This window comes from Actinoplanes sp. NPDC048796, assembly GCF_040650035.1.
In the GTDB taxonomy this organism is placed as follows: Bacteria; Actinomycetota; Actinomycetes; order Mycobacteriales; family Micromonosporaceae; genus Actinoplanes.
In genome coordinates, this window is record NZ_JBEZGO010000002.1 from 939800 (window position 1) to 996024 (window position 56225).

Below are 56225 nucleotides of genomic sequence, written 5' to 3' on the forward strand. Positions count from 1 at the left end.
TGACGGCCCTCGACGAGAGCGGCCTGAACGTCCGCAGCACGTCGCAGCTGGTCAGCGACGCCGTCCGGCAGTTCCGGCAGCAGGTGCCGGAGTGCATCGCCAGCGGCCTCGTCGACATGTCGACCGGCATGCTGCTCGCCGTGGACACGCTCGACGACCACCCCAGCGAGGTGCTGGACCTGCTCGCCGCGGCCACGTTCGACCTGTTCCAGGGCCGCAACGTGACCATGATCGAGGACATCTGGAAGGCGCGCCGCGGCGTGCCGAACGACGATCACCACTACTTCCAGGAGATCCTCGTCCACAGCGACAACCTCGTGCACGTGTTCCTGCGCAGCCCCGTCAGCCAGGACATCGTCGCCGTGGTGGTGTGCCGCCGGACGGCGAACACCGGCATGCTCCTGGCCCAGGCCCGGATCGTCATGAAGCAGCTGGACGCCGGCCTCGCGGGATGACCCGGCCGACGGACCCGCCGCCGCTGGCGGACGCCCTGGGCATCCCCGGCGCCAGCGCGGTCTCGCTGCTCGATCCGGACGGCCCGCGCGTGCTGTGGTGGGCCGGCGGCGGACCGCCGGACGAGCAGCAGGCGGCGACCGTGGTGACTCTGGCCGCGGCCGCCGCCGGCATGGTCATGCTGGGCGAAACCGGCGACGAGCTCGGTGACGTCCTGCTGACCAGCAGCGACGCCTTCCACGTGGTGCGACTGGTCGAGGACGACACCGCACCGCTGGTCGCGCATCTGACCCTGCGCCGGGCCGGCGCCAACCTGGCGATGGCCCGGCGTGAGTTCGGGTCGCTCATCAAGGCGTACGCGGGAAAGGCCGATCAGACCACCGCCGCCACCGCACCCGCCCTCGCCGCGCCCTCCACTGCCCCGGAGGCGGAAACCCCCGCCGAACTGCCCCGGCGAAACCGGGTGGCACCGCCTCCCGCTGACGAGTCCCCCGACCTGTTCGGCCTGCTCGGCCAGCCTTACACCGCTGACGACGACGTGCTCGACCGCGTCCTGAACGCCCTACGCTCCCTCTGATCCGCTCCCCCTCCTGGAGAAAGCCGTGCAACCAGATCCGTATCAGGCCGTTCGCGGCGAGCTCGCCGCCCTCCGGCATCAGGTGACCGGCGTACGCGGCTGCGTCGTCGCCGGCGTCGACGGTCTGCTGATCCTGCACGACACGGTGTCCTCGACCGAGCCGCACGACATCGCCGCGCTCGCCGCCGGCGCGCACGGCATCAGCCGCACCTGCGGGGCGGCCCTGGGCCAGGGCTCCTTCCAGGAGGTGACGATCCGCAACACCGGCGGATATCTGGCGGTGTACGCGATCGGCGAGCTGGCCCTGCTGGCCGTGATCGGTGACAGCGGACTGAACATCGCCCGGCTCCACCTCGAGGCCCGCCCGGTCACCGCCCGCCTGGCCCGGCTGCTGCGGGTGGAAACCTCGCACCCCTTCGACTGAGCGCGGCCGCCCGGCCCGGCCGCGTGAACGGGCCTGCTACCAAGGGAACCCTCAACCTCTACGACTTATGGCCGAATGAGGCGTGCACTGAACCAGTCCAGTGGCCGAGGCGCTTCTTCCCATGATCAACGAGGCTATGAGACCGGTACGTTCATGGGGGATTCATGGTTACTCGTCGTTCGATGCTGCGCGGAGCTCTGCTCACCGCCGGTGGGGCGGCCACCGCATTCGCCGGCTCCGATCTGGTCAAACACTGGCTGGGCTGGGACCGGCCACCTCTGGGCGGCGGATACGCCGCGGCCGCCGACAACCTGGGCGCGGTAGCCCACGGCGGCGTGCAGATCCACTACTTCCAGCCGACCGCCGAGAAACTGGTGGCGCTCACCTTCGACGACGGCCCGCTGCCCGACTACACGCCACGCTTCCTCGACGCGCTCGACAAGGCCCAGGTGCCGGCCACCTTCTTTCTGGTCGGCCGCCACCTGGAGGCCAACTCGTCGCTGGTCCGCAATCGCCTGGACCGGCACGAGGTGGCCAACCACTCCTGGTCCCACGACGACCTGGCCACCCTCGACCTGGCCGGCGCCCGCCGCGAACTGGAACGCACCCACGAGGCCATCAGGAAGTACCTCGGACGCGAGCCCACGCTGATGCGCCCGCCCTACGGCCACCTGGGCGGATCGACGGTGCTGGCCGCCGACGCCATGGGGTACGACATCGTGCTGTGGTCACATCAGATGCGCGAACGCCAGTACGCCAGCGACCCCGAAGCCCAGGCGCGCGACTTGATCGACTCGATGCGCCCCGGCTCGATCATCCTGGCTCACGACGCCGGCACCAAGCGGCGGCTGGTCGCCTTGGACGCCCTGCCGACGATGATCGCCGGCCTCCGCTCCCGCGGCTACCGCTTCGTCACCGTCTCGGAGCTCCTGAAAAGCTAGCGCGGGAAACCGTGGAGGCGCGGGCCACCAGTTCCGGCGTGAACTGGAGCTGGCTGTGCTTGTGGTCCGGGTTCGTCGCCTCGTCGAGGACCAGCTGGGCGGCCGCCCGGCCCAGTTCCTGCCTCGGCTGGCGCACCGACGTCAGCGGCACCGCCGCCGCGGCCGCGAACTCGATGTCGTCGAAACCGACGATGGCCAGGTCGTCCGGTACGCGCAGGCCGGCTCCGATGCTCTGCTGCAGCAGGCCCAGGGCCAGCAGGTCGTTCGCGCAGAAGGCTGCCGTCGGGCGGCGCCGGGCGGGCAGGCCGGCCAGGCGTTCGCCGGCCGATCGTCCATCGGCGACGGTCATCGCGTCGGTGGGCAGGTAGATCAGGTCGTCGGGGGAACGGCCGAGTGACGACCAGATCTCGCGCGCGCCCTGCAGCCGTTCCTTCACCTGGCCCAGCGAGTCGGGGCCGCCGATGAACGCCACCCTTTCGTGGCCCTGCTCGGCCAGGTGTTCCACCGCTATGCGGCCGCCCAGCACGTCGTCGACGGCGACCGAGCAGCAGTTGTCGACGCCGCGGACGCGGTCGACCACGACCAAAGGGACGCCGCGGCGGGACAGCTCGTCCAGGTGGGGGGCCGCCGGGTCGACGGGGGTGATGAGGATGCCCTGGACGCGCTGCTGGAGCAGGCGGTCGAGGTGGACCTCCTCGCGGGAGGCCCGGCTGTTGCTGTTGCAGATGAACAGCGACAGGTCGGCGTCCTCGGCGGCCAGTTCGATGCCCTGGGCGACGTCGTGGAAGAACGGGTTGGTCCCGTCGAGCATCACGTAGGCCAGGGTGCGGCTGGTGCCCGCGCGCAGCTGGCGGGCCGACTCGTTGCGGACGAATCCGAGTTCCGTCATGGCGCGCTCGACCCGTTCGCGGGTGCGGGCGCTCACCACCTCGGGGCGGTTCATCACGTTGGAGACCGTGCCCAGCGAGACGCCGGCGGCGGCGGCCACGTCCTTGACGGACGGCGTCCTGCCGTTCAGCACCGCTACCTCCTCGACCTGCCGGCCGCACCGGCGGGGAAACGCAGAACCGGGTCACCGTACCCCGTAAGAGAAACTTCGGTTGAAACGTTGAAGCTACATCCTCAACGGTACCGGTCGAAATCTCAACGACCGTGTTTCCGCAACGTTTCGATCGAATGCTTGACACGTGTGATCGGGGCCACCTACGTTCTCTACACGTTCTCTGAAACATTTCAAAGTCCGACGTGGAGGTGGCTGTGGCGGACTCTTCGGCCAAGCCCGATAACCGCGCCGGCGACCTCGGGCCGGCCCGGCTCGAGGTCGCCGACGTCACGAAGTCGTTCGGCGCCGTCGCGGCCGTCCAGGGCGTCAGCTTCCCGCTCTACCCGGGCGAGGCGCACGCACTCGTCGGTGAGAACGGCGCCGGCAAGTCGACCATCGTCAAGATGCTCGCCGGAGTGCACCGGCCCGACACCGGCACGCTGCGGGTGGACGGGGCCGACGTCGAGTTCGCCGGCCCGGCCGACGCCAAGGCGGCCGGCATCGCCGTCATCTACCAGGAGCCCACGCTCTTCCCCGACCTCTCGGTCGCCGAGAACATCGCGATGGGCAACCAGCCGCTGACCAGGCTGCGCCAGATCGACCGCAAGACCATGACCGCGAACGCCGAGGCGCTTTTCCGCCGCCTCGGCGTGCACCTCGACCCGGGCCGCCCGGCGCGCGGCCTGTCCATCGCCGACCAGCAACTGGTCGAGATCGCCAAGGCGCTGTCGGCCGAGGCCCGGGTGCTGATCATGGACGAGCCGACCGCGGCGCTGTCCGCGGTCGAGGTCGAGCGGCTCTTCTCGGTCGTGCGCTCGCTGCGCGACGAGGGCGCGGCCATCATGTTCATCTCGCACCGCTTCGAGGAGATCACCGCGCTCTGCCAGCGGGTGACGATCATGCGGGACGGCAAGCACGTCGCGACCGAGCTGGTCTCCGAGCTCAGCGTCGACGACATGATCCGCAAGATGGTCGGCCGCGACCTGAGCGCGCTCTTCCCCAAGCAGGACGTCGAGCCGGGCGAGGTAGTGCTCGAAGTGGACAAACTGTCCCGTGAGGGCGTCTTCCGCGATATTTCGTTCCAGGTGAGAAAAGGCGAGATCGTCGCGCTGGCCGGCCTGGTCGGCGCGGGCCGCTCGGAGGTCATGCAGGCGGTCTTCGGTGTCGACCCGTACGACGAAGGAACCGTAAAGGTCGATGGAAAGAAGCTGAAGGGCGGCTCGCCCCGGGCCGCCATGGCGGCCGGTCTGGCTCTCGTGCCCGAGGACCGGCGCCAGCAGGGCCTGGTCATGGACCTGTCGATCGAGCGCAATGTGACGCTGCCGCGGGCCCGCAAGCTGGCCCGGCTGGGTCTGCTGTTCGGCGGCAGCGAGCGCCGGTCGGCCCTGACCTGGACCGAGAAGCTGCAGACCAAGCTGGGCAAGCTCAGCGACGCGGTCGGCACGCTCTCCGGCGGCAACCAGCAGAAGGTCGTCCTGGCCAAGTGGCTCGCCACCGGCCCGCGCCTGCTGATCGTCGACGAGCCCACCCGCGGCATCGACGTCGGCACCAAGGCCGAGGTCCACCGGCTGCTCTCGTCGCTGGCCAAGGACGGCATGGGTGTCGTCATGGTGTCGTCCGAGCTGCCCGAGGTGCTGGGCATGGCCGACCGCGTCATCGTGCTGCGCGAGGGCAAGGTCGCGACCGAGCTCACCCGGGCCGAGGCCACCGAGGAGTCAGTCATGTACGCCGCGATGGGACAGAAGGTTTCGGCATGACCACGTCTACGCTCGGCGCGCCCGCGCCCGGCCGGCGTTTCGCCGGCGGGCTGCTGAAGACCCGCGAGCTCGGCATCGTGCTCGCCCTCGTGGTGCTGATCGCCTACACCGCCATCGACAACCCGCGCTTCCTCTCCGGCCAGAGCATCCGCGACAACCTGCTCAACACGGCGATCCTCGCGGTGATGGCGGCCGGTCAGGCCGTCGTGGTCATCACCCGCAACATCGACCTGAGCGTCGGTTCGGTGCTCGGCATCAGCGCGTTCACCGTGGCCACCATGATGAGCGACAATCCGGGTCTGCCGATGATCGTCGCGATCGCCGTCGGCATCGCCGTGGGTGCGGTCGCCGGACTGATCAACGGCGTGCTGGTGCGGTACGGCAAGGTGCCCGCCCTGGTCGTCACCCTCGGCACGATGTACATCTTCCGCGGGCTGGTCTACTCGTGGGCCGGCGGCGACCAGGTCACCGCCGACGAGCTGCCGGGCCGCTTCCTCGACTTCTCCAACGACGACATCCTGGGCGTTCCCTGGCTGGTCCTGATCGCCCTGGTGGTGGTCGGCGGCATCTCGGTGATGATGCGGAACTACCGGATCGGCCGGGAGATGTACGCGATCGGCTCGAGCCCCGACGCGGCCGAGCTGGCCGGCATCAAGGTCGCCCGCAACCTGATCGTCGCGTTCATCCTCAGCGGCGCCGCCGCCGGCCTGGCCGGTGTGCTGTTCGCCGCCCGGTTCGGCACGATCGACGCCTCGGCCGGCAACGGCTACGAGCTGAACGTGGTGGCGGCGGTCGTGGTCGGCGGCGTGGCCGTCTTCGGCGGCAGCGGAACGGTCTGGGGCGCCGGCCTGGGCGCGCTGCTGCTGACCGTGATCAGCAGTGCTCTGGCCGTCCTGGACATCAACCAGTTCTGGCAGCAGGCGATCGTCGGCTCCCTGATCATCCTGGCCATCTGCGCCGACCGGCTGGTCGCGGTCCGGATCGCCCGCTCTCTCCGTAAGCGAGACGCTCATGTCTGAAGTGAAGAAGAGGCTGACCAGCTGGGACAGCATCATCATCCTGCTGACGATCGTGGTGCTGATCGTCGCGTCGGCGACCGTCGACAACTTCGGCACCAGCCGGAACTTCACCTTCATGGTGCTCGACCTGCTGCCGATCATCCTGATCGCGCTGCCGATGACGATGATCATCGTGACCGGCGAGATCGACCTGTCGGTGGCCAGCACGCTCGGCTTCACCAGCGCGCTGATGGGCTGGTTCTGGAACAACGGCCTGTCGATCGAGACGATCATCCCGCTCTGCATCGTGATCGGCGCGATCTGCGGCGTGCTCAACGGCTTCCTGATCACGGTGCTCGGCCTGCCCTCGCTGGCGGTCACCATTGGCACCCTGGCGCTGTTCCGCGGGCTCGCCTTCGTGGTGCTCGGTGACGGCGCGGTGGCCGACTTCCCGTTCAGCTACACCGACTGGGTCACCGGAACGATCGGCTCCTCGCCCGTACCCAATGTCCTGATCTTGATTGTGGTCCTGGCCCTGATCTTCGGCATCGTGCAGCACGCCACCCCAGTCGGCCGCGCGCTCTACGCGATCGGCGCGAACGACAAGGCCGCGCATTTCTCCGGCATCCGGGTGGCCCGGACCAAATTCTGGCTGTACGTCGTCAGCGGCGCCGTGGCCGGCCTGGTCGGCGTGCTCTGGACCCTGCGCTACTCCAGCGCCCGGGCCGACAACGGCTCGGGCCTCGAACTCGCCGTCGTCGCGGCCGTCCTGCTGGGCGGTGTGTCGATCTTCGGCGGAAAGGGCAGCCTGCCCGGCGTTCTGGCCGGTGTCGTGCTGCTGGCCGCGCTGCAGAACGCGCTGCGCCTGGAGGACGTCTCCGGGCAGGCGCTCAACATCGTCACGGGCGCCCTGCTCGTGCTCTCCGTCCTGCTTCCCAACATCGCCACCGCCGTTCGCGGCAACTGGCACCGCCGGCGCCTGCGCCAAGCCGCAGCCCGATAGCCCGGACCTGAAAAGAATGGAGTACGCCGTGCTTCGTCGCTCCCCCCGCACACTACTTTCCGTAACTTCTGCCGCACTCCTGGTCGTGGGCCTGAGCGCCTGTGGCGGCACCACGAAGGACAACACCGACAACTCGGCCGGCGGCTCGCAGGCTTCCGCGGCCGCCGACCCGAACGCGGCGACCAAGGAGGGCCTGAAGATCGCCTTCCTGCCCAAGCAGCTGAACAACCCGTACTCCGATGTGGAGGTCGGCGGCGGCAAGGTGGCGGTCGGCGAGGTCAAGGGCGAGTACAAGCTGGTCGGCCCGAACGACGCCTCGGCCTCGTCGCAGGTCTCGTACATCAACACCCTGATCCAGCAACAGCAGGACGTCATCGTGGTCGCCGCCAACGACCCCAACGCGGTCTGCCCGTCGCTCAACCAGGCCCGCGCCGCCAAGATCAAGGTCGTCACCTTCGACTCGGACGCCTCCAAGGACTGCCGCGACGCGTTCATCAACCAGGCCACCACCCAGGGCATCGGCGAGTCCCTGGCCAAGATGGCCCTGGAGCAGGCCGGCGGCGAGGGCGAGATCGCGGTCCTCTCGGCCACCCCGAACGCCACGAACCAGAACGCCTGGATCGACGTCATGAAGAAGGAACTGGCCAAGCCCGAGTACGCGAAGCTGAAGCTGGTCAAGGTGGCCTACGGCAACGACGACGACCAGAAGTCGTTCCAGGAGGCCCAGGGTCTGCTCCAGTCGTACCCGAACCTGAAGGCGATCGTCGCCCCGACGACCGTCGGCATCGCGGCGGCCGCCCGCTACATCGGCTCGTCGTCGTACAAGGGCAAGGTCGCCGTCACCGGTCTCGGCCTGCCGAACCAGATGCGTGAGTACGTCAAGAACGACACCGTGAAGAAGTTCGCGCTCTGGAACCCGGCCGACATCGGCTACCTCGCCGCGTACGCGGGCACCGCCCTGGCCTCCGGTCAGATCACCGGCGCCGAGGGCGACAAGTTCAAGGCCGGCAAGCTCGGCGAGTACACGGTCGGCAAGGACGGCGAGATCGTCCTCGGCCCGCCGACCGAGTTCACCGCCGCGAACATCGACCAGTTCAACTTCTGAGTCGGCCGGCACATGCGTTACTGCTTCAACCTCCAGGTCCGCCCGGAGCGGATGGCGGAGTACGTGGAGCGGCACCAGGCCGTGTGGCCCGAGATGCAAGCGGCACTTCGGGCCACCGGCTGGCGCAACTACTCCCTGTTCCTGCGAGAAGACGGCCTCCTGATCGGCTACGTCGAGGCCGACGATCTCGAAGCGTCCCAGGCGGCAATGGCGGCGCTGGACGTCAACACCCGGTGGCAGGCGGAGATGGCCCCCTTCTTCGCCGGCACCTCACCCACCGACGGATTCCCGTTGCTGACCGAGGTGTTCCACCTTTCGAATGAGCCTTTGGAGGCCCCTCATGACTGACCTCGCCGCAGTCAAGCGCGCCCTGGCGGCGCAGCGCATCGAGACCCCGTCGTGGGCCTTCGGCAACTCCGGCACCCGCTTCAAGGTGTTCCCGCAGGAGGGCGTGCCCCGCACCCCGGAGGAGAAGATCGCCGACGCCGCGGTCGTGCACCGCTTCACCGGCGTCGCGCCGACCGTCGCCCTGCACATCCCGTGGGACAAGGTCGACGACTACCAGGCCCTCGGCGAGTACGCGAAGTCGCAGGGCGTGGCGATCGGCGCCATCAACACCAACGTCTTCCAGGACAACGACTACAAGCTCGGCTCGGTCACCAACCCCGACCCGGGCATCCGGCGCAAGGCCACCGATCACCTGCTCGAGGCGATCGACATCATGGACCAGACCGGGTCCCGCGACCTCAAGCTCTGGTTCTCCGACGGCATCAACTACCCGGGGCAGGACGACCTGCGCCTGCGCCAGGACCGGCTGCACGCCGCGCTGCAGGAGGCGTACGACCGGCTCGGCGACGACCAGCGCTTCCTGCTCGAGTACAAGCTGTTCGAGCCGGCCTTCTACGCCACCGACATCCCGGACTGGGGCACCTCGTACGCGCACTGCGTCGAGCTCGGCGAGAAGGCCACGGTCTGCATCGACACCGGCCACCACGCGCCCGGCACGAACATCGAGTTCATCGTGGCGTTCCTGCTGCGCCAGAAGAAGCTCGGCGCGTTCGACTTCAACAGCCGGTTCTACGCCGACGACGACCTGATGGCGGGTGCCGCCGACCCGTTCCAGCTCTTCCGGATCATGTACGAGATCGTCCGGGGTGACGCGCTGGACCCGGCGTACGGCATCAACTTCATGCTCGACCAGTGCCACAACATCGAGGCGAAGATCCCGGCGATCATCCGCTCGGTGCTCAACATCCAGGAAGCCACCGCCAAGGCCCTGCTGGTCGACCGCGACGCGCTGGCCAAGGCGCAGACCGAGGGCGACGTGCTCGAGGCGAACGCGGTGCTGATGGACGCCTACAACACCGACGTCCGCCCGCTGCTGGCCGAGGTCCGCGCGGACGCCGGCCTCGACCCGGACCCGGTACGCGCGTACAAGGCCAGCGGCTACCAGGAGAAGATCGTCGCCGAGCGCGTGGGCGGCGAGCAGGCCGGCTGGGGCGCCTGAGAGTCGGAAAGGCCCGCCGGGTTCCTCAACCCGGCGGGCCCACCGGCCGATCCTTACGGCCATGGAGCAGTACATGAACTCTGCCTACGACGTGACGAGCCAGCTCTTCGGCCCCGAGTCGGGCATCCCGTGGTGGGCCTGGATCGTCGTCGCCGTCGCGATCTTCTGGAAGATCGCCGTCCGCGAGCCCAAAACCGCCGACGAGCAGGCCCACGAACGGGACGAAGTCATGCTGAACGGCATGTTCGCCGACAACAAGGGCAAGAAGTCGAAAAAGAAGAAGAAGTAACCCGGCCTCAGGCCGCGTCCAGGAGTTTTCGCTGCTCCCGGATGAGGTCGACACAGGCTGGGCTGCCGCGCTCGTCGTCGATCGTGATCCGCCGTCCGATCCCCTGCCGCTGCAACGTCGCGTCGTAGCACTGGAACAGGACGTTCGACACGTCGCCGGGCCTCGCCCCCTCGCTGAGCCCCGAGAGCATGACCAGCGCGGCGTCCAACATGATCGAGCCGACCGTCCCCTCGGTGTCCAGATGGGGATAGATCCGCCCCGAGATCTCGTAGGCGCTCTGTGGCGAGGCACCCGCCCGCCCGGCGGTCAGAGCCTCCTCGATCAGCGCACGGGCGCCCGGGGCGGGGATCGCGGCGAGCGGCGTCAACGACCGGAACATCGCGTAGTCGATGGCCTCGCACATGATGTGTATGCGCTCGGCCTCACTCTTGCCTTTCGCCACCTGTTCGGCGTCGGTCATTCCCCGCGTCCACAAATCGCTCATCGGATCTCATCCTTCCGCGACGGCGGCCGGAACCGGGCCACCGTCAGACCGAACCCGACGATGACGTCCCGGCCGTCGGTCACCGCGAGAGTGCGGGCCGCCGTCGGTAGGCGCAGCGCCGGGACCACCTCGGCGCCCGACTCCAGATCGACGAGCGACACCGTGCGATCTTGACGGGCGAGGTAGACCAGGGGCCACGCCGCCACCGCCACCGCGGTGATCACCTCGCCGGTGACCGCCGGTCCGCGACGGCGACCGGACAGATCACCGGCCCAGGCGGTCTGCCATTTGTTCCACGGCTCCGCGTAGCTGCCGCAGACGAACCGGTCACCCTCCGCGGCAGCCATGAACTCGCCGTCGGCATGCGGAAGGCGCACCGCCTCGGTCAGATCTTCCAGCCAGAACAGCTGCGGGTGCCGGGCGTGCGACGAGGTGACCGCGATCGGCCCGCGATCGGTCGAGCCGATCACGACACGCGACGTCTCCCGGTGCTTCTCCACCTGATCGATGACCGACCCGTCATCGGTTCGCCTGATCTCGAGCACACCCCGGTTGATCACGACCAGGACCTGTTCGCCGTGGACCGTGGCCGGGTCGATGTGTTTCACCTGCGGTTGGTTCATGTCGACGGCCGGCGGGATCTCGCGACCCGCGACGAGATCCCATCGCCGCAGCCATCGGTGCGATTGGTGCAGGGAGCCGGCGCCGGTCGCCGCCCGCACCTCCGCCCCTTCCCTCCACGTCGCCAACGCGACGATGCCCGTGACGCCGGTGTAGGTCGGCGGAGCGATCAGGGAACCATCACCGGCCCGCCGCGCCTCGATCGCCCCGCCGTGGTCGGCCGAGACCACCACGTCACGGTGAGCGATGCCGAGGCGGACGATCTGGTCGTCGCTTTCGCCGGTCACCCAGACCGTCCGCCATCGGCTCGTCATTCTCCTAATCCTGGCAAAGCGAGGCGCCCTTGTACTTCATGGGCCCGTCGTAGCCGGCCGCCGCGAACGCCCGCGCCGTGATCTCTTCCAGCATCTCGTTGTCGTCACCGTAGTCCTGCGGCTGGTAATGGCCGGACCACCGATTGAACTCGAGGATCTTTCCGTCCTTGACCTTCAGGCCGCCCGCCATCAGGACACCGTTGGGCACCTTCTGGCTGTTCTTCCCCGCGATGCTCGTGTGACCGGGATAGATGTTCCTGTCCCACAGTGCTTCGAGGATGGCGTCGGACACCGACCTGACCTCGTCATTCGGCATGATCACGAAGTGGTGGCACCCGTCGGCGAGCGACCCCCGCCCGTCGTTGCTTCGGCGGATGACTGAAGGATCCGGCAGGTCATCCTGCTCGTCGGTGTCGGGATCGCGGAGCGGGAACCGAATGTCCCGGCCGTTCTTCCAGATGATCTCTTCACATTGGCTGTTGTGAACCAGGATCGACTCGGCCCCGGCGACCACGTAGAACGTGTGCAAGTCGGCGACGGTGAGGTTGTGGACGCGCGTCTTGGCGTCGTGGTGCCGTACCGCGGTGACCTCGACGTAGGTGCCGGCGCTCGTGCGTAGCCACTGCTGAGGCGCCAGCCGTTCGGCGTCGACCCAGTCCGACAACTCCGGAACCCAGAACGGGTGGTTGTGGGTGGCGGTGATGGTGGCACCGCCGACGGTGATGTCGACGAGCTTCTTGTCCCCGTCGCCGACGATGGTGGCCGTGACCGGCTTGGCCACGGTGAGACCGGTGATCGGATCGGTCGCGCGGACGAGATCGCCGACCGCCACCTTCTCGATGGGCCGGCTGGTGCCGTCCGCGAGTAGCACCGGCGTACCGGGCAGGAAGCTGTTGGCCCGGGCGCGTACCTCGCACTCGTCGTCGCGGTCCTTTTTCTTCTTCTTGCGACGGGCGAGTTCGCGCAGCTTCTCCTTGCGCTTCTTGGCGTCCTTGACCTTGTCGAAGAACTTGATCAGCTTGGGGATGAGCTTGACGATCTTGTAACCGGCCCGGATCGCCTTGATACCGCCGAGCAGGCCGGCCAGGCTCCACAGGCAGGCCTCGACGTTGCCGTCCCGGATGCAGGAGACCAGGTCGCCGACTCCGGACAGGTCCAGGAACAGGTCCCAGGCCTCGGCCTTGATGAAGTCCAGGACGCTCATCCCGGATTCCTGCTCGGCCTGGCGCAGCTGCTCCAGCTCGTCCGGGGTCAGGTATTGCAGCAGGTCGGCCTCGGTGGCGTCCGGCGGGATGTTGGCCGCGGCGTCGGCCACCTCCTGTGCGGCACGTTGCCGCTCGGCCTCCTCGGCCCGGTCGGCCGCCTTCTGCGCGTCGATGGCGTGCTGGAGCGCGTTGGCGGCGGCGGTACCGGCACTGTCGGCCGCCTGCTGCGCGTTGGTGGCTGCCGTCCGTGCCGCGGCCGCGTCGGCCTCAGCCCGGTCGGCGGCGCCGCGGGCGGCCGCGGCGTCGGCCTCGGCGCTGTTGGCGGCCTGGTTGGCCTGGTTCGCCGCTTCCTGCGCCTGCTGCGCGCTGCGCCCGGCGATCGCCGCGTCGTTGGCGGCCTCGTTGGCCGCCTGCCGTGCCGCGGCGGCGTCGGCGCGGGCCTGGGCGTCGGCCCGCCCCGCGCTGGCGGCCGCGGTCCGGGCCGCCGCGCCGTCGGCCGCGGCCTGAGCCGCCGACCGCCGGGCCTGGGCCGCGGACTCGGCGGCGTCGGCCGCCGAATGCGCCGCGGCCGCCGCCGACAGATAGGCCGGCCGAACCTGGTCGGCCGCGTCACGGGCGGCATCGTCGGCCCGCCGCGCCGCCTCGAGCGCCTCGGCCGCCCGCGCCTGCGCCTGGTCGGCCTGCTCGTTGCCGATGACCAGGGCCTGCGCCGCGACCTGGGCCACGAAGTCGGCGTCGATGTCGGCACCGGTGAACGGGCTGACCATGCCGATCGCGGTGTTCGCGGGCTGGGCGATCCCGGCCGCCGAGCTCGCCGCCGCCGTGGCCGCCCGCACCGCGGACTCGGCCTGCTCGCTCGCGGCCACCGCCTCGCGGGCGGCCCCCTCGGCCTCGGACTTCGTCCGGTCGGCCGCCCACAGCGACCGCACCGACTCCTCGGCGGCCTGACCGGCCAGCCGCTGGGCCGAGGTCGCCGCCTCCGCGGCCTTGGCCTGCTGCGCGGTGGCCTCGGCGGCCTTCGCGTCGGCCCGCACCCGCGCCGAGTGGGCGCCTCGGGCCGTCGCCTCGGCCCTGTCGGCCGCGGAGTCGGCGGCGGCCGCCGCCGCGCGCGACTTCTCGGCGGCGGCCCGGGACCGGTTGGCGGCGTCCTGCGCCTGGGTGCTCGCGGCGCGAGCGTTGGCGGCGGCACCCGTGGCCGTGTTCGCGTGTGCACGGGCTGACCGCGCCGCCGAGCTCGCTATGCCCGCCTGCCGGTCGGCCTCGTCGGCCTCCGCCTGAGCTTCCTGACGCTCGGCTTCCGTCTCGGCCGACGCCGCGGCGGCGCGCATCGCCTGGGCCCTCGCCTTGGCCGTCTGCTCGGCCCGCTCGGCGGCCATGGCGTCGTCGCGCGCTTGCCGCGCGACGCCTTCCTGGTTCCACGCCCGCGTCTCGGCCGCGCGGGCGGCCGACTCGGATGACTCGGCCTTCGACCGGGCCTGGTCCGCTACGGCGGCCTCGGCGTCGGCGGCGGCCCGGGCGTTACGCGCGATGGCCGCCTGCTGCTCGGCTTCGGCCCGATGGCGTTCCGCGTTGGCGCGCTCGGTCTCGGCGGTCTGGCGGTGTTCCTTCGCCTCCGCCGCCTTCGCCTGGGCGATCTCCTTCTGCTGGCGGGTCTTCTCGGCCTCGGCCCAGGCCTTGGCCTCGGCCGCCTGTGCCTGCTCCTTGGCGGTCTTCGTACGGGCCGCGGCGGTCTTGGCCGCGGCGGCCTGCTTCGCGGCGGCGGCGGCCAGCTTGGCCGCGGCCGCCGCGTGGTCGGCCGCGTGCTGGCGCCACTCGATCGCCAGCCGGGCATGCGCCTCGGCCTGTGCCTGGGCGCCCTGCGCGTTGTTGGTGGCGATGGTGGCGTCGACCGCGTGACCGGCGGTCGTGGTCGCGCCGACCGCGGCGGTTGCGGCCTCGCTCGCTCCCTGGGCGATCGCCGTCCACTCGAGGCCGTAGGTCAGGCCCGTCTCCTCGAGGACCTCGGCCGCGTTGCGGGAGGACGTCGCGGCGGCCTGCGCCTGCTGCGCCGCCTGCTGTGCGGTGCCCAGCTCGGTGGCGATCAGCTGCTTGTCGATGGCCAGATCGCCGGCCTTGCTCGCCACCGTGCCGGAGCCGGCCAGGACCCGCTGGCTGTGCCGGGCGGCGTTGGCCGCGCCGGCCATCGCGTTGGCCGCACGCTGCAGCGCGTGCACGCTGTTGCCGTGCGCGACCATCATCTGGGTCCGCGCCTCGGACGCCCGCTTGGCCTTCCTGGCCAGGTCGGACAGTTCCTCGGCGGCCTTGTTCCGCGCCTCCAGATCGGCCAGGTAGCGTTCCCGCGCCTCGGCGTCGGCCTTGGCGGCCGCGGCATAACCGGTGGCGAAGTACGCGGCCACCGCCGCGTCGTTGCCGGCCAATGCCTGTTCGGCCGCCAGCTTCACCTGCGAGCCGGCCGGGGCGGCGGCGGCGAAGACCCGCAACCGCTCACGCAGCTGGGCGGCACGCTCGCGCGCGTCGCCGGCGACCTTCTCGTCGCGGGCCCGGGCGATGTCGGCCCCGTAGGCCAGGAAGGCCTTGCGGTCGTTGTCGGTGCCGGCCAGCACCCGCTGGACCTCGGCGTTGAAGTACCCGCCGGGCACACCCGTGCCGACCATGGTCTTGACCTTGGCCAGGCGGTCGGCCGCCTCCTTGCGCTTGCGGTCCCTCACCTGCTGCTCGATGACCGGCATCTGGGTCAGCGCCCAGCTCCGGATCTTGGCCGCGTCGCCGGTGGCCAGGATGGCCAATGCGGCGTCGCGGATCTCCGGCTCCTCGGTGAGCTTGGCCAGATCGGTGACCGCCGTGACCCAGCGCTCGTTGGAGGTCACCACGCCGGTGGTGCCGTTCCACGGCTCGGTCACCAGGTCGGGGACCGGGATCGAGGGTGGATCTTCCTGCTGCTGCGCCGGCGCCGGGGCGGCCAGTGCGGGCGGCGCGTGGACGCCACTGCCGAGCACGATCAGGGCCAGCAGAAACACCAGCCACGCACGGATCGAATTTCTCATCGGGCACCCGCCTGCATGTCCTGCTCGCCGGCCAGGGCCATCTCGTAGAGGGCCGTCCAGTAGGCGGCCTGCTTGGCCGCGTTGGCCTGCTCGGTGGTCCACTGCTGGCCGTTGGTCTGCGCGCTGAGCGCGATGGAGTCCCAGTTCGGGTTGTCGGCGGCCGCGGCGGCGGCCAGCGCCACCTCCTGCCAGTTGGCCGCCTGCTGCTCGGCCACGACGACGGCCGTGTCCCACGTGGACTTGGCCGGTGCGGCTTGCTCACCCAGCGCGTGCCAGGCCCGGGCGGCGGCGGCGCGGGCCTGCTCGCGGGCCTCGTCCGCCGCCTCTTCCGCGGCCTTCTGCGCGGCCAGCGCGTCGGCCAGCAGGGTCTTCACCTTGGCCCGCCAGACCATGTCGCTGTTGGTGCACTGCATCTTTTGGTTCTGCAGGTCGACCGCGGCGGCGGCGGCCCAGTCGTAGGCGTAGAACTCGACCAGGTCGGCGTCGGTGGCCCCGACCCGCAGGGCGTAACCCGCCGCGGCCCGGACCTGGGCGCCCGGGTCGTGGTCGCGCAGGTGGGCGACGAAGAGCCGGTCGGTCTCGAGCAGCGCGGCGACCTGCTCGCCGGCGGCCTCGCGGGCCACCCGGTCGCGTTCCTTGGCCGCGGCGTATCCGGTCTTGGCGAAGGCGTCCAGCGCGGAGGTGCCGCTGTTCAGCGCGTACTGCGCGGCCGCGTGCACCTCGGGCGAGTACTCCGCCGTGTGCGTGGCCAGGATCCGGCGCGCGAAATCGGCGTTGCGTGCGGCGAGCTGCTGGGAGCGGGTGACCGCGTACGCCAGGCCTGAGTTGAGGAAACGCTCGATGGCGGCGGGCACATTGCTGGCCACCAGCGCGTTCCAGGCGGCCGTGCGCACGAGCGAGCGAGGGTCGTAGCTCGCCAGGTAGCGGACGTAGAGGCGGTCCTCTTCGAATTGATCGAAAGTCGTGGTCGTGATGGCGCTGACGGCAGGGCCGCCCGCCCAGGCCGGCGCGGAGAAACCGGTCACCAGGCCCGGCGCCAAGATGAGCGCAGCAGCCATTATCGCTGCGGACCGAGTCCGCATACGCGTATTCAATTGCACCATCCCCCGTTGAAATTACGGTTCCGGCGCCCCGAGCAAATAGATAAGGCCATAATGCTCAGATATCGACGGCCACCGAATCCGCGAGGTTTCTAGCATGGGCACCGCAACCGTCGCCACCCCGTTCGCGAGGTGACCCGTGTTATCGACGTACATCTCTGAAAAATCGCTGCGGGACCTTGACGATCGTGTATTCGTATGGCTACGGTTCGTCAACCCGCGCCGTGACGCGGGGAAAATCCGGCGGCACTCTAGGTGACCGCCGCGTGCTCGGCCGCCGCGTGGCGCCGGCACATCTGGCACTACAACGGGGATTGAATTGAATACAGCCATGAGGCATCCGCGTGTCCTACGTGGACTGCTCACCGTGACCGTGACCGCCACCCTGACGACACTGCTCGCCGGGCCGGCCCTCGCCGCCCCCACACCGACTCCCGTGACGCCGCCCTCCTCCGCGCCGGCGCCGGCCGCCGGCGCGAAGTCCAAGGCGCAGCCATCAGCCAAGGCGACCTCCGCGGTGCCGATGACCGCGAAGGCGGCCGAGGCTCTCGCCGTCGACGACGGCCTGCCGACCAGCGAGGAGGAGAAGGTCCGGGCCGCCAACGAGATCGGCATCGTGGCCGACAGCGAGTGGCTCAGCCAGACCGACCGCAACTTCGTCTTCAAGATCTGGCAGAACTCGGAGAACTTCCCGCTGATCCGGGTGGCCGCCGAGCTCGCGCTGGGCGCCGACAACGCCACCGTCGAGGACGTCTGCAAGGAGTTCATCCTCAAGGGCATCTTCGACGCGAAGCTGGCCGACGACGCCAAGAAGATCAGTGATGAGGCCGCCGCCCGCGAGGCCCGCGACCTCAAGCGGGCCGCCTACGCCGCGGCCGGCCTGGCCCTCGACACCACCGGTCGCATGCTGACGCTCTCCGAGCGCGACGTGGTCATCGAGATCTGGACCAAGGCCGCCGGCGCCCGGGTCAAGGCGGCCGCGGTGGCCGTCATCAACGGCACGGCCGCCCAGCAGCACGAGTTCCTCGCCACCGGCGTCAAGGCCGCGGCCGAGCAGGACGTCCAGGACGCCATCAAGGCGGCCGAGGACGCCGGCGCCGCCGAGCAGGCCCGGCTGGCCCGCGAGGGCGCCATGAAGGCGGCCGCGGCCATCCTCGGCATCGTCGCCGACCCGGGCAAGCTCGCCATGACCGACGACAACTTCATCCGCTGGATCTGGGAGCAGGTCGACACCGACGAGAACCGGCTCGAGATCCGGGCGGCCGCCGAGCGAGCCCTGCGCAGCAGCGACCAGGCCGTGTGGCGGGCGTTCATCGACACCGGCATGCGGGAGGCCGACCGCCGCGACCTGGTCCGTGAGCTGGCCGAGCGCGAGGCGGCCGACCGTGCCGCCGTTCAGAGCATCCGGACGAAGGCCCAGGCCGACGGCAACGACAACATCGTCACCGCCGCCACCCAGTCGCTCTACGGCGACGCCCTGGTCGTGTCGGACTTCATCCGCGTCGGGCAGTACCGGGTGGCGCCGGACGCCGCCAACCGGCCCAGCGCCAAGCAGTGGCACTGGACCAACCTCAACTCCGGCCTGTGCCTGGCCGCCGAGGCGGAGAGCGTCACCAACGGCAAGCCGCTGGTGCAGACCACCTGCTCGGTCGACAACGAGAAGTACCGCTGGATCGGCATGCGCGTCTACAACACCGGCGGCCAGTACCGGATCATCAACGCCTGGGACCGCAACAAGTGTGTGAGCCTGGCCGAGAAGACCGCCGCCAACAACATCGGTTTCGTCATCCGCTCCTGTGACGGCGGCGCCGACCAGTACTTCTACTACGCCAAGCAGGGCGACAACTACGTGTGGGTCAACGAACTGACCAACCGGGCGATCACCGTCCAGGGCGCCAGCAAGGCCGCCGGCGCGCTCACCATCACGTACGACGTCAACAACGGCACCAACCAGCAGTGGGCCCCCGCCAACACCAAGCTGGTGTCCGGGGCCGAGCTCTCCGAGGCCAAGTTCATGCACTCGTTGTTCGGGCACACCACCCGGCTCCAGGGCGACGGCAACGTCGTGGTCTCGAAGGGCCCGCGGGCGGTCTGGGCGACGAACACCACCACCGGCACCCGCTTCGTCAACCAGCGCGACGGCAACCTGGTGCTCTACACGGCGGCCGGGGCGGCCATCTGGTCGTCCAAGACGTACGGCCAGGGTCCCAGCACGCTGAAGCTGCAGAACGACGGCAACCTGGTCCTCTACCGCAACGACACCGGAGCGGCCATCTGGTCGACCGACCTCTGGGACCGGGCGATCACCAGCGTCCTGAACAACAAGTGCGTGACGGCGCCCTCCTTCACCCAGGGCGTGCAGCTGGAGATGCAGCCCTGCAACGGCGGCGCCAGCCAGCAGTTCTTGTTCAAGGACAGCTTCATCAGCTTCGGCGGCATGTGCATCGACGTCGACCACAGCGGCACGGCCAACGGCACGAAGGTGCAAATGTGGGGCTGCAACAACGGTGTCGCTCAGAAATGGCTCTTCTACAGCGACGGCACCATTCGGAACCCGAACTCCGGCAAGTGCCTCGACATTCCGAACAACAACACGGCCAATGGTGTGAAGCTCGACATCTGGACGTGTGGAACCGGCAACAACCACAAGTGGAAATAGTGTGAGACGAGCCGGTCGCCGCGCGGCGACCGGCTCATTCCTCTAGGACGTGTGCGGGGGTGGTTCGGCCGCCCCCGTCATGATCGCCACAGCCTCCGACATCGAGTGCGACTTCGGGGTGATCACCGTGGCCCGGCGGCCCAGCCGCTGAATGTGGATGCGGTCGGCCACCTCGAACACGTGCGGCATGTTGTGGCTGATAAGGATCACCGGCAGGCCCCGGTCCCGCACGTCGCGGATCAGTTGCAGCACCCGGTTGCCTTCCTTCACCCCGAGCGCCGCGGTCGGCTCGTCGAGGATCACCACCTTGCTGCCGAAGGCGGCCGAGCGGGCCACCGCCACCGCCTGCCGCTGACCGCCGGAAAGTGACTCGACGGCCTGCCCGATGTTCTGCAGCGTGGCCACGCCCAGCTCCGACATGTGCCTCTTCGCCTCGGCGCGCATGTGCCCGCGGTCGAGCATCCGGAACACCGAGCCGAGCGGGCCGGCCTTGCGTTCCTCGCGGCCGAGGAACAGGTTGTCGGCGATGTCCAGGCCGGGCGCCACCGCGAGGGTCTGATAGACGGTCTCGATACCGGCCGTGCGGGCATCCATCGGCGTACGGAAACGGACCCGGCGGCCGTCCAGATAGATCTCGCCCTCGTCCGGTATCAGCGCACCGGAGAGCGCCTTGATCAGGCTCGACTTGCCCGCGCCGTTGTCGCCGATGACCGCCAGGATCTCGCCGGGATAGAGCTCGAGGTCGCTGCCGTCGATCGCGACGACCCGGCCGTACCTCTTGGTCAGGCCCTTGGCCTGCAGGACCGGGGATCCGTTGTTCACGTCTTCACCTTCCTGATCCACTGGTCGAGGGAGACCGCGACGAGCACCAGCAGGCCGATCGCGAAGCCCTGCCAGACCACCTCGACGCCGCCGAGCTGCAGGCCGTTGCGGAACACGCCGACGATGAGCGCGCCGATCAGCGTGCCGATCACGCTGCCGCGCCCGCCGAACAGGCTGGTGCCGCCGAGCACGACGGCGGTGATGGAGTCGAGGTTGTACTCGACGCCGACGTTCGGGCTGGCCGAGGCGAGCCGGCCGATCAGGATCCAGCCGCCGATCGCGTACAGCAGGCCGGCGACCGTGTAGACCGAGAACAGCACCCGGCCCGTCTGGATCCCGGCGAGCCGGGCCGCTTCGGCGTCGTCGCCCGTCGCGTACACGTGCTTGCCCCAGGCCGTCCGGGAGAGCGCGTAGAAGAAGTACGCGAACAGCAGGAGCATGATGATCGACCCGTACGTCAATCGGAAGTTGCCGATCGGAATCGAGTTGCCGGTCCACGTCATGAGCGAGGGCATGTCGGTGCCGCGCACGGTCTCGCTGTTGCTGACCACCGAGTTGAGCGAGAAGAAGATGGTCAGCGTGCCGAGCGTGACGATGAACGGCGGCAGCTTTATCCGGGTGACCAGAAAGCCGTTTATCGCGCCCATCGCCGTGCCGCAGGCGAAGCCGAGCAGCAGCGCGATGACGCCGGGCATCCCGGCGTCGACGCAGAAGGTGGCCATCAGGATCGACGAGAAGACCGCGATCGCGCCGGCCGACAGGTCGATGCCGGCGGTCAGGATGATCAGCGTCTGCCCCAGGGCGAGCGTGGCGATGACCGTGACCTGCTGAAGGACCAGCGACAGGTTGGTCGCCGTGAGGAAGCGGCCGTTGACGATCGAGAAAGCGATGATCGCGACGACCAGCACGGCCAGCGGCCCCAGAACCGGGTTGGCGTGCAGGAGGTGCTGGACGCGCAGTCCGAGCGAGTCGTTCTTGCGTACGTCGAAGTCAGCAGTGGCAGTTGTCGCCATGTGTCATCCCCAGCAGTTCTGCTTGCCCCACGCCGAGTCCTTGGACTCCACGCCGGCCTGCGGGTCGTCGGTGATCAGTTCGGTCCCGGTGTCGTAGAAGTCCTTCCCGGGTGTCGCCTGCGGCTTGGTGCCGTCCTTGGCGTACGCCGCGATGGCGTCCACACCCATCTGCGCCATCTTGAGCGGGAACTGCATGCTCGTGGCGCCGATGACTCCCTTGGAGACGTTGTCCACGCCGGGACAGCCACCGTCGATCGAGACGATGACGGTGTCCTTGTCGCGCCCGGCCGACTTGAGCGCCTGGTAGGCGCCGGCCGCCGCCGGCTCGTTGATCGTGTAGACCAGGTTGATCGAGGGATCCTTCTGGAGCAGGTTCTCCATCGCCGTACGGCCGCCGTCCTCGGCCCCGTCGGTGACGTCGTGCCCGGCGATCCGTGGGTCGTTCTCGTCGCCGATCCGGTTGGGGTCGCCGATCTCGATGCCGAAGCCGTCGAGGAAGCCCTGGTCACGCTTGACGTCGACGGACACCTGGTTGGCGTTGAGATCCAGCATGGCGATCTTCGCCTGCTTGCCGTCCTTGGCGAACTTCTCCCTGGCCCACTGCCCGATCAGCTTGCCGGCCTGGTAGTTGTCAGTAGCGAAGGTGGCGTCGGCCGCGTCGGGCGGGTCGACCGGGGTGTCCAGGGCGATCACCAGCATGTCCTGCTCGTGCGCCTGGTCGATCGACGGCACGATCGCCTTCGAGTCGTTCGGGGTGATCAGGAATCCCTTGGCGCCGAAGGACATCAGGTTCTCGATGGCCTGCACCTGGGCCTCGTTGTCGCCGTCCTGCTTGCCGGCGAAGCTCTGGAGCTCGAGGTCCTGCTCCTCGGCCGCCGCCTCGGCGCCCTTCTTCATCTGTACGAAGAACGGATTCGTGTCGGTCTTGGTAATCAGCCCGACGACTTCCTCGCCGGACCCTCTGTTGCACGCGGCCGTCGGCACGAGCATCACCGTCATCACGCAGCCCGCGGCCACCATCCTTCGTCCTCGAGACATGCCTCCTCCACCGATTTAGCTGTTGCTTCCGCAGTAGACGCCGAGGTTGACTACATGTCAACGATGCGTTGCGGACAGTGATCGACATCGACGGAGGCCCATATGACCGGGACCATCGGCGTCTTCATCGACGACGTCTCCGACCCGTTCTCGGCGGCCCTGCACCGGGCGATCGAGGACGAGGCCCGGGCCCACAACGCCCACGTCCTCACCGGCAAACCGCACGATCCGCTCACCAAGTCGTTCGACGGCCTGATCCTGGCCTCCACCGAGCCCGTACCGACCCGCACGCCGACCGTCGTCGTCGAGGCCACCACCGCCCCCGTCGACTCCGTCGTGTCCACCAACGTCTCCGGCGCCGCCACCGCCGTCCGCCACCTGATCGCCCAGGGCCACCGCCACATCGCCTACCTCGGCGACGCCGAAACGCTGCCCACCTCCCGCGATCGCTTCCGCGGTTACCTGCGCGCCCTCGGCGGCCGCCCGGGCCCGGTGGTGCACAATCTGCACGATCCGGCCGCCGCCGAACGCGCCGTCGTCACGATGATGCGCGCCGCACACCCACCGACAGCCGTCTTCGCCGCCCATCACACCCTGACCATCGGCGCCGTCCGCGCCCTCCGGCGCCTCGACCGCCAGCGCTCGGTGGCCCTCGTCGGCTTCGACGACTTCCCCCTGGCCGACCTGCTCGATCCGGCCATCACCGTCGTCGCCCAGGACCCCGTCCGCATGGGCCGCACGGCCGCCGCCGCCCTCTTCGAACGCATCGACGGCCACGACGGCCCGCCCCGCGAGATCCGCATCCCCACGACGCTCATCCGGAGAGGCTCGGGCGAGATCTAGAGGTACGCGGCGTCGGCCACCCCACCGCACTGACCGCCACCCACCTCTCAGCGCGACGGGGGTGCGGCGCGAGGCCGCAGCGCGCCTTTCGCGCCACTGCGTTCCGGGTTCCGGGGCACCCATCAGCGTCGTCGGCTCGCCCCGCCTCCTCGTCGAGCCCGGCGCTGCTCGGCCCCTCGTCGAGCACGGCGCTGCTCGGTCTCCGCTACCGCCAACGCCGGCTCCGCAACCTGGGCGACGACCGGCAGCCGGCGAAACGAGCGGCCGCGCCGACTCCCCCGACCTGCGCGCCGCGACCACCGCGCTGGCCGACGCGACGGGCCTCCGGCCCGGGCCGCACACGCCTCGAACACCGACTGCCTCCTCTTGCGCACAGCCGTCCCCGGCGCCACCGGACCGCTCTCACCTGTCCCGCCCCGGCGAGCCGTGCCCACCCCCGCCCGGAGAGCGAAATCATCGCGGAGTTGACCGCATGGGCGTCAGCCGCAGCGAACCGCCCGTCGGCACCTCGCAGAGTCACTAAGTGGCAGTTCTGCCTTTTGACAGTACTATCAAAATATGAAGGCTGTACTGACCGGCGCGACCAGGGGCCTCGGGGCGATCGCCGCCCGCGAGCTGGCCGCCCAGGGATACGAGCTCGTCCTGATCGTTCGTGACGCCGCCCGGGCCCCGGCGCTGCCCGGCGCCGACGTGGTCACGGCCGACCTGACCGACCTCGAGCAGGTTCGTTCGGCGGCCCGGGTGATCCGCGAACGGCATCCACGGATCGACGTGCTGATCAACAACGCCGGCCGGCACGGCTTCGAGGCGCGCACCACCGCCGCCGGCCTGCCCGAGATGGTGACGGTGAACTACCTGGCGCCGTGGCTGCTGACCAATGAGCTGCTGGGCACGTCGCTGAAACGGATCGTCACGGTCGCCTCCGAGGCGTCCCGCCACCACGGCACGTTCACGCTGCCCACGGCGTTGACGGACACGACACCGTTCACCCGGCGCGGTTCCTCGGCGGTCTACGGCCGGACCAAGCTGCTCGACATCATGTTCAGCAACGAGCTGGCCCGGCGCACCACGGCCACGGCCAACGCCCTCGACCCGGGCTTCAACACCACCGGCCTGGGCCGCGAGCTGCCGGGCGCCGCCGTACTGGAAAAGCTCTTGAAGACTCTGCACATCGGCGACCCACGGCGAGGCGCGGGCGGCATCGTCCGCCTGGCCACCGACCCCGCCCTGGCCACCGTGACCGGGGGATACTTCTCCGCACGCACCGGACAACCGATCACCCCGGTGGCCCCGGCCGGCAACCCCAACCTGGAGCGCCGACTGTGGGAGACAACCGAGGAGCTGATCGACCGTGTCCGCGCCTGACCACCCCCAGCCCGGCCTTCGCGAGCGCAAGAAGGCCCGGATCCGCGCCGAGATCCGCGCCCAGGCCATGCGCCTGTTCGCCGAGCAGGGCTACGCCGCCACCACAACCGAGCAGATCGCGGCCGCCGCCGACGTCTCTCCGAGCACGTTCTTCCGCTACTTCCCCACCAAGGAACGCCTGGTCCTGGCCGACGACCTGGAGGAGACGATGCTGGCCGCCTTGGCCGAACAACCCACCGACCTTCCGCTGCTGACCGTCTTCCTTCAGGCCGTCCGCACCGGCCTGTCCCGCACCGAACGCCAGTCGGAAGCCCAGCGCCGCACGCTGATCGCCGAGATCCCGTCCCTCCGCGAGGCCCAGTCGGCCGAGCTGGACCGCGTCATCACCGCCCTGGCCCGTGCTCTCCTGACCCGCACCGGCCGCCCCGCCACCGACTTCGAGTCCCGCATCTTCCTGGGCGCCCTGACCGGCGCCCTGCACGCCGCTCTCCAACTCCCGTCCCCCACCGGCGACTCCCTCGCCCGGGCTCTGAGCTACCTGGAGTCCGGTTTCCCGCTCGCCGTCGAGCCCTCCGACTCCGTCAGCAGATCGAACACCTGACCGTCGGCAAATCGAAAGCCCAGCCGTCGGCAAATCGAAAGTCTCCACGTCGGCAAATCGAAAGTTCGCCGCTGGAATTCGTCCGCCTTGTCGCCGGCGACCGCCTCGCCCTGCGCCGCGATCTCGATCGTCCGCAGGATTGTGCGGCGGCGAACGCCGATCCGGTGGGCTTCGTCGACTCCCCGGAGCTGCTCGTCATCGACGAGATCCAGCGCGTTCCCGAGCTTCTGCTGGCGATCAAGGCCGCCGTCGACGAGGACCCCCGGCCCGGCCGCTATCTGCTCACCGGTTCGTCCCGGCTGTTCGGGATGGTCGCGGCGCCGGGCGCCCTGCCCGGAAGGATGGAGACGATCGAGCTCTGGCCGTTCTCGCAAGGTGAGATCGACGGCGAACCGGACGGCTTCGTCGACGCGATCTTCGCCTTGGGACCGGCCCTGCGGCACGAGTCGACCGTGACGCGCGCCGACGACGCGGCAAGAATCATTCGCGGTGGCCTTTTCGTCGACTCGGGCATAGCGGCGAACGAGGTCGCTGTCGATGCTCGCGCGCTGCTGCGGCCGGGTGCGCCGTTCGGCCCACTGCTTGAGTCGTTCGTGTTGTCCGAGCTGTCCCGGCAGCTCACATGGTCCGAACAGCAGGCCGACCTCTCGCACTACCGCGACACAGACTTCGTCGCCGGGTCGTTCTGTACACCGGCACCTCGACGCTGCCGTTCGGTGACAAGTTGCGTGCGGTCCCGGTCAGCGCCCTCTAGCAAGTAGCGGCGCCGCGGTAGGAACCGCGGCGCCGCACTCGGAGGGGAAAGACGATCAGGGGAAGTTGGTGACTGTCGACGGGGTGACGCTGCTGGCCTGGGCCGGGGCGCCGATGTTGTTGACCACGTGGTCGATCGTGCCGGAGGCCAGGGAGATGGTGAAGATGTTGTGGAGCTTCACGCCGCCGTTGGCGGAGGCCTGGAAGCCGTTGGCCGAGTGGACGGCCGGGTTGACGTTGAAGAAGGCGTAGCTGCCCATGGCCCAGGCCTCGTGGCTGGTGACCGAGTCGGCGACCTTGTAGGCGGGGTAGCCGAGGACGCCGTCGGAGCGCCAGGCCGCGTTGGACGGCGGGTCGTACGGCTGCTCGTTCTGCAGGAAGTACGTGCGGCCGCCGTTGCCGTTCCAGAGGACCTCGGTCTTCTGGTAGTGCTCGACGAACAGGCCGTACGCGGTGACGTTGTTGCCGTTGACGATCAGGCCGCTGTCGGCGGTGTTGATCGTCCAGCCGTACGTGCCGGCGTTGCCGTGGTCGGCGCGCCACGCCCAGATGTGGTCGATGATGACGTTGTTGCTGTTCACCAGCAGGCTGTTGGTGGCCTTGCCGGCGACGTAGCCGCCGATCCGGAAGAAGACGTCCTGGATGGTGGTGGGGTTGGCGGCGTGCGACGCGGAGGAGCCGGACGGGCCGACCACGAGCAGGTTCGCCGAGTTCGTCGTGCCGGCGTCGAACAGGATGCCGGCGATCTTCACGCCGTCGACGTCGGCGACCTGCATCGGGGTGACGCCGTTGTCGGGGATGATCGTGGCGTAGCCGAGGCCGAGCACGACCGTGTTGGCGCGGGTCACGTTGATCGTCTGGTCGACGTGGTAGATGCCGGGCTGGAAGATCAGGTTGAGGCCCTGGGCCAGCGCCTGGTTGATCCGGGCCGCGCTGTCACCGGGCTTGGCCACGTAGAACTGGCTGAGCGGGATCGACGAGCCGGGAGTGTTGCCGTTGACCCAGGTCGCGCCGGCCGCGTTGGTCTGCAGGTTCGGCACGAAGACCGCGTAGTCGCTGCCGCTCTGGTAGAGGTACGGCTTCTCCCGGATCACCGGGGTCTGGCCGATCACCGTGTACGGCGGGGTCGGGTAGCTGGCCGCGGGAGCGCCCTGCACGCCGACGAAGGTCTGGTTCCACACCGCGTTGGTGTTCGAGCCGATCTGGCTGTTGCGGGTGAACCACTGCTGCTGCGAGTACTGGCCCTCGGATCCGCTGATCCGCGAGTCGGCGATGTAGCCGCCGGACGCCCAGCCGTAGCCGTTCGGGGCCAGGTTCAGGTCGCCGTGGATGTCCATCCGGCGGAACGGCGCGGCCTGCGAGACGGCCCAGCGGTTGGCCCCGTTGACCGGGTAGACCGACACGTTCTCGGTGGAGCGCCAGAAGTTCTGGGTGGCGTTGCCCTGGAACCAGCCGGCGTCGACGGTGATGTCACCGTTGATCCGGACGTCCTGCGGGTTCTGGCCGAGGCCGACCACCGAGGTGTAGAAGCCGACCTGGATGTTCAGGCCGTTGTAGGTGCCCGGCTTGAACGCGAGCACGTAGCGCCCGGTGCCGAACTGGGCCTTCTCCTGCTGGGCGAAGATCTGGTCGGCCCGGGCCTGGATGCTGGCCGACGACATCGACGGGTCGAAGACCACGACGTTCGTGCCGAGGCTGCCGCCGCCGGGGATCGGGTCGGGGTTGGTGGTGCCGCCACCGCCGAAGACTTTGAACTCCCAGAGCGAGTAGCCGTAGGCGGTGGTCCGCTGGGTGCCGTACATCCGCACGTACCGGCCGGTGCCGTTGACGTTGAGCGACTGGACGCCGCCGGTCGCGGTGGTCGTCGAGTACACGTTGGTCCAGGTGCTGGCGTTGTCCGACACCTGGATCTGGAAGGCCTTGGCCGCCGCGGTCTCCCAGTTCAGCTCGACCCGGGTGATCGCCTGGGAGCTGCCGAGGTCGACCTGCAGCCACTGCGGGTCGGAGAAGGCCGACGACCAGCGGGTGCCGGTGTTGCCGTCGACCGCCTCGGACGCCGCGTAGGCGCCGGACGCCTCGGTGGACGACGCGGTCGCCGGTTTGCCCTGCGAGAGCAGGGTTTCGGCGGCGCTGGCGCCGACCGAGGTGACGGCGCCGTAGCCGGCCACGACGACGGCCACCAGGCCGCCGGCGGCGGCGAGGCGCCAGGGGGAGCGTCTCCGCAGTGTGGTCATTACTTCTCCTAGGACGGGGATGGCGCAAGGGGGACTGCTTGCGCTTGACAGGGAAGTACGGGGAGAGCGCTCCCCCGGCATCGACGCTAAGGACGGTCATTAACAGTTGTCCATAGCTCGTCACGGTTCCGGAACTGTTACGGACTTGCGGTCGTAACACCGCCTCGCTGGGCCGTTCTGCCCCTTCGGGCATTTGCGCAGCTCGATGACGTGCGGCGGTTGCCCGTTCGGCCGTAAAAGGGCCGATAACCAAGAGTCCGGAACCGGTTCCGCCACGCTCCGGGAAAAGCGGCAATTCCGTAGATCTTGGTTCGGAAAGCGCTTCCCGCCTACCCTGGGTCGTTATGCGGCTGGTCCTCACGAGCGACACCCACCTGCCCAAGCGCGCCCGCGACCTGCCGGCCCCGCTGTGGGCGGCGATCGAGGCGGCCGACGTCGTCGTGCACGCCGGCGACTGGGTTGACGAGGCGGCCCTCGACGCGTTCGAGGCACGGTCGAAAAGGCTGATCGCCTGCTACGGCAACAACGACGGAACCGGGCTGCGGTCCCGGCTTCCGGAGATCGCGTACGAGAACCTGGACGGCCTCCGCCTCGCCGTCGTCCACGAGACCGGCCCGTCCCACGGGCGCGAGCAGCGGTGCGCGCAACGATTCCCGGACGTCGACCTGCTGGTCTTCGGGCACTCGCACATTTCCTGGGACACCACCGCGGGCACCGGGCTGCGGCTGCTCAACCCCGGTTCACCGACCGACCGGCGCCGGCAGCCGCACTGCACGTACATGACGGCCGCCGTCGAGGACGGCCGGCTCACGAAGGTGGAACTGCACCTGCTGCCGCCGCGGTGATCTCGAGGGCGGCCCGGCGCGGATCCTCCGACCACCGGCTCGCGAAGGCGTCCATCAGGCGCCAGCCGGCCCGGTGCAGCGCGCCCTGCCGGGCCAGGTGGGCCTCGACGCCGTCGGGGTGCGGACCGCAGATGACGCCGAGCTCGCCCACGCAGAGGTCGACCACCCACGGGCCGACCGCGTAGCCGGGACGCGCCCGCACACCGAGTCGCCCCAGCTCGGCCGCCAGTTCGGCGGCCCACCCCGCCGCCTCGGCCGCGTCCGTCAGGTCGGGCGCCCCCGCGGCCGCGTACTCGAAGAACTCCCCGATCAGCCCGTCCACCTCGGTCAGGGCGGTCACCACGATCAACCGCTGCCGGGCCCGGGTCACCATCACGTTGAACAGGTTCGGGTCGGCCACGAAGCGCCGCCGCCCGGGCGGATCGCCCGGGGTCAACCCGAGCGACACGATCACGACCTCGGCCTCGCTGCCCTGGAACGAGTGCACCGTGCCGACCCGCAGCCCCAGTTCCTCGATCCGCTCCACGCTGTACGCGTCGACGAGCGCCGCCTCCAGCGCCTCCGCCTGGGCCCGGAACGGCGAGATCACCCCGATGCCGCCGCGCACCGTCCCGGCCAGCTCCTCGACCAGTTTGAGCACGGCGCCGACCTCGTCGCCCTCGACCCGGACGACGTCGATGGCGTCCATGTTCTCGGTGGCCGGCGTCCGGGTCATCACCGAGAGCCGGTCGCCGTAGAAGCGCCGCGCCGAGAAGCCGATCAGATGCGGCGTGCTGCGATGGTGTTCGGCCAGCCAGGTCGTCGCGGCCGCGCCCGCCGCCAGATCGAAGGCGCTGACCCGGCGGACGTCCAGTCTCTCGTCCGCCTCGTGCCGGGCCAGCACGTCGGCCACGTCGACGTCGCTGACGAACGAGACGAACCGCAACTGCCGCGGATCGCCCACGATCAGCGCCCGCTTCGCCCGGGCCAGCACCGGCGCCGCCCGCACCTGGTCCACATGGGACGCCTCGTCCAGCACCACCAGGTCGAACATGCCGGGCGCGGCCGGCAGCAGGTCCTCCACGTCGGCCACGGTGCCGATCCACAACGGCAGCGCCCGGACCAGCGGTGGCGCGTCGAGCTGGGCCAGCAGCTCCCGCCGCCGGTTCCGGCCCGCCCGCAGCGCCGTGGCCAGCGCCGCCGCCCCGCGCCGGGCCTCACGATCCCAGCGTTTCTCACTGCGCGCGGCCCGGCGCATGGCCGCGCCGACCGCCTCGGCCAGCCGGGCCTCGGCCGCGTGCAGGGCGGCCCACCGCGGTTCCAGGTCGGTGCCGCCGGTCGCGGCCAGCCGGGCCGCCGCCCGCTGCGCGGTCGCCGCCTTCAGGGCTTCGATGACCCTTTCGTCGGGTACGCCCCGACGAGCGCCCAACCGCAGCCGGGTCCACCACCGCGCCGGCCTCCCACCGGCCAGCGTCCCCTCATGCCGTCCCGAGAACGCGCCCGGCACGTCGCTCGCCAGCTCGGGAATCAGCGGCTGCCATGCCGGAAGCTCCGCCGCGCGAAGCTCCACCTCCAGCGCCGCCGTGATGAGGGCACGCTCACGGCGTACCGAATCAAGCGCCTCCCGAACGGCCGTGACATCCGCGCGAAGCTGCCCCTCACCGGCGCCCCGGTCGGCGCCGGCGGCCAGCTCGGCCGCGAGCCGCTCCCGCCCGCCGGCGTCGCCGAACAGCACCGGAACCGGACCGGGATAGCGGTCGAGCAGCCCGGCCAGCACCTCGGCCGCGTGCGGCGACTGGGTGGCGACCAGCACGGACCCGCCCCGATGCACCACCTCGAGGGCGGCCGCGACCACGGTGTGGCTCTTGCCGTTGCCGGGCGGCCCCGACACCACCGTGATCGGCGCCGTCCGGGCCCGCCGCACCACTTCGGCCTGCGCCTCCGTCAACGGCAAGGGCGACAGAACCGGCCCGTCGGCGCCGGCCGTGGACCGATCAGCCGGCTCGTCGGCGTAGACGGCGGCCAGGGCCGTGCCGCCGAGGTCACGCCCGGCCCAGCTGCGCAGGCTGTCGGCCAGACCGGCGCCGAAGACATCGCGAGCGACATAGAGGGCGGCCGACGGGATCAGCACCACACGATCACCGGGCGCGCGCCGGCTCGTCGCCATCGCGTCGACACTCAGCCCGGTGGCCCGGGCCGCCGACCACAGCCACGCCTTGGTGCCGGTGGCGTCCAGCCAGCCCGGCTGGGCCAGCCCCGGCGCGGCCTCCAGCGCCGCGGCCAGATCCCGGTCACCGATCAGCGGCGTGATCTCCAGATCGCCCGCCGGCGCCACCGTGTACCCGGTCAGCCCCCGCACGAGCTGCACCGGCTGGCTGAGCAACGGCACCCGGATCTTGGTGAGCTTGCCGTCGACCTCGGCCCGGCCGGCCAGGAAGCCCCACCCGACCCGCAGCGGCCGCTCCTCCTTGTGCAGGGCGCCCACCGCGGCGAGCCGGTTGACCTCGGCTTTCCGGGGCGCCTTGTGCGCCGCGTCCAGCCACACGAACGGCAGCCCACCCCGCGTCACGTCCAGGACGCGGTCACCACCCGCCGGCGCCAGCTCGGCCAGGGCAGCAAGAACACGGGACGCCTGCACCGCGACGACGCTACCGCCCGAGGTCACGCCCCGCCCCCTCGCGCCTGCGGACGAGGGGTCAGCGCAACCGGACCGGGCCGGCGTCGATGGGGACGCGGAAGAGGTGGTACGGGTAGGTGCGCTTGTCGTCGCCGTTCTGGTACGTGGCCTGGCGGTGCAGCTGGTTGGCGGTCACGTACAGGTAGCCGTCGGCCACTGACATCGTGTCGGGCCAGAGCAGCCGCGAGTCGTGGGCCACGGTCTCGAACGTGCCGTCCGGCAGGCGGCGCAGGACGGCGTTGTGCTCCCAGTCGGTCAGATAGAAACGGCCCTGGTCGTCGGTTTCGAGGCCGTCGGAGCCGCCGCCCTTGTCGCCCTCGTCGACGACCGTGGCCGTCACGTCGGCGTCGCTCAAGCCCCGATCGAACAGCGCCTCGGCCGACACGCTGTGCCAGCGACGCGAGATCAGCGGGCAGTAGTAGACGCGGGAGCCGTCGGCGGCGATGGCGATGCCGTCCGAGCCCATCTTCACCGGCTGCGGCGGCCCGTCCTTCGGCCGTTCCAGGAACGGGACACCCTCCACAATGGGCAGCATCTCCGGCGGCGGGAGCGCCTTGGTGGACGGGTGGTCGTGCAGCCGCCGCCAGGATTCGCCGGTCCGCAGGTCGACGACGATCAGGCCGTTCGGGCCCTGGTCGGACGAGTCGGTGATGTAGGCGGCGTTGCGGCGCAGATCGAAACGGACATCATTGAGGTACGTCGTGGGCAGCGCCACCTCGGGTGAAAAGGTGATCGTCCGGACGACCTGGTCGGTGGTGAGGTCGACGCAGACCAGCTTGGGGCCGCCCGGCTTCGTGGGCTGGAACATCGGGCTGCCGGTGTCGAGGATCCACAGCCGGTCGGCCGGGTCGACGACGATGCTCTGCACCGAGACCAGCGCCTCGGCGTCGCCCTCGTCCCGCGGACTGTTCCAGTCCTGGTCGGGGAACGGGTGCACCTCGCCGTCGCGGATCTCCCCCACGGTGAACGGCACGTCGTCGCCCCACTTGGGGAAGTTCACGAACACGCGACCGGTGTGCGAGACGCTGACGCCGGTGGGCATCGGGCCCGACTCGAAGGTGTGAACAGTTTCCAGAGCTGTCATCTCGGGCGGGTACCCAGGCCTGGAGCAGGTAACCCGGGTGGGACGAACCCACCCGGGTCGCACGGGTCAGCCCAGGTCGACCGACGGGTAGAGCGGGAAGCCCGCGAGCAGCTCGTTGGCCTGCTTGCTGACGCTCTCGGACACCGCCTCGTCGAGCTGGAACTTGGCCTTGGAGCCCTCGGCCGGCTTCGTGCTGCTCAAGACCGTGTGGATCAGCTCGGCGATGGTGTCCATCTCGGCCGCGCCGAGGCCACGCGAGGTGAGCGCCGGGGTGCCCACGCGAATGCCGGAGGTGTACCAGGCGCCGTTCGGGTCGTTCGGGATGGCGTTGCGGTTCGTCACGACACCGCTGTCGAGCAGGGCCTGCTCGGCCTGGCGGCCGGTGAGGCCGAACGGGTGCACGTCGATCAGCACCAGGTGGTTGTCGGTGCCGCCGCTGACCAGCTGGACGCCCCGCTTGAGCAGGCCCTCGGCCAGCGCCTGGCTGTTCGTGACGATCTGCTGGGCGTACGTGGCGAACTCGGGGCGGCGGGCCTCGGCGAACGCGATGGCCTTGGCCGCCATGACGTGGGCCAGCGGGCCGCCGAGCACCATCGGGCAGCCGCGGTCGACCTGGGACGCCAGCGACTCCTGGGCGAAGACGGCGCCGCCGCGCGGGCCGCGCAGGCTCTTGTGGGTGGTGGTGGTGACGATGTGCGCGTGCTCGATCGGGTTGAAGTCGCCGGTGAAGACCTTGCCCGCGACCAGGCCGGCGAAGTGCGCCATGTCGACCATGAAGGTCGCGCCCACCTCGTCGGCGATCTCGCGGAGCGTCGCGAAGTTCACCTTGCGGGGGTAGGCCGAGTAGCCGCCCACGATGATCAACGGCTTGAATTCCTTCGCCGTGTCGCGCAGGGCCTTGTAGTCGATCTGGCCGGTGGCCGGGTCGACGCCGTAGCTGCGCTGGTCGAACATCTTGCCGGAGATGTTCGGGCGGAAGCCGTGGGTGAGGTGGCCGCCGGCGTCGAGCGACATGCCGAGCATGCGCTGGTTGCCGAACGCGGCCCGCAGCTCGGCCCACTCGGCGTCGGTCAGGTCGTTCACCTGCCGCTTCTCGAACTTCTTGAGGTACGGAACCTCGACCCGGTCGGCCAGGATGGCCCAGTACGCGACCAGGTTGGCGTCGATGCCGGAGTGCGGCTGCACGTACGCGTACTCGGCGCCGAACAAAGCCTTGGCGTGCTCGACGGCGACCGCCTCGACGGTGTCGACGTTCTGGCAGCCGGCGTAGAAGCGGCGGCCGATGGTGCCCTCGGCGTACTTGTCGGAGAGCCAGTTGCCCATCGCGAGCAGGACGGCCGGGGACGCGTAGTTCTCACTGGCGATCAGCTTCAGCGACTCGCGCTGGTCGTGCAGCTCTTTGGCGATCGCGTCGGCGATGCGGGGCTCGACGGACCGGACCACCTCGAGGGCGGAGCGGAAAGCGGCGGATTCGGCGTTCAACTCAGCAGACACAAGGACCTCCCTATCACGATGAAGAGGCCCAGGCGCACGGCAGGTCAGAGGAGCCGCTCCCCGATGGTGGCCCATCCGAACGCGCCAGTCACGGCCCGGGGCCAGCATACCGGGCGAGAACGGGTTCGCGCTGATCCGGCGCTGACGGGACCCCCGTGGAAACGATCACTTACTAGGGTGATCGGAGTGAACGGCGTACAGATCCTGCTGATCATCGGCTGCGGCATCGCGGTCTCGTCGCTGGCCAAGCGGCGGGGCGTCGAGCCCGGCTGGATCATCGTGGTGCTCGCGGCCGCGGCATCCTTCATTCCGGGGGTGCCGCGGCTCGAGCTCGAGAGCGAGGTGATCCTCGCGCTCGTGGTGCCGCCGCTGCTCTACTCGGCGACCCGCGGGGCGTCGTTCGCGTCGTTCGGGGCGAACCTGCGCCCGATCATCAACCTCGGTGTGATCCTCGTGGTGCTGACCGCCGGCGTGCTCGGTTACGTGACCTCGTGGATCCTGCCGACGCTGGGGCTGGCCACCGCTTTCGTGCTGGGCTCGGTGCTGGCGCCGCCGGACACGATCACCACCGTGTCGCATGGGGAGGAAATGGGGCTGCCGAAGCGGGCCACCTCCGTGCTCACCGGCGAGAGCCTGGTCAACGACGCGACCGCGCTGACCCTGTTCGCCATCGCGGTGGGCGCGGTGAACGGCGAGCACGCGACCTTCGGCGGCGGTGTGGCCGAGTTCTTCCGCAACGCGGCCCTCGGGGTGCTCATCGGTGCCGCGCTGTCCTCGGTGGCCCTGCTGATCCGCAAACGGCTGCGCAATCCGACGCTCGAGACGGCGCTGGTGCTGCTGGTGCCGTTCACCGCGTTCCTGGCCGCGGAGGAGGCACACGCCTCGGGCATCCTGGCCGTGGTGGCGGCCGCCTTCGCGATCACGCTGAACCTGTCGCTCGACCCCAACTTCCAGTATCCGGGCGGCTACCTGACCCGGATCCAGGAGAACAACGTCTGGCCGGTGATCGACTTCCTGCTGGAGACCTTCGTCTTCGCATACATCGGCCTGCAATTGAAGTTCGTCCTGCGGGATCTGGCCCAGGAAGAGGAGCCGGGCCTGACCCGCACCCTGGTCGCGGCCGGGGTGCTGCTGGTGGTGGCGATCCTCTTCCGGCTGTTCGGCGTCTTCGTGCTGTTCGAGCGCTACCGGCGCCGGGACACTCGCCGCAAGCGCCGGATCAAGGAGGACGTCTACTACCGCGCCCGCTGGCAGCGGCACGAGGAGGAGCGCCGCAAGCGCGGCCTGAAGCCGCAGGAGCCGCCGACGCGCAAGGAGATCCTGCTGGTCGGCTGGACGGGCATGCGCGGCATCCTCACGCTGGCCGCCGCGGCCGGTATCCCGGAGCACACGGCGTCGGGCGCGCCGTTCCCCGGCCGCGACGCCATCCAGGCCATCGCGCTGATCGTCACGCTCGGCACCCTGCTGATCCAGGGCACCACGATCGGCTGGCTGGCCCGCAAGCTGAAGTTCGACCTGGCCGGCGAGCACGCCGAGGAACAGGCCGACCGCGAGGAGGCCGAGCGGATCGTCGCCGAGGCCGCCGCCCAGCCGGCGGCGGACCTCGACGCGAGCTTCGACGCTCAGCGGCTCGCCCTGGCCACCGCGGTCCGCGATCACCGGGTCGGCCAGGACGCCGCCCGCGAGATCATCGACGAACTGGACCTCCGGCAGGCCGCCCGGCATACATCCTGAGCAGAGCGTCAGTTCCGTAACCAGTTTTACTTGCCTGTAACACCGAGCATCGATAAGACTGACTGCGTTGGTCGCACCCCCGCCTCCGAATCCCCCACCGGATCACCTCGGCCGTCCCCGGGCCGGTCCCGGCCGCGGCGGCGCGGGGTGCGCCCCTATATGCCGGTCAATTGCAGGCCGAGCCACAGCGCGAGCACGCCCGCGGCCAGCGCGACCGGCACCGTGACCAGGCCCAGCCGCAGGAAGACGCGCGCGTCCGGGGCCGCGTCCTGGTTGTGCAGGATCTGCCGCCACAGCAGCGTGGCCAGCGAACCCACGTAGGTCAGGTTCGGGCCGACGTTGACGCCGATGAGCATGGCCAGCAGCAGGCCCGGCGACGACTCGACGCCGGGCAGCAGCACCAGCGTGGCCGGCAGGTTGTTCAAGAGGTTGGCCAGTACGGCGGCGAGCCCGGCCATGGCCAGCATCTCCCCGAGGCCGGCGCCGTCCGGCACGAGATGATCGATCAACGACCCGAGCCCGTGCACCCGGACCGCCGCCACCACGACGCCGAGAGCCAGCACGAAGGCGCAGAATGCCGGGTTTGCGGCCTTGATCAAGGTCAACGGCGACGACCGCAGCGGTACGGCGAGCGCGATCGCCCCCACGACCGCGACCCAGGCCGGGTGCACGCCCAGCGGCTGCGCCACCGCGAAGCCGGCCAAGGTCAGCCCGAGCACCACCAGCGCGTACCGAGGGGGCGGGCCGTCGTCGCCGTCGGTCTCGGGCTCGGCGCGTACCCGCAGATCTCGCCGGAAGAACCAGCGGAACACGACGTACTCGGCGAGGATCACGGCCACCCAGGGCAGCGCCATCACCCCGGCGAAGCCCAGGAAGGTCAGGCCGCTGGCCGCGAAGGCGAGCAGGTTGGTCAGGTTGGAGACCGGCAGCAGCAGCGACGCCGAGTTGGCCAGGTGGGCCGACGCGTAGGCCGGCGGGCGAGAGCGGACTCCGGTACGGGCGGCGGTCACCAGCACGACCGGGGTGAGCAGCACGACCGTCGCGTCCAGGCTCAGCACCGCCGTGGTCAGCGCGGCCGCCACGAAGACCGCGCCGAGCAACCGCACCGGGCGGCCGCGGCTGATCCCGGCCGCGATCCGGCCGGCGTACCGGAAGACGCCGTGCTCGTCGGCCAGCTGCGCGACGACCAGGACGGCGGCCAGGAAGCCGACGGTCGGGCCGAGCTCGCGCAGCTCGTCCCAGGCCGCGCTCAGCGGGACCAGGCCGGCGACCACGGCGAGCACGGCCGCCGGCACCGCCGCCGCCGCCTCCGGCAGGCCGCGGGGACGGATCACCGCGAACGCCAGCACGCCGGCGAGCAGCAGCGCCGCAATGATCAAGTCCACGGCGGGAGACTACGAGCCGAACAGCTCTCCCGCACCCGAGACGCCGAGTACGCGGGCCACCACGCCGGTGGCCTTCGTCACCCGGAAGGCGGTGCCACCGGCCTGCGCGGCGTTGTAGCCGTCGATCAGCGCGCCCAGGGCCTCGGAGTCCAGGAAGGTCGTACCGCCGAGGTCCACGACGACGTCACCGCCGTCGACAGCGGTCAGAATCGCCACCCGCAGGTCGTCACGGGCGTTGATGTCCAGTTCGCCGTCGATGCGCAGGAGGGTGGCCGCACCATCGGCCGTCCGCTCCTGGCCGATGTTGTAGGAGTCAGCCACGGGCCTTTTCTACCAGCAGTTGATCGGATCAGCCCGGGAAGCTGGCCCAGACGTGCTTGGCATCGCCGGTCGTGTACCAGCCGACGTCGATCGCGAAGGTGCGTGCGAGCTGGAGGCCGAGCCCGCCGGCGCCGAGCGGGCGCCCCTCGGCCACCCGGGGCTCCGCCTCCAGGTCGTGGTCGGCGACGTCGATGATCAGCCGGTCCTCCTGCCGGAGCAGGCGCACTTCGGTCGGCGGCAGCCCATGCCGCAGCGCGTTGGTCGCCAGCTCGGTGGCGACCACGGCCACCTTGTCGGTCAGGTCGTCCTGCGCCGCCGCGGGCACCCGCGCGATCGCCTCACGCAGGGCCGCCCGCAGACCGCGCAGCTCACCGAATTCGTCCAGCTTCCAGCACCGCAGCTCGGACGCGGCCGGAAAGGGTGCCGAGACGCGGAGCGAAGTCATGGGTCCATCTTGCCCGTTCTGCGGCTCCTGACACTGGCCCGTACAGACCTGGACCGGACAACTTACGTACTAATCCGATTTGGCACTGCCCGGCTCGGCCATCTTCCGGTGCATCTCGGCCTTGGCCTTGTCCGGCATCACCTTCGACGCGGCGCCCTGCACCTTCGTCTTCAGCGATCCGGCCACCACCTTCTCCTCGCCCTTCATCAGCGCCTTGAAGCCCTGCTCGGCGACCTGGGCCGGATCGTCCTTCTTGCCGGTGCCGACCGCGGTGTCCATCATCTCGGCCCGCTCGAAGAACTGTGTGTCCGTCGGCCCCGGCATCAGCGAGGTGACAGTGACCCCGGTGTCCTTGAGCTCGGCCCGCAGCGCCTCGGCGAACGACTGCACAAAGGACTTCGACGCGTTGTAGACCGCCTGGTAGGTGCCCGGCATCATCGACGCGATCGACGAGGTGAACAGCACCCGGCCCGCGCCCCGCGCGACCAGGTCGGGCAGCACCCGCTTGGCCAGGTGCACGGTCGAGGTCACGTTCACCGCGATGATCTCGAGCTCGTCCTCCAGGTCGGTCTCCCGGGTGAAGTCGCCACCCAAGCCCCGGCCGGCGTTGAACGCGATCGCGTCGACCGGGCGGCCGGCCTCGCGGATCGCGGCGTACGCCTGCTCCACGCCTTCGAACGTGGCCAGGTCGGCCCGCACCGCTGTCACCTGGCGCTCGCCGTCGCGGCGGAGGTCGGCCGCGGCCTGCTCGATGTCGGCGTCCTCGGCCACCACCAGGAGATCGAAGCCGTTCTGTGCGAATTGCCGTGCCAGCTCATATCCGATGCCACTCGAGGCACCCGTCACCACTGCGAAAGTCATGCCCCTGGCGTGCCCGCCCCGGAGCGATTCAATCGACCACGGGCAAGATCCGCTCCGTATATTTGCTATCACGCAAAGTAACTCATACTTTCGGCTAGTCTTTCCTGGCCCTCTCGGCTAGGGTTCTCATATCCGAACGGCCACGTGTGCGGGTCGATGGTTATCGGATCGATCGCCGTCGACCAGATAAAGGGACACCCGACCGAACGGGTCCAGCCAGTGATGGCGGGACCGGCTCTCCGGTAGGTGCCAGGGAGGACCAAGCATGACCGTCACCGAGACCAAGACTTCTGCTGACGCGGAGACGATTCCGGCCGGCGCCGCGGCGCCCGTCGACAGCGCCGCCGAGCTGCTGAACGCGATGGCCGCGATGCCGGCCGGTCACCCGTCCCGCGCGGCCCTGCGCGACCGGGCGATCGAGGCCTGGCTGCCGCTGGCCCGCCACCTCGCCCACCGCTACTCCGGCCGCGGCGAGCCCACCGACGACCTCGTCCAGACCGCCAACGTCGGCCTGATCAAGGCCATCGACAAATTCGACCCCGAGCGCGGTGTCGACTTCGCGGGTTACGCGATCCCGACGATCATCGGCGAGATCAAACGCCACTTCCGCGACCGTACGTGGTCGGTCCGCGTCCCGCGCCGCCTGCAGGAACTGCGCCTGGCCATCACCGAGGCCAACAGCACCCTGACCCACAGCCTCGGCCGCTCCCCGACGGTCGCCGACGTCGCCACCCACCTGGGCGTCAGCGAGGAAGACGTCCTCGAAGGCCTCGAAGGCGCCCGCGCCTACAACGCCACCTCGCTGTCCACCCCGATCTCAGCCGACGGCACCACCGAACTCGGCGACACCCTCGGCGGCGAAGACACCGAGTTCGAACTCGCCGAGACCCGCGTCGCCCTGGGCCCGGCCCTGGCCACCCTCGACGAGCGCGAGCAGAAGATCCTCACCCTGCGCTTCTACGGCAACCTGACCCAGTCGCAGATCGCCGACCAGATCGGCATCTCCCAGATGCACGTCTCGCGCCTGCTCACCAAGGCCCTGACCAAGCTGCGCGCGCAGCTGTCGGCCGACGCGCTCTGATTCACCGACTTTCGTGGCCGGCCCGGTTCGGGCCGGCCACGACTGTTTCCGGCGCTTTCTCAGGCGATCGGCGTCAGCGGGCCGTAGCCCGTGCCGATCCTGATCGCGGGACGCAGCGTCGTGCCCGCGCCCGGCAGCAGCAGCAACGCGCCGGTCGACTTCTGCACGGCGGCCAGGTCAGGGAAGCCGTCCCGGTCGAAGTCGCCGACCGAGATCACGTCACGCAGGCCGCTCGCGACGGTGCCGAGCGGGAACTGCCGGACGAAACCGTTCTTGCGGCCGGTGATCAGGTAGAGCTTGCCGTCGGCGAGCCGGGCCACCAGATCGGGCCAGCCGTCCCGGTTGAAGTCGCCGGCGCCGGTCAGCTCCGTCTTGCCGCCGAAACCCTTGCCCACCTGCTTGGCGCCGCGGAATTTGGCGCCCGCCTGACCGGCGTACAGGAAAAGGTTGTTGCTCTTGGAAACGGCGAGAAGGTCGGGGTAACCGTCGCCGGTGAGGTCGCCGATCGTGGTGATGTCGCGCAGCACCTGCCAGCCGCTGCCGACCTTCTTGCGCGTACCCAGGCCCGAGCCGGTGCCGGGATAGAACCACAGGTCGCCGTTGCTCTGCCGGGCGACGACGTCCTCGCGGCCGTCCCGGTTGAGGTCGAGGCGGACCAGCGCGTTCATCGCGGCGAAGCCGCTGCCGATCGTGCGCCGGGCGGCGAAGTCGACGCTGCCGCCGTTGCCCGGGAACATCGAGACGTACCCGGTGGCCGACCGGGCGATGACGTCGGACCAGCCGCTGACGTTGAAGTCGGCGCCGCGGGTCCGGGACAGCGGCGCGAAGTCGACGTAGTTGCTGTCGACGTTGATCGTGACGCCGCCCCACGTCTCCTTGTGACCGCCGCGGTACTGCTTCATCCGCCGGTGACCGGGCCAGGCCGTGGCCGGGATCTTCGCGTCGGTCAGCGTGACGACCTGGTCCCAGCGGGCGAAGTCGACGAAGTCGGGCCGGGCGTGACCGGCGGCCGAATAGCTCGCCACCTGGTCGGCGATGCCCGAACTGACGCTGCTGTAGAAACCGCTGAAGTAGCCGCCGTCGTGCAGGCGGGACGTCCAGCCGTTCATGAAGGCGAGCACGCCCGTACGGCAGGCGGCGTCGTCCGTCCGGTAAGCCTCCATGTCGTAGATGATCACGGAGTCGCGGGCGAGACCCAGCGCCGTCGCCTGGGCGATGGCGTCCGTCGCGGCGGCCCGGCCCTGACCGCCGGCCTGCGCGTTGGTGATCAGGTTGCGGCCGCGGCCGACCGTGGTGCACGAGGCCTGCGGCCCGACGTACAGCGGAAGCAGCTTCCAGCCGGCCTGCACCTGCTCCTTCACCCAGGCGGCGGTCAGCTGCGGCTGGGCGCACCCCCGGTTGACACCGCCGATGTAGATGCCGATCGCCTTGAACGGCGACGACTGGCGCCACGCCTTCATCGCCGCGCTCGACGGCGCGCTGCACGCGTCGAAGGCGTACCCCTTGAAGGTTCCAGGTTGGACGGTGACGAACGTGGCCGCGTCGGCCCGGGTCAACGCGAACGACGACAAACCCACCACCACGGCGGCGATGACGCCACCGGCGAGCAACTTGCGGCGCGCGCGCAACAGAACCTTCACGGCGTAGCAGCCAAGCAAAGAGAACCGTGAATGCGCCAGGCCCGAACGGCCGATCTTCAGCGCCGTCCGGCGCGTTCGGCACGGGCCGCCCGGGTCCCCGTTCGAACAACCATCGCCACTCTGTGCGTTGCGCCACCCGAAGCCCGGCTACCGTAGATAAGCGATGCCACCTTCAGCCGACCTTCCGGGATTCCTGCACGGCGTCGCTCCGTACCTCGACCGGTGGGGCTACCTCGCCGTCGCGGGTTCCATCGGAGTGGAGAGCTTCGGAGTCCCCGCGCCCGGGCAGACCATCATGGTCGCCGCGGCGATCTACGCCGGCGCCGGCCGGCTCAACATCTTCGGTGTGGCCGCGATCGCCTTCATCGCGGCCGTGCTCGGCGACAACGTCGGCTACTGGATCGGCGTCAAAGGCGGCCGCAAAGCCGCTCTACGCTGGGGAAAGTACGTTTTCCTGACCCCCGAGCGGCTGGCCCGGGCCGAGGGCTTCTTCGCCCGGCGGGGCGGCCGGATCGTCGTGGTGGCCCGCTTCATCGACGGACTGCGCCAGTTCAACGGCGTGATCGCCGGCATCACCGCGATGCCGTGGAAGCAGTTCCTGCTCTACAACGCGATCGGGGCGGCCCTGTGGGTCGGCTTCTGGACGACCGTGGCGTTCGTCTTCGGCACCCACCTGGTCGAGATCATCGAGCACGCACTCCGGTACAAATGGTGGGCAATCGGGATCATCACCATCGCTCTTGTGTCCTACATAACTCTTCACGTACGTCACATTCGTCGCCGCCGGGCTCGCGCGGCCGAAGTTGTCGAGCAATCCTCGTAACTTTGACTTCGCCTTCATGTCGTCCGTCGTCAATCCGCGGGTACGGCCAAAGGTGAGACGAAAGGAGACACTCGTGAGTTCGAACCAGCTCGACCGTCGCCGCGACGCGTCCGGAGCCGCCCACGAAGCCGCCGAACGCGCCAAGACCACCGTCACCGAACTCGAGAACCGCCTGCGCACCAACGCCGACATGACCCTGCGCCAGAAGCAGGCGCTGCGCAACGCCGAGGCCGAGGCCCGCCGGCTCAAGCGCTCACTGAAGACGCAGGAACGCGACAAGGCCCGCCTGGAGAAGGCGCACAAGAAGGCTGTCGCCAAGGCGGGCAAGGCCGCGGCCCGCGCCACCGCCCTCGAGGAGAAATACAGCAAGGCCGTCCTGGCCGACCTGATCACCCGCGAGAAGGCCCGCGACCGCGCCGCCGCCACCAGCCCCACAACCGCTGAGGCCCCCTCGGCCACCCCCGCCGCCACCTCGACCGCCCAGGCCGCGCCTGTTACCGACGCCGGCGCCACCTCGACCGCCGAGGCCGCGTCCGCTACCGCCGCCGGCGCCACCTCGACCGGCACCAAGGCCGCGCCCGCGACCGCCGCGGGGGCTAAGGCCGCGCCCGCTACCACCCAGGCCGCCCCGGCCACCGCCGGCGCCGCAAAGGCGGCCTCGGCCGCGCCCGTGGCCGAGGTTGCCGACCTGCCCGCTACGCCGGCCGAGGAGGTGGCCGCCGACGAGGGCGCCTCCACTGCCCGCGCGACCGCTGCCCGTGCCACGGCCCGCAAGGCGGCCACGGCCGCCTCGACCCGGACCACCACCTCTGGCCGCCGCGCTGCCGCGCCCCGCAAGGCCGCCACCCCGGCGCCCGAGGTCCCGGCCACGACGACCGCCCGTAAGACCGCCGCCCGCAAGACGACGTCCCGCTCCTCCTGATCCGCCCGAAGGTTCGCTTCCCGCCGACGGCGCCCTCCCCAGCCCTCAGGGGACGGGAGATCGCCGTTGGCGGGGAGCGTTCATTCCGGTTTCGTACCTTTTAGGCCTGATTAGTCCTTTTGGTGGCCAGGTTCGCCCGGTTCGAGGGGGCGGAAGTCGCCAGGACGAATGGGCCGACAGGCGATAATTCGGGCATGCGATCTTGTTGGTTCGGCGCTGCCCTCGTCGCCGTCTCGACGGCGGCCGTTTCCCTCATCGCCAATCCGCTGCCCGCGCACGCTCCCCTCGCAGCGCCGCCCGAGGCCCTCGCCGCCGCCCCGGAGCACGCCGCCCCGAAGCACGCCGCCCCGAAGCACGCCGCCCCGCGCCAAGCCGCCGCCGCCAAGCCCTTCGCCGCCGCGCCGAACCAGGCCAGGCCAGAGCTAGAGCGGGCGGCCGCGACCCTCACCGCGCCGAAGCAGGCCAGGACGGGGCTCATGCGGGCGATCCCGTCCCTCACCACCACGCCAGGGCTGGCCGGGCCGGGGCGAGCGACCGCGCCTCTGGCCGCGCCGAGGCAGGCCAAGCCGGGGCCGGAGCGGGCAGCCGCACCCCTCGCCGCCGCGCCGGACCAGGCCGGGGCGGGGCACGAGCGGGCGGCCGCGCCCCTGGCCGCCGGGCTGGGGGCGGTGCCTGGGGTGCCGCGCCGGATGGAAGGGGCTCGGGGAGAAGGGCCCGCGGTGGCGCCTACGCCGACTACGGGGCTACTGGTGGCTCGGTACGCGTTCAACGGGCGGGCCGGGTCGATCATCGACGAGTCGGGGCGGGGGCACACCCTGCGCGTCATCTCGGGGCACGGTGGGGCCGTTCGGCGGGTCGTACATGGGCAAGGGTCGGCTCTGGCCTTTCCCAGCCGCTGCACCGCGCGGGTCTGCCCGCATGTCGCGCTGCAGACCGCCACCTCCTCCGCCGATCTCAACCCGGGTACGCGCAACATCGCGTTCGGAGCCGAGGTCATGCTGACGCCGGGGCAGACCAGCAAAGGGCAGAACGTCGTGCAGAAGGGCTACTCGACCACCAGCAGCCAGTGGAAGCTGCAGATCGACGGCGCCGCCGGCCGGCCCAGCTGTGTGCTGGTCGACGACAAACGGCCGCCCATCCGGATGGCCACCAGCTCGGTCAGCGTGGCCGACGGCCAGTGGCATTCCGTCGAGTGCCGGCGGGTCGCCACCAACCTCTTCGTGCTCGTCAACGGCTATCTGCGCGGCCGCACCACGATCCCGGCCAAGCTGTCGATCACCAACGACCGGCCGATGAGCATCGGCGGCAAGGGCGCCTACGCGGACAACGACCAGTTCAACGGCGCGCTCGACAACGTCTGGGTGCAAATAGGCTGACCGCCCATGGAGCTCTCCCTGGACCTGCTGCGTACCTTCCTGGCCGTCTACCGGGCCGGGTCGGTCACCGCGGGCGCGCGGCGGCTCTCGCTGTCCCAGCCGACCGTGACCGGGCAGCTGCGGGCCCTGGAGTCCGCGCTCGGCAAGCCCCTGTTCACCCGGCTGCCGCGCGGTGTCGCGCCCACCCCGGCCGCCGACCTGCTGGCCCGGCGGGTCAGCGAACCCCTCGACAAGCTGGCCGGGCTGGTGGTCGACGAGGCCGGCGCGGACGAGGTGCACCTGGGCGGGCCGACCGAGTTCCTCACCGCCGTGGTGCTGCCGGCGGCCGGGCCGCTCGTCGCCCAGGGCCTTGCGCTGCGGGTCAGTTTCGGCCTGCCGGCCGAGCTCACCGCCCGGCTGCGGGACGGCTCGATCGACCTGGCGCTGCTCAGCGTGCGGCCGCGCGGGGCCGGACTGCGTGTCGAGCCGCTCTGCGACGAGGAGTTCCTGCTGGTCGGGCCGCCCGAGGTGGCGGGGCGCGACCTGAAGACGGTGCCGCTCGTCGCGTACGCCGAGGACCTTCCGATCGTCCGCCGTTACTGGCAGACCGAGTTCGGCGCCCGGCCTTCGCGGGACGCGGCCGTGGTCGTACCCAATCTGCACGCCGTGCTCGCCACCGTGATCGCCGGCGGCGGCTACAGCGTGCTGCCCGAATATCTGTGCGCGGCCGATCTCGCGGCCGGGCGCCTGGTGCGGCTGCACGAGCCGGCGGTCGTCCCGTTGAACACGATCTACCTGGCCGAGCGGGCCGGCGAACCGCCGTCGCCGGCCCGGGAGCGGCTGGCCGGGATTATTCGGTCGGCGGCGCGGCCAGCCCCGAGCTGACCGCGCCGAGCAGGTCGCCCTTGGCCGTGTCGCCGGACAGTTCCCACGCGAAGGCCCCGCCCAGCCGTTTGCCACGGGCGTACTCAATCTTGGTCTCGATGGTTTCCGGTGTGTCGTAGGACCACCATTGGGTGCCGCAATGTGCGTAGGCCGTGCCGGCGATCGTGCCGGTCGGTGGGCAGCGCTGGGCCAGGATCTTGTAGTCCTCGAGGCCCTTCTCGTATCTCCCGGGCGCCGGGCCGGACGCCTCGCCGCCCGGTTCGGCCTGGGTGACGCCGTCCCAGCCGCGGCCGTAGAAGCCGAGGCCGAGCAGTACCTTCTCCGGGGGGACGCCGAGGGCGAGGAGCTCGTCGACGGTGGCCGTCGTCGTGGACGTCTCGCGAGGAATGCCGGGGTAGGTGGTCAGCGGCGAGTGGGGTGCCGTCTTCGGGGTCTTGCGAGCGTCGTCGCCACCGGCGCCGAAGTAGTCGTACGTCATCGCGTTCAGCCAGTCCGCCGTACCGGAAACGGTCTTGTAGTCGGTGGCCTTCAGCTTGGACACGTCGGCCGGCACCGCCGCGGTGATCAGCGCGCCGGGGCCGAAGGCCGAGCGCAGCGCGGTGATCATCTTCGGCAGAGCGCCGGGACCGCTCTTGTCGCACTGCAGGCCACAGGCGTTCGGGTACTCCCAGTCGATGTCGATGCCGTCGAACAGGCCGGACCAGCGCTGGTCGGTGACCAGCTGGTGGCAGGAGTCGGCGAACGCGCCCGGGTCGCGGGCGGCCTCGGTGAAGCCGGCCGAGCCGGTCCAGCCGCCGAACGACCACAGCACCCGCAGGTTCGGGTGTTGCCGTTTGAGCTCGCGGAGCCGGCCGAAGTTGCCCTGCAGTCCGGAGGAGCCGGCCGAGATCGGCTTCTGATAGTCGGCCCAGGCGTCGGCGACGGCGCACCGGCCCTTCTCGACCTTGCCGAAGGCGTAGTTGAGGTGGGTCAGGCGGTCGGCGGCGCCGCTGGTGACCAGGTCTTCGACCTGGAAGTCGCGGTTGTAGACGCCCCAGCCCGTGAAGTAACCGACGATCTTGGGCGTCGCCGGCACGGGCTCCTCGTCCGGACCACTGCAAGCGGACATGGCGGCGATCATGAGGATGATCAAGACTATTCGGGCGCGCACCGCTCCGAAGCTATCCGTAGGGGGCAAACAAACCCCAAGTGATCACACTAACGAGGAGCCCGTGATTCGGCGGAAGCTGTGACATCGTTTTCCCGTGGCCATCAGCCTGCACGAGCCTCCGTCCGCCCCGGCCGCCCGCGACTGGCGGGCCGATCTGCGCGCGCTGCTCAGCTGGCGCCGGGTGCTCAACCGGCTGCGCGCCGTCCTGCGCAGCGCCCTGGTCACCTTCGTCGTCCTGACCCTCACCCTGTGGCTGATGCCGGGCGTGAACAGCAACGACATCGTCGACACGCTGGGCCTGGTGCTGGTGGTGGCCGGTGTCGGCGCCGTGCTGCGCCCGCTGCTGCTGGTCGGCATCGTGGCCCTCGGCGGCTGGGGCGCCATGCTGCTCGGCATCCTGGCCCAGATCACCGTCATCGTGGTCGCCCTCGAGATCGACCCGGCCAACCGGATCACCGGACTTCCCTCGCTGGTGCTGACCGCGATCCTGGCCATCGTCTTCGCCGCGATCGTCGACTGGATGCTGGACAGCGGCTCCGACGACACCTTCGTCCGCGAGTCCAAGCGGCTCATGCGCGGCGTGCGGCGCCGTCAGGCCCGGCTGGCCGGCGGCCCGTTCCTCTCCCTGCGCCGCCCCCGCACCGGCACCGACCCGGGTCTGCTGATGATCCAGCTCGACGGCCTCTCCGAGCCGGTCCTGCGCTGGGCCGTGCGGGCCGGCAACCTGCCCACCCTCGGGCACTGGCTGCGCTCGGGCAGCCACACCATGCGCGGCTGGCACACCGGGCTGCCGTCGACCACGCCCGCCTCGCAGGCCGGCATCCTGCACGGCGCCACCCGGCAGGTGCCGGCGTTCCGCTGGTTCGAGAAGGACACCGGCAAGCTGATGGTCACCAACCGGCCGCGCGACGCCGCCGTGCTCGAGCCGCGGCTCAGCGACGGCCGGGGCCTGCTGCGCGACGGCGGGGTCAGCATCGGCAACGCGTTCAGCGGCGACGCCGCGGTCAGCCTGCTCACGGTCAGCCACGCGGCGCTGCCGGGCCGGTCGGCGCGCGGCTGGGCGGCGTTCATGGCGTCCCCGTACGGCTTCACCCGGGCCCTGGTCCTCGGCGTCGGCGAGGTGATCACCGAGCTGCACCAGGCCCGCCTCCAGCGCCGCCGTAACCTCCAGCCCCGGGTGAGCCGGTCCGGTTCGTTCCTGGCCCTGCGGCCGGCCTCGATGCTGCTGCGTGACGTCAACGTGTCGCTGATCGCCGAGCAGATGGCCCGTGGCGCCCCGGCCGTGTACTGCGACCTGGTCGACTACGACGAGGTGGCGCACCACGCCGGCCCGGCCCGGCCCGAGTCGATGCGCCAGCTGGAAAGCCTGGACCGGATGCTCGGCGTGCTCGAACGGCTCGCCCCCGAGGCGGCCCGCCGATACCACCTGGTCGTGCTCTCCGACCACGGGCAGAGCCAGGGCGCCACCTTCAAGCAGCGCTACGGCGAGACCCTGGACGAGGTGGTCGAGCGGTTCTCGGCGCCCGACCCGGCCGACGCGCCGTCCACCCCGGCCGAGGAGGAGGCGACCAAGGAGCCCGACTTCCCCGAGCCGCCGGTCGCCCCGCTGCTGGTGGTCTCGTCCGGCAACCTCTCCCTGGTCTACCTGACCAGGTTCCCCCAGCGGCTCGACCGGGAGCAGATCGAGAGCGTCTACCCGCGCCTGATCAACGGCCTGGTCGCTCACCCCGGGATCGGCCTGGTCATCGTCCGCGACACCGACGGCCCGGTCGTGCTCGGCACCTCCGGCACCCACCGGCTCGCCGACGGCGTCGTCGAGGGCATCGACCCCTTGCTGCCGTACGGTCCCCGGGCCCGCCATGATCTGCTGCGCCACCAGGAGTCCGTGCACCTGGGCGACCTGGTGCTGATCAGCTCGGTCGACCCGGTCACCGAGGAGGTGGCGGCGTTCGAGGAACTGGTCGGCTCGCACGGCGGCCTGGGCGGCTGGCAGACCGACGCGGTGCTGGTGCACCCGGCCCGCTGGCCGATCACCCAGCCCGAGCTGGACGGGCCGGACACGATCCACCGCCAGCTCGTCGAATGGCTCTCCATGCTGGGGCTGCGCACGCAGACCCTGGCCGCCGACGACGAGCGGCACGAACTCGTGAAAGAGGAGGCGCCGAGCCTTTCCGGCACCCACGACGGTTAGGACTTTGTGCCTTTCCTCCCCTTCCTCACTGCCATGCTGGTCGGGGCCCTGCCGGCCCCGGTGACACCACGGACCGCGCCGACCTTCAACGGCGGCGTGTACGCGATCGCCCACCGCGGCGACACGGTCTACGTCGGCGGCGCGTTCACGAGCGCGTCGGCCGGAGGGAAGACCTACAAGCGGATGCGGCTGGCCGCCTTCGACGCGCGCACCGGCGACCTGCTCGACTGGGCGCCGCCGGCGGACGGCACGGTCCGCGCGCTCGCCACCACCGCCGACAGCGTCTACGCGGCCGGCGACTTTCACGAGGTCGGCGGCGAGGACCGGGACTCACTGGCCCGGATCAACCCGTCGAGCGGCGCTGTCGCGTCGTTCGCCCACGAGATCACCGGTACGGCGTACGCGCTCGGCACCGCCGGCAACCGGCTCTATCTGGGCGGCAGCTTCACCGCGGTCGACGACGAGCGGCGCGGCAACCTGGCCGCCTTCGACCTCACCACCGGGCGGCTCGACACCCGCTGGCGGCCGCTCACCGACGACACCGTGCACGCGCTCACGGTCGCCGGGCCGCGCGTCTATCTGGGCGGCGGCTTCCACATCGTCAACGGCGTCAAGGGCACGCTGCGCCTGGCCGCCGTGAGCAGCACGAGCGGGGCCGTCGACCCGGTCTTCCGCCCACGGGTGCCGGCCGAGGTCCGCGCGATAGCCGTCGACGTCTCGGGCGTGCAGGTCGCCACGGCCGGGGTGGGCGGACGGGCTTTGTCGTACGCGACCACGGGCGCCCTGCGCTGGCAGCGCGTCTTCGACGGCGACGCGGCCGCCATCGCGTCGGCCGGGGGCATCACCTACGTCGGCGGCCACTTCGACGCCATCTGCCGAACCGAACGCAACGGTGCCAAGGGCGGCTGCGTCGACGGTGCCACGCCCCGGCTCAAGCTGGCCGCGCTCACCGCCAACGGCACCCTGACGAGCTGGGGTCCCAAGGCCAACGGCGTCATCGGCGTACGGGTCCTGACCGTGCACAAGGGCACAGTCCAAGCCGGCGGTGACTTCACCACGATCGACGGCCGCGACCGCCGGCGCTTCGCGGCCTTCTAAGTCAGTCGTTTCCCGGCCCGCTGGGCGAGCTTCCAGTAGCGGGTCGGGGTCAGCCTCGCCAGCACGTCCGCGGCCCGCGCCACACCACCGATCACCAGGCGCGGGCGGCGGCGCTGAATGGCCGTGAGGATCTGGCGGGCCGCCTCCTCGGCCGGCATGGTCAGCGCCCGCTCCTCGAACTTCTCGGCCTGCGCGGCCTGCTCCCCGCCCGGGTCGCCGCCGCTGAGCCGCGCGCTGGCCGCGATGCTGGTCTTGATGCCGCCCGGGTGCACCACCGTCACGCCGACGCCGCGCGGCTCCAGCTCGTTGCGCAGGGCGTCGGTGAAGCCCCGGACCGCGAATTTGCTGGTCACGTACGCCACCTGGCCCGCCGGGGCGATCAGCCCGAAGAGGCTGGACACGTTCACCACGTGCGACCCGGGCCGGGCCAGCAACTGCGGCAGGAACGCCTTGGTCATCCGTACGACCGCATGGAGGTTGATCTCCAGCAGCCAGTCGAAATCGGCCATGCTGTTCTGCTCGAACGTGCCCATCAGGGTCACCCCGGCGTTGTTCACCAGAAGGTCGGCCCCGCCGTGGCGCGAGGCGATCTCGGCCGCCAGGTCCAGCCGGTCGCCGCCGTCGCTCAGATCGATCTCGTACGTCGACACGTCCGGCGACCCGAGCTCCCGCGCCAGTTCGGCCACCCGGGCCAGTCCGCCGGCGTCCCGGTCGACCAGCACGAGCACCGCCCGCCGCCGGGCCAGCTCATGCGTCAGCGCCGCCCCGATGCCGCTCGCCGCCCCGGTAACCACGCAGGTCCGCCCCGAAAACGCGAAGGGCCGCATCACACGTCACGCCGATCACTCATGGGGTCATTATCGGCCTACGGTCCGTAGGCTGCTGACCATGACAGCGCCCCGTTCCGTCGCTCCCACGGTCGAATCGCAGGCCGTGCTCGCGCCGCTCACCGACGCGGCGATCTTCCTGGTGATGACCGTGCGGCCGGGCGGCGAGCAGGCCGTCCGCGACCTCCTCTCCGACGTCAGCGCGCTCCAGCGCACGGTCGGCTTCCGGCTCCCGTCGGCCAAGCTCTCCTGCGTCACCGGCATCGGCTCCGAGCTGTGGGACCGGCTCTTCCCGAACGGCCCCCGCCCGGCCGAACTGCACAAGTTCCGGTCGTGGAAGGGCCCACGGCACGTCGCTCCCTCCACCCCCGGCGACCTGCTGTTCCACCTGCGGGCCGGGCAGATGGACGTGTGCTTCGAGATGGCCGCCAAGATCGCCCAGCGGCTGGCCGGCGTGGCCGACGTGGTCGACGAGACGCACGGCTTCAAGTACTTCGACGAGCGCGACCTGCTCGGCTTCGTCGACGGCACCGAGAACCCGACCGGCGCCACCGCCTCGCGGGCCGTCCTGGTCGGCGACGAGGACCCGCAGTTCGCCGGCGGCAGCTACGTCATGGTGCAGAAGTACGTACACGACATGACCGCCTGGAACGCGCTGAAGGTCGAGGAGCAGGAGGCGGCGATCGGCCGTACGAAGCTCGACAACGTCGAGATCGAGGACAAGGCCCCGAACTCGCACGTCGCCCTCAACACCGTAGACGACCCGGACGGCAACGAGCTGAAGATCCTGCGCGACAACATGCCGTTCGGCTCGATCAAGGAGGGCGAGTTCGGCACGTACTACATCGCGTACGCGTCCACTCCGGACGTTCCCGAGCTGATGCTGCGCCGGATGTTCCTCGGTGAGCCCTACGGCACGTACGACCGGATCCTCGACTTCTCGACGGCGATGACCGGTTCGCTGTTCTACGTGCCGACCGCCGACTTCCTGGACGACCTACCTGCCGCTGAGTAGCGCGGCCAGATCGGCGAGGCTGTCCAGCCGTACGTCGCCGTCGAGCCCCCGCAGGGCCGCCGTGTGCGCGCCGGCGGCCCGGGCCGCCTGCAACCCGACCTCGGCGTCCTCGACGACGACGCACGCGGAAGGGTCGACGCCGAGCAGCGCGGCGGCGCGCAGGTAGCCCTCCGGGTCGGGCTTGCCGGCGGCGATGTCGTCGGTGGTCACCAGAACCGGGGCGACGATGCCGGCGGCGCCCAGCCGGGCCTTGGCCAGACGCGTGTCGGCGCTGGTCACGACGGCCCACGGCAGGTTCCGCTCGGCGAGCACGGCCAGGACCTCGAACGCGCCCGGCGTGGCGGTGACGTCGCTGAGGTCGTCGTACTGCAACTCGAGCTGACGGGCCGAGGCGATCAGGATCGCCGCCTCCTGAAGGTGCGGAAGAAGCTTACGGACGGTGCTTTCGCTGGGCGCGCCATGAGCCATTTCGTACGCCTCGTGGCCGTCGACGCCGTACTCGGCGGCCCAGGCCAGCCAGGAACGCTCGACCGCCCCGTCCGAGGCGACGAGGGTGCCGTCCATGTCGAAGAGAACCGCCCGAACGTCGTCCGGGTTGATACCGGGCACCTAAAACCTCCACAGGCAGTACATAGTCACGCCGGTCAGTGTCCTCGGCAGCGCACGAGCGAACCGAGGGAGACCCGAGACGATGACCGTTCACGACCATTCGACCCGTTCGCCGATCACCAACTCCGATGATCACACGCCCTTCGCCGCCCCCACAGCGTCCTACCCCACAACCGGCCCCTCCGACTACGCCCCGCCCCTCTGGACGCCGCCGGAGGACCAGGGTGGTGGCGATCGTTCCGGGGGTGGCCGCAAGAACGCCAAGCTCGCCGCGGCCGGCGCGCTGGTCGCGGTGGCCGTGGCCAGCGCCGGCATCACGGCCGGCGTGATGGCCGCGACCGGCGGCGACAGCTCCGCCTCGGCCCAGGGCGGCCCGGGCGGCGGCCAGTTCCCCGGCGGCGGCTTGAATGGTGGCGGCTTGAGTGGTGGCGGAGGCACGATGGGCGGCGCCTCGGCCGCCCTGCACGGCGAGTACGTGATCTCCGACGGCAACGGCGGCTACACCACGCAGGTCACCCAGACCGGCACCGTCTCGGCCGTCAGCAGCAGTTCGCTCACCGTCAAGAGCACCGACGGCTTCAGCCAGACCTACGTGATCACCAGCGCCACGACCGTCGACAACGGCGCCGACCAGATCGCCTCGGTCGCCACCGGCCACACCGTGCGCGTCATCGCCACCAGCGCCGACTCGAAGGCCACGGCCACCTCGATCACCGACACCAACCTGGCCGCGACGGGCACGACACAGCAGGGCGCCCAGGGCGGCACCCAGCAGCAGGGCGCTCAACAGGGCGGCACCCAGCAGCAGGGCGCTCAACAGAGCGGCACCCAGCAGCAGGGCGGCCAGGCGCCCGGCGGCATGCCGGGCGGTCTCCCCGGCGGCGGCCAGATGCAACAGGGCCAGACCCCAAGCGACGCAGGCACGGGAAGCGGAACCGGCGCAGGCACGGGAAGCGGAACTGGCGCGGGAACCGGAACCGGAACTGGTGCGGTGACTGGCACCTGACTTCCGGCGCGAGCGGGCTTCCTCAGAGCGCGGAGATCGACCCCGGCGCCCGCTCGCGCCGGGACAAGGCCCGGATCACGTTCAACGGCCCGTGCCGCCACGCGGCGATGCGCCCGAGCAGCTCGATCGTCGCCTCGGTGGCCGCGGCCGGCATCGGCGACGTGGGTAGGCCCAGACTCACCGCCAGGTCGTCGGCGTGCACGACCAGTTCCATCACCCGCGTCAGCAGGAAGTCGTCGACCGTCAGGCCCCACTCCCCGAGGTCGATGACGCGCCCGGCCGGTTGCGCCGGCACCGCCGTCCGCAGCTCGGTGATCGCCGCGTCGACGTGGTCGGCGAGCTCGCCGGCCGTCGTTGCCGCGGCCGCCTGCTCGCTGCGATTCCTGATGTCGACGTTGTCGGCGCTGTCCGGGCCCGATGTCAGCCAGTCGTTTCCGGTGAAGTGGTCAAGCACCGGGATGGCGGCGTCGCCCGGCGGCGCCGCCAGATAGGTCACGGTGTACGTGATCTGGTTGGCCAGGTGGCGGGCGACGCCACCGCAGGAGTAGCCGGTCAGCGCGCTCGGCCCGGACCACTGCTCGGACACCTCGGGCGCCCGCAGCAGCGTCGCGGCGACGTCGGCCGACTCGAGGAACGCATCTCGGATCATCAATGCAGGGTAGGCGGCGGCTCTTGCTAGGCCGACGAGCTGTCGAGCGGGACCGCGGCGCCGCGGACCAGGCCGAGCTGGACGCCCTGGCGGGGCAGGGCGGCGTCGAGCAGCCAGTCGGCCGCGACCCGGACGCGGTTGCCGGGCATCGAGAGCAGGTGGTAGCCGCGGGTCACCACCTTGGCCGGCAGGCCGGACAGGGGCAGGCCGATCGGGTTGGCCGCGGCGTCGAGGCCGCCCAGGTCCACCACGAAACCCAGGTCGTGGTGGCGGTACGGGCGGCGGCGGCCGGTGCCGTACGAGGCCGCGATGTTCTTGGCCGCGGCCGCGCCCTGCCGGGTCGCGTGCTGCGCCGTCATGCCGGTGATCTCGCCGGGGCGGGTCAGGTCGGGCACCGCGGCCGCGTCGCCGATGGCGTACACGTCGGGATGCCCGGGAATCGTGAGGAATTCGTCGACCACGAGCCGGCCGTGTTCGATCTCCAGCCCCATCTCGGCCACCAGCGGGTCGGGGCGCACGCCGACGCACCAGATCAGCGACTTGGTGGGCACGAACTCACCGGTCGAGAGGTGCACACCGTCCTGTGTGGCCTGCTTCACGCTCGTACGCAGAAGAAGCTCGACGCCCCGGGACCGCAACACGGCGTCGGACGCGTCGGCCAGGCGGCCGTCCAATGAGGGCAGCACCCGGTCGGCGGTGTCGAGCAGCAGCCAGCGCACCCGGCCCTGAAGCTCGGGCCTCTTCTTGACCAGCGCGTCGGTGTAGAGCACGCCCTGCGCCGCCACCTCGGTTCCGGTGTAGCCGGCGCCGACCACGACGAACGTGCAGCGGGCGTCGCGTTCGGCCGGGTCGGCGGCGCCGGCGGCCATCTCGATCTGGCGGATGATGTGGTCGCGCAGATATAGCGCCTCGGAGACGCCGCGGAAGCCGTGCGCGTACTCGCTCACGCCCGGCACCGGGAGCAGCTTGTTGACGCTGCCGGCCGCGATGACCAGGCGGTGGTAGCCGATCGTGCCGGTGCCGCCGTCCGGGTCGCGGTAGGTCACCGTACGGCCGTCCAGATCGAAGCCTTCGACCTCGCCCAGGACCACTTTGACGTCGGGCAGCGCGGCCGCGAGCGAGACGGTCACCCGGCGCGGTTCGAGGATGCCGGCCGCCACCTCGGGAAGCAGCGGCAGGTAGAGGAAGTAGTCGGTCGGGTTGATGACGATGATCTCGGCGCCGCCGCGGGCGAGCTTGCTCAGCGTGCGGGCCGCGGTGAAGCCGGCGAACCCGGCCCCGACGATCACTATGCGAGGGCGTGCCATGCGGGGGTCCTTCCGTCATGGGCGCCGCGCGCCCGCGTACAGACCGGTGCCCGTTCGACGCTACCGAAAACGCGCCTGATCAGGGATGTGAGCGGCATGACAACGATCGGCCGTTCGGTGGACCGCGAATTCGGCCGAACGGGTGTCGTCCGCGCACCGACGGAATCGCGTCCTCATATGCGCCGAACGGTGCCCACACGGGGAGGCATCGAGCGGTGCGGGGGGAAGAGGGGAAAGACGTGACGACCGGGCACGCGGTGGTTGAGCCGCCTCGGTACGCTCACGTCTCCCTCGTCTCCTCGAACGGACACCCTTGGATGGACGCCCGTGAGGCCGACTACGCGCGTTTCGTCCGCGCTCGCTCACACGCGCTTCTGCGTTCGGCGTACCTTTTGACCGGGGATCAACACTTAGCCGAGGATCTGGTGCAGGAAGCGCTAGCTCGCACTCATCGCGCCTGGGCCCGTCTGGAGCGCCCGGAGCACGCCGAGGCGTACTGCCGCAAGGTCATGTACCACGCTCAGGTGTCCATCTGGCGGCGGCCGAAGGTGGCCGAGGTCTTCCCGTCCGACTTCGAACCCGATCAGCGCCGTGGCGCCGACGACCCGGCCGACGCCGCGGTCGAGCGGCTGATGCTGCGCCGGGCCCTG

General features: G+C 70.5%; 50 protein-coding genes, 1 pseudogene and 1 riboswitch (3 of these 52 only partly in view). Of the genes and pseudogenes, 29 read left to right on the forward strand and 22 right to left on the reverse strand.

Features of this window, described 5'->3' with window-relative positions; genetic code table 11:
- Nucleotides 1-3: the 3' end of a hypothetical protein gene (locus AB0C26_RS12850; RefSeq protein WP_360246142.1), read on the forward strand. It extends 369 nt beyond the left edge of the window; 3 of the gene's 372 nt are visible here — the last part of the coding sequence; its start codon lies beyond the left edge, outside the window; it ends in the stop codon at nt 1-3.
- Nucleotides 1-455: the 3' portion of a hypothetical protein gene (locus tag AB0C26_RS12855; protein ID WP_360246145.1), read on the forward strand. It extends 1 nt beyond the left edge of the window; 455 of the gene's 456 nt are visible here — the last part of the coding sequence; the start codon is cut by the window's left edge — 2 of its three bases fall inside, at nt 1-2; its stop codon occupies nt 453-455. Before AB0C26_RS12850 ends, AB0C26_RS12855 begins: the two co-directional genes overlap by 4 nt.
- Entirely contained in the window at nt 452-1030 is a 579-nt protein-coding gene (locus tag AB0C26_RS12860) for a hypothetical protein (RefSeq protein WP_360246148.1), read from the forward strand. The genes AB0C26_RS12855 and AB0C26_RS12860 overlap by 4 nt, the downstream gene beginning before the upstream one ends.
- A 25-nt stretch (nt 1031-1055) precedes the next feature.
- Nucleotides 1056-1454, forward strand: a complete 399-nt coding sequence (locus tag AB0C26_RS12865; RefSeq protein WP_360246151.1) for a roadblock/LC7 domain-containing protein — start codon at nt 1056-1058, stop codon at nt 1452-1454.
- 164 nt (nt 1455-1618) lie between these two features.
- Complete coding sequence (locus tag AB0C26_RS12870; RefSeq protein ID WP_360246154.1) at nt 1619-2395, forward strand: polysaccharide deacetylase family protein; 777 nt, start codon at nt 1619-1621, stop codon at nt 2393-2395.
- Here the strand turns inward: AB0C26_RS12870 and AB0C26_RS12875 are convergent.
- A complete protein-coding gene (locus AB0C26_RS12875) occupies nt 2367-3416 on the reverse strand; it encodes a LacI family DNA-binding transcriptional regulator (protein WP_360246157.1) in 1050 nt (349 codons plus the stop codon). The genes AB0C26_RS12870 and AB0C26_RS12875 overlap by 29 nt on opposite strands.
- 236 nt (nt 3417-3652) lie before the next feature.
- Between AB0C26_RS12875 and AB0C26_RS12880 the strand changes: the two genes are divergently transcribed.
- From AB0C26_RS12880 to AB0C26_RS12910, 7 genes are all read left to right on the forward strand, one after another.
- Nucleotides 3653-5194, forward strand: a complete 1542-nt coding sequence (locus tag AB0C26_RS12880) for a sugar ABC transporter ATP-binding protein (RefSeq protein WP_360246160.1) — start codon at nt 3653-3655, stop codon at nt 5192-5194.
- Nucleotides 5191-6213 carry an ABC transporter permease gene (locus AB0C26_RS12885; RefSeq protein WP_360246163.1) on the forward strand — a complete coding sequence of 341 codons (1023 nt, stop codon included), beginning with the start codon at nt 5191-5193 and terminating at the stop codon, nt 6211-6213. Before AB0C26_RS12880 ends, AB0C26_RS12885 begins: the two co-directional genes overlap by 4 nt.
- Nucleotides 6206-7195, forward strand: coding sequence for an ABC transporter permease (locus AB0C26_RS12890; RefSeq protein ID WP_360246166.1), 990 nt, complete (start codon nt 6206-6208; stop codon nt 7193-7195). Before AB0C26_RS12885 ends, AB0C26_RS12890 begins: the two co-directional genes overlap by 8 nt.
- Nucleotides 7196-7280: 85 nt before the next feature.
- On the forward strand, nt 7281-8300 hold the full coding sequence (gene rhaS, locus AB0C26_RS12895; protein WP_360246169.1) for a rhamnose ABC transporter substrate-binding protein: 1020 nt from the start codon (nt 7281-7283) through the stop codon (nt 8298-8300).
- A gap of 12 nt (nt 8301-8312) precedes the next feature.
- Nucleotides 8313-8648, forward strand: coding sequence for an L-rhamnose mutarotase (locus AB0C26_RS12900; protein ID WP_360246172.1), 336 nt, complete (start codon nt 8313-8315; stop codon nt 8646-8648).
- Nucleotides 8641-9807: an L-rhamnose isomerase gene (rhaI, locus tag AB0C26_RS12905; RefSeq protein ID WP_360246175.1), complete on the forward strand. Its 1167-nt coding sequence runs from the start codon at nt 8641-8643 to the stop codon at nt 9805-9807. Before AB0C26_RS12900 ends, rhaI begins: the two co-directional genes overlap by 8 nt.
- Nucleotides 9808-9880: 73 nt before the next feature.
- A complete protein-coding gene (locus AB0C26_RS12910) occupies nt 9881-10096 on the forward strand; it encodes a hypothetical protein (protein WP_360246178.1) in 216 nt (71 codons plus the stop codon).
- Between the two features lie 7 nt (nt 10097-10103).
- Here AB0C26_RS12910 and AB0C26_RS12915 read toward each other — a convergent pair whose 3' ends face one another.
- From AB0C26_RS12915 to AB0C26_RS12930, 4 genes are read right to left on the reverse strand one after another with little or no spacing between them, the layout of a single operon-like run.
- On the reverse strand, nt 10104-10580 hold the full coding sequence (locus tag AB0C26_RS12915) for a hypothetical protein (RefSeq protein ID WP_360246181.1): 477 nt from the start codon (nt 10578-10580) through the stop codon (nt 10104-10106).
- A complete protein-coding gene (locus tag AB0C26_RS12920) occupies nt 10577-11515 on the reverse strand; it encodes a hypothetical protein (protein WP_360246184.1) in 939 nt (312 codons plus the stop codon). Before AB0C26_RS12920 ends, AB0C26_RS12915 begins: the two co-directional genes overlap by 4 nt.
- Nucleotides 11516-11519: 4 nt before the next feature.
- Complete coding sequence (locus AB0C26_RS12925; protein WP_360246187.1) at nt 11520-15764, reverse strand: polymorphic toxin-type HINT domain-containing protein; 4245 nt, start codon at nt 15762-15764, stop codon at nt 11520-11522.
- A complete protein-coding gene (locus AB0C26_RS12930; protein ID WP_360246190.1) occupies nt 15761-16822 on the reverse strand; it encodes a hypothetical protein in 1062 nt (353 codons plus the stop codon). The genes AB0C26_RS12925 and AB0C26_RS12930 overlap by 4 nt, the downstream gene beginning before the upstream one ends.
- 373 nt (nt 16823-17195) lie before the next feature.
- Between AB0C26_RS12930 and AB0C26_RS12935 the strand changes: the two genes are divergently transcribed.
- Nucleotides 17196-19523: a ricin-type beta-trefoil lectin domain protein gene (locus AB0C26_RS12935; protein WP_360246193.1), complete on the forward strand. Its 2328-nt coding sequence runs from the start codon at nt 17196-17198 to the stop codon at nt 19521-19523.
- Nucleotides 19524-19565: 42 nt separating this feature from the next.
- Here AB0C26_RS12935 and AB0C26_RS12940 read toward each other — a convergent pair whose 3' ends face one another.
- The 3 genes from AB0C26_RS12940 to AB0C26_RS12950 are packed head-to-tail and all read right to left on the reverse strand — an operon-like array spanning nt 19566 to nt 22396.
- The gene (locus AB0C26_RS12940; RefSeq protein WP_360246196.1) at nt 19566-20345 is read right to left on the reverse strand and encodes an ATP-binding cassette domain-containing protein; all 780 of its coding nucleotides are present in this window, start codon (nt 20343-20345) and stop codon (nt 19566-19568) included.
- Nucleotides 20342-21358, reverse strand: a complete 1017-nt coding sequence (locus AB0C26_RS12945; protein ID WP_360246199.1) for an ABC transporter permease — start codon at nt 21356-21358, stop codon at nt 20342-20344. The genes AB0C26_RS12940 and AB0C26_RS12945 overlap by 4 nt, the downstream gene beginning before the upstream one ends.
- Before the next feature lie 3 nt (nt 21359-21361).
- Nucleotides 21362-22396: a sugar ABC transporter substrate-binding protein gene (locus tag AB0C26_RS12950; protein ID WP_360246202.1), complete on the reverse strand. Its 1035-nt coding sequence runs from the start codon at nt 22394-22396 to the stop codon at nt 21362-21364.
- Between the two features lie 102 nt (nt 22397-22498).
- Between AB0C26_RS12950 and AB0C26_RS12955 the strand changes: the two genes are divergently transcribed.
- From AB0C26_RS12955 to AB0C26_RS12970, 4 genes and pseudogenes are all read left to right on the forward strand, one after another.
- Nucleotides 22499-23239: a substrate-binding domain-containing protein gene (locus tag AB0C26_RS12955; RefSeq protein WP_360246205.1), complete on the forward strand. Its 741-nt coding sequence runs from the start codon at nt 22499-22501 to the stop codon at nt 23237-23239.
- Between the two features lie 558 nt (nt 23240-23797).
- Nucleotides 23798-24604 (forward strand): SDR family NAD(P)-dependent oxidoreductase, encoded by an 807-nt coding sequence (locus AB0C26_RS12960; RefSeq protein WP_360246208.1) that lies wholly within the window; start codon nt 23798-23800, stop codon nt 24602-24604.
- A complete protein-coding gene (locus tag AB0C26_RS12965) occupies nt 24591-25205 on the forward strand; it encodes a TetR family transcriptional regulator (protein ID WP_360246210.1) in 615 nt (204 codons plus the stop codon). Before AB0C26_RS12960 ends, AB0C26_RS12965 begins: the two co-directional genes overlap by 14 nt.
- A gap of 80 nt (nt 25206-25285) precedes the next feature.
- Nucleotides 25286-25959, forward strand: a pseudogene (locus tag AB0C26_RS12970) (ATP-binding protein); the annotation flags it as partial.
- A 55-nt stretch (nt 25960-26014) separates the two neighbouring features.
- Here AB0C26_RS12970 and AB0C26_RS12975 read toward each other — a convergent pair.
- Entirely contained in the window at nt 26015-28192 is a 2178-nt protein-coding gene (locus AB0C26_RS12975) for a discoidin domain-containing protein (RefSeq protein WP_360246212.1), read from the reverse strand.
- 344 nt (nt 28193-28536) lie between these two features.
- Here AB0C26_RS12975 and AB0C26_RS12980 point away from each other — a divergent pair, with 344 nt between their 5' ends.
- Nucleotides 28537-29037 (forward strand): metallophosphoesterase, encoded by a 501-nt coding sequence (locus tag AB0C26_RS12980; RefSeq protein ID WP_360246215.1) that lies wholly within the window; start codon nt 28537-28539, stop codon nt 29035-29037.
- On the opposite strand, the gene AB0C26_RS12985 is transcribed toward AB0C26_RS12980, so the two are convergent.
- The 3 genes from AB0C26_RS12985 to AB0C26_RS12995 form a co-directional block, all read right to left on the reverse strand.
- A complete protein-coding gene (locus AB0C26_RS12985) occupies nt 29000-31681 on the reverse strand; it encodes an ATP-binding protein (protein WP_360246218.1) in 2682 nt (893 codons plus the stop codon). The genes AB0C26_RS12980 and AB0C26_RS12985 overlap by 38 nt on opposite strands.
- A 31-nt stretch (nt 31682-31712) precedes the next feature.
- Nucleotides 31713-32777, reverse strand: a complete 1065-nt coding sequence (locus tag AB0C26_RS12990) for an L-dopachrome tautomerase-related protein (RefSeq protein WP_360246221.1) — start codon at nt 32775-32777, stop codon at nt 31713-31715.
- Between the two features lie 66 nt (nt 32778-32843).
- The gene (locus tag AB0C26_RS12995) at nt 32844-34271 is read right to left on the reverse strand and encodes a glycine hydroxymethyltransferase (protein WP_360246224.1); all 1428 of its coding nucleotides are present in this window, start codon (nt 34269-34271) and stop codon (nt 32844-32846) included.
- Between the two features lie 19 nt (nt 34272-34290).
- Nucleotides 34291-34373, reverse strand: a riboswitch (ZMP/ZTP riboswitch).
- 84 nt (nt 34374-34457) lie between these two features.
- Between AB0C26_RS12995 and AB0C26_RS13000 the strand changes: the two genes are divergently transcribed.
- Nucleotides 34458-36005: a sodium:proton antiporter gene (locus tag AB0C26_RS13000; protein ID WP_360246227.1), complete on the forward strand. Its 1548-nt coding sequence runs from the start codon at nt 34458-34460 to the stop codon at nt 36003-36005.
- 155 nt (nt 36006-36160) lie between these two features.
- On the opposite strand, the gene AB0C26_RS13005 is transcribed toward AB0C26_RS13000, so the two are convergent.
- From AB0C26_RS13005 to AB0C26_RS13020, 4 genes are all read right to left on the reverse strand, one after another.
- Nucleotides 36161-37390 (reverse strand): SLC13 family permease, encoded by a 1230-nt coding sequence (locus AB0C26_RS13005; protein ID WP_360246229.1) that lies wholly within the window; start codon nt 37388-37390, stop codon nt 36161-36163.
- A 9-nt stretch (nt 37391-37399) separates the two neighbouring features.
- The gene (locus AB0C26_RS13010) at nt 37400-37711 is read right to left on the reverse strand and encodes an STAS domain-containing protein (RefSeq protein WP_360246232.1); all 312 of its coding nucleotides are present in this window, start codon (nt 37709-37711) and stop codon (nt 37400-37402) included.
- A gap of 28 nt (nt 37712-37739) precedes the next feature.
- Nucleotides 37740-38156, reverse strand: a complete 417-nt coding sequence (locus AB0C26_RS13015; protein WP_360246235.1) for an ATP-binding protein — start codon at nt 38154-38156, stop codon at nt 37740-37742.
- Between the two features lie 69 nt (nt 38157-38225).
- Nucleotides 38226-39017: an SDR family NAD(P)-dependent oxidoreductase gene (locus AB0C26_RS13020; RefSeq protein ID WP_360246238.1), complete on the reverse strand. Its 792-nt coding sequence runs from the start codon at nt 39015-39017 to the stop codon at nt 38226-38228.
- 361 nt (nt 39018-39378) lie between these two features.
- On the opposite strand from AB0C26_RS13020, the gene AB0C26_RS13025 reads away from it, so the two are divergent.
- Entirely contained in the window at nt 39379-40098 is a 720-nt protein-coding gene (locus AB0C26_RS13025; RefSeq protein ID WP_360246544.1) for an RNA polymerase sigma factor SigF, read from the forward strand.
- Nucleotides 40099-40157: 59 nt separating this feature from the next.
- Here the strand turns inward: AB0C26_RS13025 and AB0C26_RS13030 are convergent, their stop codons facing one another.
- Nucleotides 40158-41738, reverse strand: coding sequence for a glycoside hydrolase domain-containing protein (locus AB0C26_RS13030; protein WP_360246241.1), 1581 nt, complete (start codon nt 41736-41738; stop codon nt 40158-40160).
- 163 nt (nt 41739-41901) lie between these two features.
- Between AB0C26_RS13030 and AB0C26_RS13035 the strand changes: the two genes are divergently transcribed.
- The 4 genes from AB0C26_RS13035 to AB0C26_RS13050 all read left to right on the forward strand — a co-directional run bounded on the left by AB0C26_RS13035 (nt 41902) and on the right by AB0C26_RS13050 (nt 45723).
- Nucleotides 41902-42561: a DedA family protein gene (locus tag AB0C26_RS13035; RefSeq protein WP_360246244.1), complete on the forward strand. Its 660-nt coding sequence runs from the start codon at nt 41902-41904 to the stop codon at nt 42559-42561.
- A gap of 73 nt (nt 42562-42634) precedes the next feature.
- The gene (locus tag AB0C26_RS13040; RefSeq protein ID WP_360246246.1) at nt 42635-43483 is read left to right on the forward strand and encodes a hypothetical protein; all 849 of its coding nucleotides are present in this window, start codon (nt 42635-42637) and stop codon (nt 43481-43483) included.
- Nucleotides 43484-43677: 194 nt separating this feature from the next.
- Nucleotides 43678-44859: a LamG-like jellyroll fold domain-containing protein gene (locus tag AB0C26_RS13045; protein WP_360246248.1), complete on the forward strand. Its 1182-nt coding sequence runs from the start codon at nt 43678-43680 to the stop codon at nt 44857-44859.
- Between the two features lie 6 nt (nt 44860-44865).
- Nucleotides 44866-45723 (forward strand): LysR family transcriptional regulator, encoded by an 858-nt coding sequence (locus AB0C26_RS13050; protein ID WP_360246250.1) that lies wholly within the window; start codon nt 44866-44868, stop codon nt 45721-45723.
- Here the strand turns inward: AB0C26_RS13050 and AB0C26_RS13055 are convergent.
- Complete coding sequence (locus tag AB0C26_RS13055; protein ID WP_360246252.1) at nt 45689-46873, reverse strand: glycoside hydrolase family 18 protein; 1185 nt, start codon at nt 46871-46873, stop codon at nt 45689-45691. The two genes, AB0C26_RS13050 and AB0C26_RS13055, sit on opposite strands and share 35 nt — an antisense overlap.
- Nucleotides 46874-46967: 94 nt before the next feature.
- On the opposite strand from AB0C26_RS13055, the gene AB0C26_RS13060 reads away from it, so the two are divergent.
- Nucleotides 46968-49064 (forward strand): alkaline phosphatase family protein, encoded by a 2097-nt coding sequence (locus AB0C26_RS13060; protein ID WP_360246254.1) that lies wholly within the window; start codon nt 46968-46970, stop codon nt 49062-49064.
- Nucleotides 49065-49070: 6 nt separating this feature from the next.
- A complete protein-coding gene (locus tag AB0C26_RS13065) occupies nt 49071-50162 on the forward strand; it encodes a hypothetical protein (RefSeq protein ID WP_360246256.1) in 1092 nt (363 codons plus the stop codon).
- On the opposite strand, the gene AB0C26_RS13070 is transcribed toward AB0C26_RS13065, so the two are convergent.
- Nucleotides 50159-50956 (reverse strand): SDR family NAD(P)-dependent oxidoreductase, encoded by a 798-nt coding sequence (locus AB0C26_RS13070; RefSeq protein WP_360246258.1) that lies wholly within the window; start codon nt 50954-50956, stop codon nt 50159-50161. The genes AB0C26_RS13065 and AB0C26_RS13070 overlap by 4 nt on opposite strands.
- A gap of 94 nt (nt 50957-51050) precedes the next feature.
- On the opposite strand from AB0C26_RS13070, the gene AB0C26_RS13075 reads away from it, so the two are divergent.
- Nucleotides 51051-52004 (forward strand): Dyp-type peroxidase, encoded by a 954-nt coding sequence (locus tag AB0C26_RS13075; RefSeq protein WP_360246262.1) that lies wholly within the window; start codon nt 51051-51053, stop codon nt 52002-52004.
- Here AB0C26_RS13075 and AB0C26_RS13080 read toward each other — a convergent pair.
- Nucleotides 51987-52613, reverse strand: coding sequence for an HAD-IA family hydrolase (locus AB0C26_RS13080; RefSeq protein WP_360246264.1), 627 nt, complete (start codon nt 52611-52613; stop codon nt 51987-51989). The genes AB0C26_RS13075 and AB0C26_RS13080 overlap by 18 nt on opposite strands.
- Before the next feature lie 82 nt (nt 52614-52695).
- Between AB0C26_RS13080 and AB0C26_RS13085 the strand changes: the two genes are divergently transcribed.
- On the forward strand, nt 52696-53619 hold the full coding sequence (locus AB0C26_RS13085; RefSeq protein ID WP_360246266.1) for a hypothetical protein: 924 nt from the start codon (nt 52696-52698) through the stop codon (nt 53617-53619).
- A 22-nt stretch (nt 53620-53641) separates the two neighbouring features.
- Here AB0C26_RS13085 and AB0C26_RS13090 read toward each other — a convergent pair whose 3' ends face one another.
- Together AB0C26_RS13090 and AB0C26_RS13095 are read right to left on the reverse strand one after the other, a co-directional pair.
- On the reverse strand, nt 53642-54268 hold the full coding sequence (locus AB0C26_RS13090) for a maleylpyruvate isomerase N-terminal domain-containing protein (protein ID WP_360246268.1): 627 nt from the start codon (nt 54266-54268) through the stop codon (nt 53642-53644).
- Between the two features lie 26 nt (nt 54269-54294).
- A complete protein-coding gene (locus AB0C26_RS13095) occupies nt 54295-55575 on the reverse strand; it encodes an NAD(P)/FAD-dependent oxidoreductase (protein WP_360246270.1) in 1281 nt (426 codons plus the stop codon).
- A 317-nt stretch (nt 55576-55892) separates the two neighbouring features.
- Here AB0C26_RS13095 and AB0C26_RS13100 point away from each other — a divergent pair, with 317 nt between their 5' ends.
- A protein-coding gene (locus tag AB0C26_RS13100; protein WP_360246272.1) for a SigE family RNA polymerase sigma factor crosses the window boundary here: on the forward strand, nt 55893-56225 show its 5' portion. The gene runs 186 nt beyond the window's last position; 333 of the gene's 519 nt are visible here — the first part of the coding sequence; the start codon lies at nt 55893-55895; its stop codon lies beyond the right edge, outside the window.

What these genes read in the sequence shown, in the direction of transcription:
- AB0C26_RS12860 (WP_360246148.1), top strand. Translation starts at nt 452, where the DNA reads ATGACCCGGCCGACGGACCCGCCGCCGCTGGCGGACGCCCTGGGCATC.
- AB0C26_RS12870 (WP_360246154.1), top strand. Translation starts at nt 1,619, where the DNA reads ATGGTTACTCGTCGTTCGATGCTGCGCGGAGCTCTGCTCACCGCCGGT.
- AB0C26_RS12885 (WP_360246163.1), top strand. Translation starts at nt 5,191, where the DNA reads ATGACCACGTCTACGCTCGGCGCGCCCGCGCCCGGCCGGCGTTTCGCC.
- AB0C26_RS12890 (WP_360246166.1), top strand. Translation starts at nt 6,206, where the DNA reads ATGTCTGAAGTGAAGAAGAGGCTGACCAGCTGGGACAGCATCATCATC.
- AB0C26_RS12900 (WP_360246172.1), top strand. Translation starts at nt 8,313, where the DNA reads ATGCGTTACTGCTTCAACCTCCAGGTCCGCCCGGAGCGGATGGCGGAG.
- rhaI (WP_360246175.1), top strand. Translation starts at nt 8,641, where the DNA reads ATGACTGACCTCGCCGCAGTCAAGCGCGCCCTGGCGGCGCAGCGCATC.
- AB0C26_RS12910 (WP_360246178.1), top strand. Translation starts at nt 9,881, where the DNA reads ATGAACTCTGCCTACGACGTGACGAGCCAGCTCTTCGGCCCCGAGTCG.
- AB0C26_RS12915 (WP_360246181.1), bottom strand. Translation starts at nt 10,580, where the DNA reads ATGAGCGATTTGTGGACGCGGGGAATGACCGACGCCGAACAGGTGGCG.
- AB0C26_RS12920 (WP_360246184.1), bottom strand. Translation starts at nt 11,515, where the DNA reads ATGACGAGCCGATGGCGGACGGTCTGGGTGACCGGCGAAAGCGACGAC.
- AB0C26_RS12925 (WP_360246187.1), bottom strand. Translation starts at nt 15,764, where the DNA reads ATGAGAAATTCGATCCGTGCGTGGCTGGTGTTTCTGCTGGCCCTGATC.
- AB0C26_RS12930 (WP_360246190.1), bottom strand. Translation starts at nt 16,822, where the DNA reads ATGGCTGCTGCGCTCATCTTGGCGCCGGGCCTGGTGACCGGTTTCTCC.
- AB0C26_RS12935 (WP_360246193.1), top strand. Translation starts at nt 17,196, where the DNA reads ATGAGGCATCCGCGTGTCCTACGTGGACTGCTCACCGTGACCGTGACC.
- AB0C26_RS12945 (WP_360246199.1), bottom strand. Translation starts at nt 21,358, where the DNA reads ATGGCGACAACTGCCACTGCTGACTTCGACGTACGCAAGAACGACTCG.
- AB0C26_RS12950 (WP_360246202.1), bottom strand. Translation starts at nt 22,396, where the DNA reads ATGTCTCGAGGACGAAGGATGGTGGCCGCGGGCTGCGTGATGACGGTG.
- AB0C26_RS12955 (WP_360246205.1), top strand. Translation starts at nt 22,499, where the DNA reads ATGACCGGGACCATCGGCGTCTTCATCGACGACGTCTCCGACCCGTTC.
- AB0C26_RS12960 (WP_360246208.1), top strand. Translation starts at nt 23,798, where the DNA reads ATGAAGGCTGTACTGACCGGCGCGACCAGGGGCCTCGGGGCGATCGCC.
- AB0C26_RS12975 (WP_360246212.1), bottom strand. Translation starts at nt 28,192, where the DNA reads ATGACCACACTGCGGAGACGCTCCCCCTGGCGCCTCGCCGCCGCCGGC.
- AB0C26_RS12980 (WP_360246215.1), top strand. Translation starts at nt 28,537, where the DNA reads ATGCGGCTGGTCCTCACGAGCGACACCCACCTGCCCAAGCGCGCCCGC.
- AB0C26_RS12990 (WP_360246221.1), bottom strand. Translation starts at nt 32,777, where the DNA reads ATGACAGCTCTGGAAACTGTTCACACCTTCGAGTCGGGCCCGATGCCC.
- AB0C26_RS13015 (WP_360246235.1), bottom strand. Translation starts at nt 38,156, where the DNA reads ATGACTTCGCTCCGCGTCTCGGCACCCTTTCCGGCCGCGTCCGAGCTG.
- AB0C26_RS13020 (WP_360246238.1), bottom strand. Translation starts at nt 39,017, where the DNA reads ATGACTTTCGCAGTGGTGACGGGTGCCTCGAGTGGCATCGGATATGAG.
- AB0C26_RS13025 (WP_360246544.1), top strand. Translation starts at nt 39,379, where the DNA reads ATGGCCGCGATGCCGGCCGGTCACCCGTCCCGCGCGGCCCTGCGCGAC.
- AB0C26_RS13035 (WP_360246244.1), top strand. Translation starts at nt 41,902, where the DNA reads ATGCCACCTTCAGCCGACCTTCCGGGATTCCTGCACGGCGTCGCTCCG.
- AB0C26_RS13045 (WP_360246248.1), top strand. Translation starts at nt 43,678, where the DNA reads ATGCGATCTTGTTGGTTCGGCGCTGCCCTCGTCGCCGTCTCGACGGCG.
- AB0C26_RS13050 (WP_360246250.1), top strand. Translation starts at nt 44,866, where the DNA reads ATGGAGCTCTCCCTGGACCTGCTGCGTACCTTCCTGGCCGTCTACCGG.
- AB0C26_RS13075 (WP_360246262.1), top strand. Translation starts at nt 51,051, where the DNA reads ATGACAGCGCCCCGTTCCGTCGCTCCCACGGTCGAATCGCAGGCCGTG.
- AB0C26_RS13085 (WP_360246266.1), top strand. Translation starts at nt 52,696, where the DNA reads ATGACCGTTCACGACCATTCGACCCGTTCGCCGATCACCAACTCCGAT.
- AB0C26_RS13090 (WP_360246268.1), bottom strand. Translation starts at nt 54,268, where the DNA reads ATGATCCGAGATGCGTTCCTCGAGTCGGCCGACGTCGCCGCGACGCTG.
- AB0C26_RS13095 (WP_360246270.1), bottom strand. Translation starts at nt 55,575, where the DNA reads ATGGCACGCCCTCGCATAGTGATCGTCGGGGCCGGGTTCGCCGGCTTC.